Annotated in this window: 37 protein-coding genes (2 of these 37 cut by a window edge); 5 read left to right on the plus strand and 32 right to left on the minus strand. The window is 45.0% G+C overall.

The genetic code is table 11. From position 1 onward, the window contains the following. From pdxA to C5745_RS01320, 23 genes are all read right to left on the minus strand, one after another. A protein-coding gene (gene pdxA, locus C5745_RS01215) for a 4-hydroxythreonine-4-phosphate dehydrogenase PdxA (protein ID WP_105715116.1) crosses the window boundary here: on the minus strand, positions 1 to 407 show its 5' end (the start). It extends 619 nt beyond the left edge of the window; the window shows 407 of its 1,026 coding nt (coding positions 1-407); its start codon is at positions 405 to 407; its stop codon lies beyond the left edge, outside the window. Continuing rightward, positions 400 to 1,338: a dihydrodipicolinate synthase family protein gene (locus C5745_RS01220; protein ID WP_105715117.1), complete on the minus strand. Its 939-nt coding sequence runs from the start codon at positions 1,336 to 1,338 to the stop codon at positions 400 to 402. Before C5745_RS01220 ends, pdxA begins: the two co-directional genes overlap by 8 nt. Positions 1,339 to 1,340: 2 nt before the next feature. After that, the gene (locus C5745_RS01225) at positions 1,341 to 2,492 is read right to left on the minus strand and encodes an iron-containing alcohol dehydrogenase (protein WP_105715118.1); all 1,152 of its coding nucleotides are present in this window, start codon (positions 2,490 to 2,492) and stop codon (positions 1,341 to 1,343) included. Positions 2,493 to 2,509: 17 nt separating this feature from the next. Beyond that, a complete protein-coding gene (locus tag C5745_RS01230) occupies positions 2,510 to 3,661 on the minus strand; it encodes a sialidase family protein (protein ID WP_105715119.1) in 1,152 nt (383 codons plus the stop codon). Next, a complete protein-coding gene (locus tag C5745_RS01235; RefSeq protein WP_105715120.1) occupies positions 3,651 to 4,295 on the minus strand; it encodes a DUF3826 domain-containing protein in 645 nt (214 codons plus the stop codon). The genes C5745_RS01230 and C5745_RS01235 overlap by 11 nt, the downstream gene beginning before the upstream one ends. Before the next feature lie 4 nt (positions 4,296 to 4,299). Beyond that, a complete protein-coding gene (locus tag C5745_RS01240; protein ID WP_105715121.1) occupies positions 4,300 to 7,041 on the minus strand; it encodes an alpha-L-rhamnosidase in 2,742 nt (913 codons plus the stop codon). A gap of 82 nt (positions 7,042 to 7,123) precedes the next feature. Next, the gene (locus C5745_RS01245) at positions 7,124 to 9,904 is read right to left on the minus strand and encodes a glycoside hydrolase family 2 protein (protein ID WP_105715122.1); all 2,781 of its coding nucleotides are present in this window, start codon (positions 9,902 to 9,904) and stop codon (positions 7,124 to 7,126) included. Positions 9,905 to 9,924: 20 nt separating this feature from the next. Then, entirely contained in the window at positions 9,925 to 11,748 is a 1,824-nt protein-coding gene (locus tag C5745_RS01250) for an exo-alpha-sialidase (protein ID WP_105715278.1), read from the minus strand. A 28-nt stretch (positions 11,749 to 11,776) separates the two neighbouring features. Further along, positions 11,777 to 12,691 carry a glycoside hydrolase family 43 protein gene (locus C5745_RS01255; protein ID WP_105715123.1) on the minus strand — a complete coding sequence of 305 codons (915 nt, stop codon included), beginning with the start codon at positions 12,689 to 12,691 and terminating at the stop codon, positions 11,777 to 11,779. Then, complete coding sequence (locus tag C5745_RS01260) at positions 12,691 to 14,109, minus strand: glycoside hydrolase family 140 protein (RefSeq protein WP_243403211.1); 1,419 nt, start codon at positions 14,107 to 14,109, stop codon at positions 12,691 to 12,693. Before C5745_RS01260 ends, C5745_RS01255 begins: the two co-directional genes overlap by 1 nt. 1 nt (position 14,110) lies before the next feature. Beyond that, on the minus strand, positions 14,111 to 17,242 hold the full coding sequence (locus C5745_RS01265) for a DUF6298 domain-containing protein (RefSeq protein ID WP_243403212.1): 3,132 nt from the start codon (positions 17,240 to 17,242) through the stop codon (positions 14,111 to 14,113). Between the two features lie 290 nt (positions 17,243 to 17,532). Beyond that, on the minus strand, positions 17,533 to 19,089 hold the full coding sequence (locus C5745_RS01270; RefSeq protein WP_117584404.1) for a pectate lyase family protein: 1,557 nt from the start codon (positions 19,087 to 19,089) through the stop codon (positions 17,533 to 17,535). 291 nt (positions 19,090 to 19,380) lie between these two features. Next, on the minus strand, positions 19,381 to 21,279 hold the full coding sequence (locus C5745_RS01275; RefSeq protein WP_105715125.1) for a RagB/SusD family nutrient uptake outer membrane protein: 1,899 nt from the start codon (positions 21,277 to 21,279) through the stop codon (positions 19,381 to 19,383). A gap of 42 nt (positions 21,280 to 21,321) precedes the next feature. Beyond that, complete coding sequence (locus C5745_RS01280) at positions 21,322 to 24,447, minus strand: SusC/RagA family TonB-linked outer membrane protein (protein ID WP_165792984.1); 3,126 nt, start codon at positions 24,445 to 24,447, stop codon at positions 21,322 to 21,324. Positions 24,448 to 24,651: 204 nt separating this feature from the next. Next, the gene (locus tag C5745_RS01285) at positions 24,652 to 24,903 is read right to left on the minus strand and encodes a hypothetical protein (protein WP_105715127.1); all 252 of its coding nucleotides are present in this window, start codon (positions 24,901 to 24,903) and stop codon (positions 24,652 to 24,654) included. Then, positions 24,900 to 25,988 (minus strand): TonB-dependent receptor, encoded by a 1,089-nt coding sequence (locus C5745_RS01290; RefSeq protein WP_105715128.1) that lies wholly within the window; start codon positions 25,986 to 25,988, stop codon positions 24,900 to 24,902. Before C5745_RS01290 ends, C5745_RS01285 begins: the two co-directional genes overlap by 4 nt. Before the next feature lie 274 nt (positions 25,989 to 26,262). Continuing rightward, on the minus strand, positions 26,263 to 27,216 hold the full coding sequence (locus C5745_RS01295; protein WP_133166262.1) for a hypothetical protein: 954 nt from the start codon (positions 27,214 to 27,216) through the stop codon (positions 26,263 to 26,265). A gap of 45 nt (positions 27,217 to 27,261) precedes the next feature. Beyond that, the gene (locus tag C5745_RS01300) at positions 27,262 to 29,187 is read right to left on the minus strand and encodes a RagB/SusD family nutrient uptake outer membrane protein (protein ID WP_105715130.1); all 1,926 of its coding nucleotides are present in this window, start codon (positions 29,185 to 29,187) and stop codon (positions 27,262 to 27,264) included. Between the two features lie 18 nt (positions 29,188 to 29,205). Continuing rightward, on the minus strand, positions 29,206 to 32,421 hold the full coding sequence (locus C5745_RS01305) for a SusC/RagA family TonB-linked outer membrane protein (RefSeq protein ID WP_165792985.1): 3,216 nt from the start codon (positions 32,419 to 32,421) through the stop codon (positions 29,206 to 29,208). A gap of 63 nt (positions 32,422 to 32,484) precedes the next feature. Continuing rightward, positions 32,485 to 34,104 carry a DUF4957 domain-containing protein gene (locus C5745_RS01310; protein ID WP_105715132.1) on the minus strand — a complete coding sequence of 540 codons (1,620 nt, stop codon included), beginning with the start codon at positions 34,102 to 34,104 and terminating at the stop codon, positions 32,485 to 32,487. 551 nt (positions 34,105 to 34,655) lie between these two features. Further along, entirely contained in the window at positions 34,656 to 34,898 is a 243-nt protein-coding gene (locus tag C5745_RS20045) for a hypothetical protein (protein WP_133166263.1), read from the minus strand. Positions 34,899 to 34,904: 6 nt separating this feature from the next. After that, positions 34,905 to 35,231 carry a Bor/Iss family lipoprotein gene (locus tag C5745_RS01315; protein ID WP_105715133.1) on the minus strand — a complete coding sequence of 109 codons (327 nt, stop codon included), beginning with the start codon at positions 35,229 to 35,231 and terminating at the stop codon, positions 34,905 to 34,907. Continuing rightward, entirely contained in the window at positions 35,204 to 35,851 is a 648-nt protein-coding gene (locus C5745_RS01320; protein WP_133166264.1) for a hypothetical protein, read from the minus strand. The genes C5745_RS01315 and C5745_RS01320 overlap by 28 nt, the downstream gene beginning before the upstream one ends. Positions 35,852 to 36,032: 181 nt before the next feature. On the opposite strand from C5745_RS01320, the gene C5745_RS01325 reads away from it, so the two are divergent. After that, positions 36,033 to 38,000 carry a tetratricopeptide repeat protein gene (locus C5745_RS01325; protein WP_133166265.1) on the plus strand — a complete coding sequence of 656 codons (1,968 nt, stop codon included), beginning with the start codon at positions 36,033 to 36,035 and terminating at the stop codon, positions 37,998 to 38,000. An 89-nt stretch (positions 38,001 to 38,089) separates the two neighbouring features. After that, complete coding sequence (locus C5745_RS01330; RefSeq protein WP_105715136.1) at positions 38,090 to 38,719, plus strand: response regulator; 630 nt, start codon at positions 38,090 to 38,092, stop codon at positions 38,717 to 38,719. Here C5745_RS01330 and C5745_RS01335 read toward each other — a convergent pair. Continuing rightward, positions 38,716 to 39,231 carry a Crp/Fnr family transcriptional regulator gene (locus C5745_RS01335; protein WP_207795680.1) on the minus strand — a complete coding sequence of 172 codons (516 nt, stop codon included), beginning with the start codon at positions 39,229 to 39,231 and terminating at the stop codon, positions 38,716 to 38,718. The two genes, C5745_RS01330 and C5745_RS01335, sit on opposite strands and share 4 nt — an antisense overlap. Positions 39,232 to 39,442: 211 nt before the next feature. Here C5745_RS01335 and C5745_RS01340 point away from each other — a divergent pair, with 211 nt between their 5' ends. From C5745_RS01340 to C5745_RS01350, 3 genes are all read left to right on the plus strand, one after another. Then, the gene (locus C5745_RS01340; RefSeq protein ID WP_105715138.1) at positions 39,443 to 40,165 is read left to right on the plus strand and encodes a LytR/AlgR family response regulator transcription factor; all 723 of its coding nucleotides are present in this window, start codon (positions 39,443 to 39,445) and stop codon (positions 40,163 to 40,165) included. A 155-nt stretch (positions 40,166 to 40,320) separates the two neighbouring features. Continuing rightward, entirely contained in the window at positions 40,321 to 40,839 is a 519-nt protein-coding gene (locus C5745_RS01345; RefSeq protein WP_105715139.1) for a hypothetical protein, read from the plus strand. Positions 40,840 to 41,094: 255 nt separating this feature from the next. After that, complete coding sequence (locus tag C5745_RS01350) at positions 41,095 to 42,291, plus strand: OmpA family protein (protein WP_165792986.1); 1,197 nt, start codon at positions 41,095 to 41,097, stop codon at positions 42,289 to 42,291. A 119-nt stretch (positions 42,292 to 42,410) separates the two neighbouring features. On the opposite strand, the gene C5745_RS01355 is transcribed toward C5745_RS01350, so the two are convergent. From C5745_RS01355 to C5745_RS01390, 8 genes are all read right to left on the minus strand, one after another. Continuing rightward, complete coding sequence (locus tag C5745_RS01355) at positions 42,411 to 44,021, minus strand: polysaccharide lyase (protein WP_105715281.1); 1,611 nt, start codon at positions 44,019 to 44,021, stop codon at positions 42,411 to 42,413. A gap of 8 nt (positions 44,022 to 44,029) precedes the next feature. Further along, positions 44,030 to 45,667, minus strand: coding sequence for a polysaccharide lyase (locus tag C5745_RS01360; protein WP_105715282.1), 1,638 nt, complete (start codon positions 45,665 to 45,667; stop codon positions 44,030 to 44,032). Positions 45,668 to 45,858: 191 nt separating this feature from the next. Next, the gene (locus C5745_RS01365) at positions 45,859 to 47,496 is read right to left on the minus strand and encodes a polysaccharide lyase (protein WP_105715141.1); all 1,638 of its coding nucleotides are present in this window, start codon (positions 47,494 to 47,496) and stop codon (positions 45,859 to 45,861) included. A 129-nt stretch (positions 47,497 to 47,625) separates the two neighbouring features. Further along, positions 47,626 to 49,368: a DUF4957 domain-containing protein gene (locus C5745_RS01370; RefSeq protein WP_105715142.1), complete on the minus strand. Its 1,743-nt coding sequence runs from the start codon at positions 49,366 to 49,368 to the stop codon at positions 47,626 to 47,628. Between the two features lie 114 nt (positions 49,369 to 49,482). Beyond that, positions 49,483 to 51,216 carry a fibronectin type III domain-containing protein gene (locus tag C5745_RS01375; protein WP_105715143.1) on the minus strand — a complete coding sequence of 578 codons (1,734 nt, stop codon included), beginning with the start codon at positions 51,214 to 51,216 and terminating at the stop codon, positions 49,483 to 49,485. 292 nt (positions 51,217 to 51,508) lie between these two features. After that, the gene (locus C5745_RS01380; RefSeq protein WP_105715144.1) at positions 51,509 to 52,684 is read right to left on the minus strand and encodes a DUF3826 domain-containing protein; all 1,176 of its coding nucleotides are present in this window, start codon (positions 52,682 to 52,684) and stop codon (positions 51,509 to 51,511) included. A gap of 174 nt (positions 52,685 to 52,858) precedes the next feature. Further along, complete coding sequence (locus C5745_RS01385; protein ID WP_105715145.1) at positions 52,859 to 54,892, minus strand: RagB/SusD family nutrient uptake outer membrane protein; 2,034 nt, start codon at positions 54,890 to 54,892, stop codon at positions 52,859 to 52,861. Between the two features lie 19 nt (positions 54,893 to 54,911). Continuing rightward, on the minus strand, positions 54,912 to 57,671 hold the 3' portion of the coding sequence (locus C5745_RS01390) for a SusC/RagA family TonB-linked outer membrane protein (protein WP_105715146.1). The gene runs 510 nt beyond the window's last position; 2,760 of the gene's 3,270 nt are visible here — the last part of the coding sequence; its start codon lies beyond the right edge, outside the window; the stop codon is at positions 54,912 to 54,914.

Below are 57,671 nucleotides of genomic sequence, written 5' to 3' on the forward strand. Positions count from 1 at the left end.
AAATGGTGGCCTGCTTCGTTTACAGATTTCTTATTGATCGGCCCGGTTACAGTGGCATCTATTTCTCTTTTCAGCGCTAGATCGATCACCTTTGTAACCGCTTCAAACGAAGCATTTCCCGCTTCCGCCGATATCTCTCCAAACGTGATTTTAGCTAAATCCGTGTTCTTCAAGTCCAATACATCAGCCTCTCCCGAAACAAATTGAGCTTTCGAAACCTCATCGATGGCGTGAACGTTGATAGGTAGCTGCAGTTGCGATATGATTTGTTGAAAAACAGCCGCATCGCCAACTAAAATAGGTCTGCAAATATCCTGCACACGTGTATCCAACAATGCTTTTAATGCGATTTCGGGACCAATGCTCGCCGGATCCCCCATCGTGATCCCAATAATTGGCTTATACATGACTTATTAAATTCAGTTTAATGTTATCTTTTGTTATCAAAGCTTGAAAAGCTTCCACAATATGCGTTTCTTCCTGTTCGCTCAAGGTGTATAAAGGGGGCATCATAAACGATTCACATAGGCCCAATTGTTTCATTAGCACCTTAAGTGCCCACAACGATTCCCCTAAAGACTTATTTGACTGATATAATGCACCTAGATCATCCGATTGCTTTTGTAAAGCGTAAGCACTTTCCAAATCACCTTGTTCCGCTGCGCGGCACATATCTCGGTATATCGCGGGAGCAAAATTCGCCGAACTGGGCACGACGCCATCACTACCGTTAATTAGGGAATGTGCAGAGGCTCCCGCCCAGCCCATATAGTGTTTGAAATCCGTCCGATCGCGCCATAAATCCAAGGATTGGTCTATTCGTTCCATATTACGCTCTGAATCTTTCACCGCAACAATTTTCGGATGATGGCTCAGCCGTTCTAACAGATTCAGCGGAATAGACATGTGTGTCGTCGCAGGAATATTATAGGCGATCAGGTTAGGTTCAATAGCCTCTGCTAAGTCTAAGTAATATTTCTCTATCTGTACATCCGACAACTTATAATAGGTTGGCAATGTAGCCGCTACTTCGGATACCCCTAATTCGAACGCCAGATTCGCAAAAGAAATAGAGTCTTCGAGAATATTAGATGAAATACCCACATATAGTTTTTCCCCTTCGGGTCTATTAACAACAGCTGATCTTAAATATTCTTCTTTAAAAGTATTAGACAACGATGCTGATTCGCCAGTAGTCCCTAAGATAAAAGGCGTGGCTCCATTAGCATACAAATAGGAAAATATACGGGATACCGCATCTTCATCTAAACTTAAATCTTGTTTCAACGGTGCAACCACCGGAACAATCGTTTCTTTTCTTGTTTTTATTTCTTTCATTTTTAGTAGGCAGCATTAAATATTGATACGGCATCTTGCAATGTAATCTCTCTAGGGTTGTTGACTAACAACCTCGTAATCTTCATGGCGTCCTCCGCCATCTTCGGAATAGCCTCTTTCGGTATTTCTACATCGCGCAGTCGAGCAGGGATACCGCAAGCATTGATTAATGTCCTGACTCGTTCGATGCCCGCACGAGCTGTTTCTTCGTCGGTAGCTAAACGGCTGCATCCTAAAGCAACCGCCACTTCAGCGTATTTTTTGGGTGATGCCACGTAATTATATTCCATAATATAAGGCAGTAAAAGTGCGTTGGAAAGACCATGGGCCAAATGAAACATACTGCCCAACGGATAAGACAACGCATGAACTGCTGCCGTATTCACTGGGCCTAAACAGAAGCCACCCAGCATACTTCCCATCGCAACATGATATCTCGCTTCTTCGTTCTTTCCGTTATGAACAGCTTCTTTTAGGTTCTCTGCTATCAAGCGCATGCCCTCATAAGCGTACATATCGACAAAAGGTTGGGAAAACTTATTGGTATAGGCTTCCAAGCAATGCGTCAGGGCATCCAAACCCGTCGCTGCGGTAATAGCTGGCGGCACACCAATCGTAAGCAATGGATCTACATATACCTTATCCGGAACCAGATAAGGACTGATGATTCCTTTTTTCTGATTTTCGTCATCCACCAGAATCGCATTCGGGGAAACCTCGCTTCCCGTTCCAGCGGTAGTCGGCACACAGATAAGACCTTTATTCCGGCCTTTTAATAGACCGTTTCCGACGATCTCTTCCAACGATTGCGCGTTCTCCAGTTGTGCAGCGACTAATTTCGCTACGTCTAATACACTTCCACCACCGATACCGATAACCGCATCCGCCGCCACAGTTGAAAGTTGCTGCAATACCATTTTTACATCTGAAAAGGTAGGTTCTTGCTCGATACTGGTATCCGTCGACACATCGATCTTATTCCGCTCCAATATTGCTACAAAATCAGCTAGCTGTCCTAAAAGTGGCTTAATTGTCATGATAATGACGGCTTTATACCCCTGCTTCACCACATCTTCGGCTAGCTGCTTCAGCACTCCATTTCCAAAAACCAAGCTCCCCGGAAAGCTAACCCTTGTTATCCGATCTATTGACATATTATTTCGACATCTAATTATTCTTCTTCTGCTTTATAAGTTTCTAGCTTTGGCAATGTATAACCCTTCACTTCGGGCCAAGCACCGTCCTTTATCGCTCTTTTCTTTAATTTTTTAGGGTTGACGACCACATGTTTCATTTTTTGTCTCCTCCAAGTATAAGCGAAATGCAATAGACCATCACTTGTTTGTATAACCGCCGGGTAAGAGTACTGACTGATCGGTGAATCTTCTAAGATCAATACCGCGTCCCATTTCTTACCATCTTTCGATATGGAAACATTTAACGGGGTCCGTGGCCCTTTCGGATTTTCTGGTGGAGGTAATACGTGGTTATAAACCAGTACATGCGTTCCGTTTTCCATCGTGACAGCATCCGTGCCCGAGTTATTATTAGGCAAACTTGTTTTGCGCAATGGCGTCCAAGTTTCACCATAGTCATCCGACCATGATTCCACCAGCGCCCAATTACGGCTTCTTGCCAAAATCTGTAGTTTGCCGTTTCCGTGATCTAAAACACTGGGCTGAATCGCCTGGAGGCTATCTTCTCCCGTTGCGATCGGTCCGACCTTGCGCCAAGTCTTCCCGAAATCGGGTGTAATTTCAAAATGAATATTCCAGCCATCCCCTTCTGTACTGCTTGGACAAATCAAGTTGCCATTGCTCAGCAAGACAGGCTTGTTCTTAATGGGGCCAAGAAATCCTTCCGGTAATTTTTCCGCATCCGACCATGTTTTCCCACCATCAGTTGAGCGTTTCAACAGGCCCCACCATTCGGATGGTTTAGGCCCTACTTTATAAAACAACAGTAAGTCGCCATTGGGAATCTGATACAGTACCGGGTTCCAGGTGGGCAAGCGGCTTCCGTCTTTCTGCACACCATCAGCAACAGATTGCGGTCCTGTCCACTGCCCATTTTCATACCGGCAGATATAAATTTCTACGTCGGGATTGCGTTCCCTCGTTCCGCCAAAAAGGGCGTACACCAAGTTGCCTGCCGTCGTTTCCACGATACTCGCCGAATGACAAGAAGGAAAACTGGCTTTATCATAGATAAACTCATTGGTGACAATACCTTTTTGCCACTTGTGGAGTGCATTTTGCTGTGCCTGCGTTCCAACGAGGAACAAAAAACTAATAATAACGGATAAACCTATTTTATTTTTCATTTGATTTTCTTGCTTTTTCGGCTTTAGCCTTATTCACGTAATCTTTATATAACTGTCTCCAACTTCTGCCGTTGGCGTTCAAATACTGCTCTGATTTGGTTTTATAAATCTCGAAAATGGCAGAGATCTGCTTCATGTTTTTGTAGTCGATCGCCATTTCCCTCGCCTCTTCCAAATTAGCTCTGATCACTTTTTCCTCTTCCGCGGTCAAATCGGGCACAATGGCTTTATAACCGTTCATGGTAAAATCAACCTTACCAATCGTGTATTTGTCCAATATAAAAGCCACTTGAGCAGTATCTAATTCTTCTCTTAAACCATCCATTAACGTTTTATGAACGATATAAGGCATAGCCGAATCGGCAATAATAGTTCTATCCAGCTCACTTAATTTCTGACCGGTTAAAGGGTTGATTCCGGCTGGAACCGTACTCGCCGGATGACTATTATGCCATTCTTTAACGGCAACCAGATGGTTAAAGATTAACGTCTTTATACGCTCTTCTTTTTCGATGTCGTTAAGTTCAAGCGCGGCACTCCATTCGGCGGCCCGTTTCTGTTCCCCTGTATTATCCTGCGCCTTCAGACTTACCGCTAAAAAGCTCAGAAGAAAAATCACGAATATCTTTTTCATGTGTTTATAATTTAGTTTTGAATTGATAAGTTCCCGACCCGATCGCTATCTTCACCCTATCCGCGTCCGCTGACAGTATTTTGATATCTTTATGCGCACTTAAATTTTTGTTGCCTTCGGTAATTGACGATGTTTCTTTTGCAGGTAAATACACCACGGCTTTTGCATTTTCTGGAATAGCGATCTTCCATTCAAAAGCAGATTTGTGCTTTGTCCAGTTAGACACAATTTCGCCATATAAACTCTCGTACCTAGCGTCCACATGATCCAACCCGGCAATCAGCTCAGGCTTCATCACGATGGTTTGGAACCCATTTTCTTCGGATTTAATCCCAGCCAGATTTTCGTAATACCACACAATCAAATCGCCCAGCATCATGACGTGGTTTTGCGAGTTCATTCTTGGATGGGCCGTATCGCCATTCCACAGTTCCCAAATCGTTGTCGCACCGTGTTCAATCATATAACCCCACGACGGATAGGCAGTATTGGTGGCCAGCTTATACGCCAAATCGGAACGTCCTATATCGGTCAACGTACGCATAATCCATTGTGTTCCCACCACGCCTGTACTCAAGTGTCCATTATTTTCGTTTTCGATAATTGTTACAATCCTATCAGCAAGCTTTTCCTTGTTCCCGTCTTCTACTAAGCCGAAGTACATCGCCAATATATTCTCGGTCAGCGTATTTTTGCCATAATATCCGCCCGGGTGGTAAAACCGCTTATTAAAATCTATCTTCATTTTTTCGGCAGCCTGCTCGAAGGCCACTCGGTCCTGTACGTTTTCGGTATGTTCCGAAAAGCGCGCCATCATATTCAACAAATGATAATAGTATGCTGTTGACAAGAGCGGATTCGGATATTTCTTGTCCGCACTCTTCCCGCGGCCTTCTTCTATGGTTGCCGGCGGCGCGCACCAGTCTCCGTAGCTATCCTTGGTGATGATCCCTTCATCATCCATATAACGCGCCTGCATATACTGCATCCAGCGCTTCATGGCCGGGTAATGATTTTGCAACACGCGTATATCTCCAGTCTGTTGATAAAGCATATCTGCTATAATCAGGTACGTCCCTGGCCAAGTCATATTATCACTATAGTACCGCCAAAAAGCCGGTGCGACATCCGGTATTGCGCCATCCTCCTTTTGAGAGAGCCGAATATCTTCTAACCATTTGAAATAGAAATTCGCATTATCGAACATGAAATTTTCTCCGTAAGCACTGATTGGGCGGTCGCCCAGCCAAGCTTGGCGTTCGTTCCGTTGCGGACAATCTACCGGAATACTTTTATAATTGGAGGCGATTCCCCACCAGGCGTTGGTGTATATCTGATTCAATAATCCATTGGATGAGCTAAACGATCCCACGGTCTCCATTTCATCGTATACCAAACGTCCTACAAAGTTGTCCGTAAGTGCCTCTCCGGGGTACCCCTCTACCTCTACATAACGAAACCCGTGGTAAGTAAAGCGAGGTTCCCATTCTTCTACGCCCTGGCCTTTTAAAACATAGACATCGGTTGCCTTCGCAGCCCTTAGGTTGTCGCGGAACAGCGTACCATCTTCATTTAGTGATTCGGCAAAACGTAAGGTCACTTTCGCTCCGCTTTCACCCTGCACACGCATCTTCACCCATCCCGAAAAGTTCTGTCCATAATCAATAATATACTTGCCATCCCCTTTTGCGATGATAGAGACCGCTTTGAGATCTTGCATCACCTTCATGTTCCGGTTTAGCTGAGCTTCATAGTTCCCTCCGGGCTCTTGCACGTATTCAGCTTTCCTCCATGCGCCGTCATCATAGCCCACCGTTGCCCAACCTCGTAATTCCTTACGTGCGTCATATATCTCCCCATCGTATTCGTTATTGGACAGGATTGGTCCTTCCGTCGTACCTTTCCATGTATCATCGGTGTGTATCGTCTGCTGCGATCCGTCGGTATACGTAATCCGAATCTGCATCTGCATTTTTGGGAAGCCAAAATTTTTCACTTTATACGGCTTTTCCTGTCGTATCGCATAGTAGCGTCCGTTTCCTAATATCACGCCCAACGCGTGTTCCTTGCCGCTAAGTGATTCCGTAACATCGAACACGTTGTATTTGACATTTTTGGTATAATCGGTTAAACCCGGCGCTAGTACCTGATCGCCGATCTTCTTACCATCAATATACAACTCATATAAGCCAAGCCCCATGATGTAGGCTGTTGCCTGCTGCACTTCTTTTGTTAAGGAAATCTCCTTTCTGAAATAGCGTGCACTAAGGTAACCAGCATCTTTGTCGTCACTGTCGAAGTATCCATCAAAGCCGATCCACCGCCGATTCCAATCCTTATAATACAATAGCCCTACCCGCCAAGACGCTGGTGCTGACCAATCGGATTCTCCTTGATTGGTGGAGACTTTTACTTTCCAAAAAACCTCCATATCACTCTTTAAGGCTTTCCCATCATAGAACACGGAAATAGAATTATCGGATATTTGTTTACCTGAATCCCATAAGTCGCCGATATGTTGTGCCAGTTTTTCGGGTGAAGATGCCACCAGAATATGATATGCCGTCTGAACAACATTTCGGCCATCTGCCTGTATTTGCCAACTTAGTCTGGGGTTTGTCTTATCTATACCAATTGGATTAGTCAACAGCTCACACCGCAGTACATCCACACGGGGTTGTGCAAAAGCTGTTAAGCTTAAACACACCCAAACTAGCACCCCTGTTATCTTGCCTATTCCTTTCATCTGCTATTTTTCATTTTTATCTGCCAGACGGAGCCTTTGTTCAATAATGATTTTGATCATATCGGGTTCATCTGTTATTTCTTTACTGCTGGACCGAAAAATCAAAATACAGTACCATATGCAATGCACGAATCGGCTCTTTCTCAAAATCGTAGTACACGTGCTTCATACCCATTGGCCCCGTCGTTTCCGGCTTTTGCGTCTTCGTACCGATTGCGGAGATACCATTCATAAAAGAGATGTCGCCGTTAGGAAAAGTTGGCTCCATATTTTTCCAGTCGGTGTCTTGTTGCTCCCTCGGCGTAAATAACCGTAAGAATACATCTTCTCTATCAGTGAATACCAAAAACGATTGCTCATCCGTAATGAATTTCGTCCAGTACATATTACTGTGGTATCCTTTGAATTCCGGATATTCAAACGGGATCTCGCCAGTCGCCGCGTCATTATAATCTTTCTTCCATACGCCAAACTGATTGCCTTTCATCCGATTTTTCCACACCCGGTAAGGCCCCATGCCCATGTATTCTACCCCTTTCATTTTATCTTCGGGAAACGAGAAATTGACGCCTACGAACTTGGTAAAATATTCTTGTGGAAAGTACTGTACATGCATTTTCACCTGTCCCGATGGATAAATCTCCCACGTCAACGTATTATAACTTTCTTTCTTATCGAACGTAGAGGCAATCACGACTTTACTGTCTTCTTTCTTGACGGTGAAATTTTTGAAATTAGTTACAGCTTCCTGGATTGTAGGTCCGTTGTTAAAAGGAATAATACCTTTGCCATTTCTCACCTCCTCCATCAGCCCACTCTCCTTATTGAATTGAATGGTGATTCCGTTGGCAGAGACGACATAGCTTGCGGCCGTCTCTTCTACATTAACACTTGCTCCTGTTTTCGTTAGGAAATTTTCTGCAACGTCATTCGGACGACTTATCGGGAAACTCCATGAGTAAATTTCCAGACCATTTACATCTTTCGCCGTGATATACAACACGTCATAGTCTTGCCAATCTGCCGGAAAATCTAGTTTTAAAATACCCCGATGATACGGCTCGATATCAGGAGCAGCGATTGTCCCGGTTGCACCTCCCTTGTCTTCCCCATACTGTCCCAGTTTCTTTAACTCGTAACTGAACGAACATTGGTTTGTATTCGTAAAGGCGTATCGGTTTTCGATATTAAATGTACCATCAAAGCCGGCAGTCATTTCCCTCTTTTCGAAGAAAATAGGACTCCAAACTTCTTTAATGGTATAGAAACTCCCCTCTTTTTCATAATAAGGCCCTACGATTCCGTCAGCGCCGTGGTTTCCATCGGTATCGATGATATTATCCTTATCCGTACGCACCAATCCCTGGTCTTGAAAATCCCAAAGGAACCCGCCGGCAGACAGTGGATTTGCCCACATTGCTTTCCAGTAATCTTCGATTCCTGCACCATGACCACCATCCCACATACCGTGTAAAAATTCGGTCGGCATGACAATATTACGACCGTGGTCATAAGTTCCTATACCGTAATTATATTCCCGGTAGTGGGTTGTCTCGAAGCCGCCATATACCGCCCAAGGATAGATCAATGGGCGTTTTTGAATATCGTAAGCAAAAAAGATGCTGTCTAGTTCCGGATTGTGTCCACCTTCATTTCCATTCGCCCAAAAAATAATAGAGGGGTGGTTTTCCGATACCACCATCATCTCTTTGAGGAGTTTCGTGCCAGTTGGTGTGTCGTAATAGCCATGCCATCCACCAAGTTCATTCATTACATACAACCCTAAAGAATCGCATACTTCGAGAAAATGGTTGTCGGGTGGATAATGTGCCATCCGGACGGCATTCATATTCATTTCCTTGATCAACTTCACATCGTGAATACTAATTTCCTTACTCGTTGTTCGACCCGATTCGGGGTGGAAAGAATGACGGTTTACGCCTTTAAATTTAATTTTTACGCCATTGATATACACGCCGTCACGTTCTTTCACTTCGACGGTCCTAAAACCAAATTTCTGTACCTTTTCATGTACCTTCTTTCCTTTTCTCCACAACGAAATATGCGCTTGATACAGGTTAGGAAATTCGGAAGACCATAAATCAGGATCGGAAAACTGACCTTTCAATTCGGTTTTATCCTGTTGAAAACGTGCGGATAGCTTATCGCCATAAGACCGGCCGTTCGAATCGGTTATTTGGATTTGAATTTCGTCTGCATCACCACGTCTTTCTACCACACTACGAAACTGGCCGTCTGCTTTCGCATCAATCGATACACGCTGTATATGACTTTGTGGTAGTGCTTCCAAATACACGGGGCGATAAATACCCCCAAATATCCAATAGTCCGCTTCCCGCTCGGCCGCATTCACCGATTTATTCTCCGAATGCTTCGCTACGGTCACCTCCAACAAATTCTCTCCTTTGTAGTTTAACAGTTTCGAAACGTCGTATTTAAAGACATAAAAAGAGCCTTGATGGATCTCGCCTGCCGACTTTCCGTTTACCTTAACTTCCGCATCAGTCATCACGCCTTCGAAGACTAGGTTCACCACCTGTCCTTTCCATCCTTTGTCTACGGCAAATGTATATTTGTACAGTCCTTTCTCTTTCCCTTTCTTTTCTTCCTTGTCAAACCCATAATTGTATTTGCCGAAACCATGCAATTCCCAATTGGAAGGCACCGGAATTTTCGACCATTTTCCCGCCTTCATTCCATCCGTGACGAAAAAATCCCACAAGACGCCGTCGTCCTTGCCTTTCCCTGATAAGTATTTCACCTGTGTACTTTGCGCATGCGAAAAACACATCCCTACACACCACAAACACAACACCCACACATATCTAAAATCAGTCTTCATATTTCTATTTCGGTTACTCTTTATTTCAATTTTTCTGCTTGGAAAAGCGATATCGCATATGCAGCTTCTCTATCTACCTCGTCAGCATCTTCCACATCAAAGTCCTGATCCGTTGGTGTATCGGCATCCGGATACCGACGCACGTCCCCTGTCCGGAACGATACACGGCTAATTTCACTTACCGGCTGGAAAAATAACCGGGTGCCTTTTTCCGTTCCGTTGATCTTGACTTGATAGGAACGCGTCTGTACATCTACCGTCAACTCCATATGGTAGGTTTTTCCAGCATCATAAGAATGTAAGCCAGACAACCGATAACCGGCCTTGTTTTTAATCTGTCCGTCTGCATCAAACACTATACGGGCCGCTGCTTGTCCTAAATCATTGACAAGCTCGATTTGTAAGCTGCCGTGGTCCGCCTGCTGTGGTGTAACCGTAAAAGCAATTTTTACTTTCTCCGAAGATTCAATTACCCGTTCCGCTTTCGCATAGTCAAACTTATCTTTATCCCGTAACATCAAGGCATTATCTTCTACCTTGACAGATGCCCATAGCGGACTATATATATTCCATTGGTTGAATACCTCGGTCGCATTTTTTGAGAAGTCGTCATGTACTTTATCCTCGACGACTGCCGTAATCGGTACGGGTACTTTCGACACCCACATATCTTCTTTGTTTATGCTGTACGTCACCCACATATTACCATCTGGCGGCAAGCCGTTCCCCTCCTGTATCCCTCTCGGGTATTGTGGCCCATACGACTTATAGTTCCCGCCGTAACGCATGGTGGTGATTTCACCGTTGATCAATAGCAAATCGGTATACGTTAAGCCGTCGTTGCTTGTAGATACCGCTAAAGGCCAACGAAACTCCGACGGGTTGTAAACGGTGGCAAAGCGATTGTCGGATGTCCGTTGGCCCCATATTTTAGCGTTACTGTTTACAAAACCTGGTGCACGCAAAGGATCGTACGCCCAACTTTTGCCTTTATCTTTGCTTACCGATGTCAGCGCATGCTTCCACATACCCACCACATCGCCGTTATCCAATGTATAATAAGCAAACGCCTTTAGCGGACGATTGTAAGGAATCAAAGGGTCGTCACGATCGGCTTCTTCTACCCACTGTTGCATTTGCAAGGGTTGCTCCATTAGCTCCTTGCATGCTTGCACAAATGCCTTGTCTTTACTCTTTGTATACAGCGGGTATATCGCTAACTTTTGGTCAAATGAAGAATTAAAACGAATAAAATAAATAGGTCCGAAAGAACCGTCTTTCTTAATTTCCCGGACGACACGTCCTACGCCATATCCGTCGTTAGGGCTGTCTTTTGCATCGAGTGCTACCCCGTAATACCCGATAGTTAACAGTTTACCATTTTTAGCCGTGTAAAACCCCATACGCTGGTGCATAATCGCGTATAAATCTTTACCAGCTTTGTCGGTTCTACCGGGCTTACTAAAACCTTCCGGCACCGGATAAGGAGGGAAAAGCTCGATAGGATCCGACCAGTTATAGCCATCCTTGGAGGTCTGGAGTACGGATTTACCTTTGCCGATATGCTCCCCCACAGGATTACCTAAAAACTGTAAATAATAAGTTTCGTTCCAGTACGCTAAAAACGGCTGATGATTATAGGTGAAATCGTGTCCGCCTGCTCGTTCTGGATACGCTCTGCTTGCCCGGAAGGTTTGTATATTGTGCGTCCCCACCGCGGGTTTCAGCTGCCCATGGTGATAGTCTACGTTAGACAGGGTCTTTCCTACGTATTTCATCGTATCTTGTGCCGAAGCACCATACGCCGCACATAACAAGGTAATTCCTAATATCGTTGATCTCATCTTTTTATCACTCATAACTTGTAACTCATCACTTATCCAACAACCTATTCAAATCCTTTTTGGAAGCTTTGAAGATCGTTCCGTGTTTATGTCCTTCTGGGACGCTAATCTTATCGTTAACTTTTTTGAACGTTTTAAAATCTGTGGTTGACACCGCTTCATAGCTTTTGCTACCATAGGAGTCAAAATAGATCAACCACTCACCCCCCAATTTGATCACACTAGGCCCTTCTGTTTTAAAATCAGAATACGGCTCCGACACATTTTCGTAAGGCCCTAACGGATTGTCCGCAAAAGCGACTTTCAAATTACGATTCGGACGTGTGTTGTCTTTTAATACCAATACATAATCGTCTTTATCTTTCTTTACAATCACCGCATCGATGATGCTGAAACCGGGATCCGCAAATAGTTTGGTTTCTGTAAACGTTTCGAAATCCTTGGTCGTCGTGTAGTACATTCGATGGTTGTTTCTTTCTTCCTCTTCCCCTTTCGGAAAACGTTCTGGAATAGTTGACGCCCAGATAATAATAAACCGGTCTTCATCTTCATCGTAGAACAGTTCTGGCGCCCAGATATTCACGGTGCTAGTTTCATGTTCCATAACGGGCACGATCTTTTTGTTTTCCCAATGGATAAGATCTTTAGACGAAGCATACCCGATACCTTCATTTCCTTGCCAGCCGATTGTCCAGACCAAATGATAAATTCCTTTATCATCACGCACCATGGACGGGTCACGCATAATCTTCTGTTCGCCTAATTCGGGTTTCAGAAAGATACCATCAATTGCTGTCCAGGAATAGCCATCTTCACTGTAGAGATAGCGTAGCCCTTCATCGGCGGGTTCACGAAAAGAAGTAAACATATAAACATCCCTCTGGCACGAAGCCAAAAGGGATGCCGCTAACACAACAACTAAAAGATTTAATTTTGTTCTCATTATAAACTATCTAAAATCAGCACCCAATCAGTCCCATCTTTTGCTTCTCCCGCTGGTTTGAATGTTTGTACACCTGTATTTTCTACCTCACCAATAACGGTCTCTTCGCCATTTCGCGGATTGAACCAAGAGGCTTTCACTTTGTCTCCTTTAATTTTACCCATATTGATTTTCATTTCTCTACCGTTGTAATTGTAGATAAATGCATAGTTATCCGTACGGGTTGCTAGTAAACGGTTATACTTTTCACCATTTTCAGCAATCAGCGTCTGGTCCGGAACGCGCTCAAAATAGGCATCTCTGGACAACATTAAATCTTTTAAATACTGCATTTGCGATGCTCCCGGTGCATTTAGCCCTTCGGTCCAGAGCTCCGACGAGCCATAGGCTGTCGTCGAATCGGTTGCCGAGTGCATTTGCATAACCGAATTCTGTCCATAGGTATATCCAAACGCTCCTGCAAATACAGACCAATATCCATAGCGACGCACATCGTGGTCTTTCCAACGTGGTTCTTTAATATCATGTAGACCTTGTGGAATTCCCTCATACGACGGTTCGCCATCAATGGTTGGCTTTACAGGACTTAATGCCCAGTCGACCTCCATAAATTTCCAGTTGTCCTCGCCATAGTGTTTATTTTCATTGCGGGAGGTATCTTGATCGTAACGTCTGTGACCAGATTGCACCATATTAAAATCCAACCACGATTCGTTGTGAAACCAATCCGAAGAAGCAGTTCTGCCCCGCGGATGAAAAGTCATTAGGTGATTTTGATCGATCGCCTTAATGGTTTTTCCCAATTCCAACCAAGCGGCAGTAGAATCCGAACCGTGGATATCGCCTCCGTTCAACCAAATGATATTCGATTTATCTTTCCAGCGTTCGGCTAGAAACGTGCCGTATTCAGTAGCCTGTTTTACCGACATCATTCCAGCTTTCACGGGCGATCCCCATACCGGTACTACAGCCATGTAAATACCTTTTTCTGCTGCTTTATCAATAATATAATCGACGTGATCCCAATAGTCATATTCTTCGTCCACGTCCGGGTTGTTGCCCTCTGTCACGAGTGGGCGGGCAATATCCTTATTCACAACCGAGGAATCGCCATAGACATTTACTGACGGAACTGTATGCAACACCATCGCTTGCACCACATTGAACCCTTTTTGTTTTCTATCGTCCAAATACTGTTCCGCCTCATCCCTGTTCAGTTTGTTAAACAACAGCCAGCCTGTATCGCCAAGCCAAAAGAAAGGTTTGCCATCGTCAGTGGTCAGATACCTTCCGTTTTCCGACACCTTCAACGCAGGCATTCCGGTGGACGATGTGTTTTGATCAGAAGGAGATGTACAGGATGATAAAAGTGCTCCTGCGCATACAAATGGTAATAATTTTTTACGAATAGACATCATATTACTGCTTAGTTATCCAGATAATTTCTGGGCTATTTTTAAACGTTTTTAAGGCGACGCGTGTTCCCGTTTTTACACGTTCCGATCCCAAAATTGCGCCGGTTTTTGGATGGATATGGTATGCTTTATAATTTCCTTTCCATGCTGGCAAGTCCACTTCGAGGGATCCTTTACCGGCATTGTAAAAAATGGCAGCGTCTGCTCCTTGTAAGCACCACACACTGTCTTGTATCTTAGTTTCCATACCGGAAGCTTCTTTATAAAAATCCGCGTGTGCCACTCGCGGCACGTTCGCCATCGATCCGCCGGCCATAAATACCGCCCAGGCCTGTTCCGGATAACTGCTACTATGATAAACTACAGCTTTATCGGGAAATTTGGCACGGTATTCAGAAACCGCGCGGTACACCTGTTCGGGCGACGTTCCGCTAGATTTCATCTTGCGTGCATGTTGACGTGGCGCAAGATTCTTTCCACCTTCCGGCGCATAAGGATCTCCATTCTTTTGGTAATACCAATACCGGATATCGATTACCTGAATCTCGCTGGCACGCTCCGCATCCGCTAAGATAGCATCCTGCACATCTTTGGTAGCGCTGAGTCCGATCATGGGATTATAACCCGTCTCGGCCTTCCATTCCTTGATAACATCTATCCAAAACTGAACGAAATGTAATGGGCCGGTATATTCCGCACTGATCAATTGAATGACACCTGTGTTGTCTTTGAAGTTTTCTAAACATTGGCGGATATACGCCCTGTGCAATTCGCGACGCGCAGGATGGGTAACATCATAAAATTGTTCCGCCATAAAAATCCGCTTATCGCCTGCATACGGTACAGGTTCTGGGAAACCTACGTCGTTGATGTTATTTGCCGTTCGCCACGGGGAATCCGTGTAATGTGCACCTGCTTCCAAAATATTGTGCTGAAAATAATTCTGATGCAACAACACCAGTCCTTTTTGGTCTGCTAGATCTGCAAACTGTTTAAGGCGGTCCCAATAGAAGGGGTTATATTTTGTCAAATCATATTTCGATAAACCATCATACGCCAGCCCTTGCCCACTTCTGGCAAAAGGCAATTCATAGAACGGAGGCCATACTTCGCCATCCATCCGGCGTATCCGCTCGTGGTCGTCCCGACGGCGATCATACCATAAACCATAGTTATGATCTATACTCAAGATATGATTTGCCAACATACTATCCACCACTTCGTGCAGATCATCCGTCAGACCAGTTCCAGTCTCTCCAGGAACATAGCGGGTAATATGCGGCTTGGCGTCTTTCAGTCCACGCGGACGGATATTACCGTTCCACCATTGAATATCGTGTTTACGCCCTACGATCACCTCATCATCACGCACCAACCAACCATTCTTGATGGTCATATCGGCTGCTTTCACTACGCCCTTCTTCTGCGGAACATCTTTCGCTGTCAGTGCCCTTGTGTTTTCAACGTCTATGTCCAGCGGCTGGCGTTCCGATACGCTGGTTATCAAATCTTTCAGTTGCAAAGCGGGTTCCTTTGCCATTTCAGTCAACTCCTGGGCTTCGGCTATCGTCGGGCTCGTGGATGCTTCAGTCGTCATCGGCAACAGCACCGTCCTTTCTTTAGCGGACTGTCCTATGCGCTCTTGCAGTTGCGCATAATACAAGCTCCGCGGGTTAATATGGCTATTCGATTCCGCCCAATAGGCATCTCCCTGGAATTGCGCCCAGAGACCGAACCCCCAGTTCTGTGCAGTTGGCGGTTGTACATTTTCTATCAGTGCTGCCGTAGATTGCCACAAAACGCTATTTGCAGCGGTCCAGCCAGCACCTTTTCCATCCTGTCCTCGGTTGCCATAACGCAGCGCTTGTGCATCGATATCGACAATATCAAATAATACCCCAGAAGCCCAGCTATCTATCGTACCACTAAAACTGTACGGCTCTACGGCCTGACATTGTACAAAAGCATTCGGACCGGCAGCTACAAAACCTACTGCGAAATCATGATAGCCTTTTTCCGAATACAGTCGCTGGAACAACGTCTGTTGGCCTCGGGTATAAAAGGTATATCTTCGCTGTCCTCCGATTTCAGAAACGGGATCTCTCGAGATACAATCTTCAACGGTCAACTTACTGGAAGTTTCTTTTGCATACACCGCTGATCCCGCAAAGTGGCGGAACTGCATGCGCCGAACCCATACATTCGCTGCATTTTCAACTGTAATAGCCATCCATCGATGGTCTTCATCTTTTGGATTCGACGCGTTATAAGTTGATTCCAGTAGTATATTTTCAATACCGACCTGCGTAATCCGGCCGTTCCACGTATATTTCTCCACCTTAGCACCACCATAACGTTGGTCTAAAGCTATCGTGAGGGGAACATCTACCTCAACTAAGTCTCCTTCGATACGAACGACTGTCCGATCCCAAGTTGTATTCCAGTACCCTGGCTTCCAACCCAAGAACGACATCCCGCCTCCAAACTCTTCCGCTTTCAGCGTCTTAATCCATTCGTCTGTTGACGGACGGGTAATCATGATGCGGTCGCCCGTGCGCAGATCGCCTGCATTATCCACATGAAACGTCCGCGCATTTACAGGAACATAAGCGTCCCGAACCTCTCGTTTTTCTTCACGAACGATATCAGGCTGTCCTGCTATACGGATTAACGTTTCTCTGGTTGTGCCTTCACCTATCAACGAGGTACCGTTTTCTGTAAAACCGGAACCTCTCAGTACTACACCGGAAGTATGCAGCTTCAAAGAAGCCGATAGGTAGTATTTTCCCGGTTGCAACAGCACCGCTCCACGTAAGCCTTGCTCATCCACAGGCAACTGTGACACATAATCAATCGCCGCTTGGATACGTGCCGTAGCGTCGCCATCTTGTATCGGCACAACCATTTTCACTGGCGCGTCGGGAATAGCTTTGTTACCGCCCTCATAGCCTGCATGCGAAAAATCAGGAATGCGGTTGCCCAGTGAATCCTGTTGGTAGACTAACTTTCCTTCCTTCCAAATTAAGGGTTTAGCGGCATCTTGCGTATATCCTACAAAACAGCTGACGAAAAACAACGCAAACCCCAGCAATATTCTACTCGGAAACCATGGACAAAATATATGTTTATTATTCAACTTCAATACCGTTTTAAAAAGATCTACAACGCTTTAAATAAATCAGTTAGATATCTCGACCATAACTTGAAATTTTTGTATCTAAGCTTACTTATCGTTTACACAAACATAGCCAAAAGGCCAAAACCATGTTTATAGTATTTTCTCCAGCTATTGTACCATTTTGCCGGTCAATGCCAGAACCGTGAACCCCGATAAGTAGCAAATAAACACAATACTTACGACTATCCGGGTATAAAAAACGCTCGTCTATTTCCGGTAGACGAGCGCTTCGTTGGGATAATTGTGTACTAACTTATCGTGTCAACATTATTACCAAGATTCCGGTAATCAATCTTTTCTTTCGGATTTGTTCCGTTCAAGTATTCTTCCACATTGGTATAACCATCGCCGTCGGCGTCCTTAGCACCATCCGTAGCGTCGTTTGGATCTAAGCCATATTTTATTTCCCATTCATCCGGCATGCCATCGCCATCGGTATCAACAAGCACTTCCGCAGGGTCGTAAGTTAACTCCGGGTAACCACCCACTTCATCCACAGTCTTGATAATGCCGGTTTTGGTTGTTGGCTTTCCCGTACGCACCGTTTCCACCACGCGAGCATCAACCACATCTCTTTTCGGCAAGGTGGCTCCTGCTTTCGCCAATACGGCTTCGAAAGCATCTTCTGCCGTTTGGTGTGGGGCTACCGGCCACCCCTCAAATGGCGTGTACACACGTGCATATTTTTCCGCTTCATTTTCGTTCGGAATGATCGATCCTTTCGTTTCTTTTACACGCATACCCGCCCAGTTATTTTGGGTAACTTCCTCGTTGTCGTGCATGACATTGCCGGCCACGTACCATTTTCCTGGACGATTTACCTCTTTCGGATACCAATCACCCGCTGCCCATGCATTGCCTGGTGAGTACATACTACGTTGTTCGATACGCGCTATGACGCCACGCATATTGTCATTCGTCGCCGGTCCTGGCCTGAAATAGTTATTAATGATATTAATTAACGAAGTCTCATCGCCACCATCTATCGTCCGATGACGCCAGTTGAAAAGCACATTATATCGAAAATCAAACGCGCCCGACATACCAATAGACGGGTTTCGTGCCGTGTTGCTCGCAAAGAGATTATGATGGAATGTAGACGGTGTGCCGCCCCAAGTGGCACCGAAAGCATGACCTTTAGCATCCAAGGCTTCACTTGAAATCGTCCATTGAATCGTGATGTTTTTTGCAGGATCTTTAATTTGCGTGCTTCCGTCTAACGATGGTCTCATGTGCCGGTAAAGGGAAATATTCTCGTCCATACCCCAGCTTGTGGAACAGTGGTCAATGATTATGTGATGATGCGGATTTCCGCCAATGTTGTCATCCCCTTGTCCACCGACGGGCACACCACGGCGCACCCGGAGGTGTCTAACAATAACGTTGTGTGTGTTGATATTAAGCGTACCAGCGATACAGATACCGTCACCGGGTGCAGATTGGCCTGCAATGGTAATATCGGGATGATTGATATTTAGGTCTCCATTCACTTTTATCGTGCCCGCGACGCGAAATACGACGATACGCGGTCCTTTTGCTTCTAGAGCGGCACGTAAGCTACCCTCACCGTTATCATTGAGATTCGTCACTGCGATTACTTTTCCTCCGCGGCCACCTGTCGTAAACATCCCCCCGCCCCAAGCTCCGGGAAATGCTGGAATAACCTCTTCGGGCAATCTTGGAGGATGTGGAGGGATTTGTCCGCGTTCGGGTTGCCCCGCTTGTTGCGCCTGCACACCGGCTCCAGCAGATAACAGCGTCATCAAAAGCAAGCCCTTTATTGTTCTGTGTGAAAATGTCTTCATGTTCAAAGTTTATTTAGTTATTCATTTACTCTAAACAAACGTAATAAAAAGAGCCGGACCATGCTTATAACATATTTTCCGGCTCTTGTAGTATGTTAGCGCTTGATCGCCGGGATTACCTTCGGTGACCTCCCGTTGATCGGTTTTGCTTCTAACGATATCGTACCTTTCAGTTTGACCCTTTGGTACCTGTCGCAACTCGAACGCTGGCTCTACTCACGTCCCTAGGTTGCTCAAGCGTACCCAAAGGGATTTCGATTGATCCAGTGTTCCATACGTTTCTTACCTCGATCAATAATTCGGATTTTGTCCGAACTCCTGCGGATTCGCTATAGCATCCATAAAGGATTGCGGGACTGGGCGTACTGTGTGTTTATTAGCATCGAAAAATCGAATATCCGGATTCGTAGCCTGCAAATAATCGGTGGTCAGTTTTCCCATCCGTTTTAGATCATACCAACGTATTTGTTCTCCTGCCAATTCGCGACCTCTTTCAGCTAATATAAAATCCAGTGTCACCTCTCCAGCACCTACCTCCATTTCACTTTGTCTTGACGTAACGGCCGCTCTCTTACGGACCTGGTTAACATACTGCTGAGCCTTGTTTACGTCGTTGTTATATAGCAACGCTGCTTCAGCTGCAATTAAATATACCTCTCCCAAACGGATAATTGGGATATCGCCTAACCAATACTGACGGTCCATTACATATTCCCAGCTTGAAAATTTCTTCAAAGAAGGATACACCTCGCGGGTATACGTAGCCATACTATTACTTTCTGGCTGCACCCATCTCCCATCAGCCTGATACCAGTCGGAGGGATCGACGATCCAGAACGGAAGATCTCTTTTCTCGGCGGCCGACATCACCCAATTCGGTGTAAATACGGACAAACCGTCCAGCCAGCCATCATCGTTGTCATCTACCATATTCTCAACCCCCATGCGCCAGGTCGAGGTATTGCCTTGCACCAACGTCACATCACCTGCAGCTGTATTCTTAATCACATGACCGACCAGATCCGGATTCTTACCATATTGGTTCACCATTGACTGGCTAATCGTTACATCCTCCCACTTAGCGTTGTAGTACTCATAGAAAAATGTTTCTTTAAACCGGGTATCTGCCGGATCAGAAACCGGTTCAAATAGCTCCGTCAACAAATATTTTGTCGGCTTAAAGTTCCGGCTGTTAGACCGTCCCGTCCACGTCTCATTTTCCTGTGTCCCCCAAGGGGCTCCGGTGGTACGTGTATCGGCTAGATAATATTGGCGTGTCCTTCCCCTGTTCCATCCCTCAGGATTCCTTCCTTCGGTATGATCCACTGCTTCGATGAATAAAAATTCGGTATTATTTTTGTTGTTGGCGCCACTCCAAAGCTTGCCGAAACCAGATTGCTCGTCGTCGCTCTGGTACAAAGAAACGCCATAGGCACTACCATTGGTTATCAATTCTTCAGCTGCTTCCAAGGCCAAGCGGGCATTTTCCTGTACATCGCCTAAACGAGTACGCTGCAGATAGGCTTTCGCCAACATCGCGTAAGCTGCCTTTTTGGTCACGCGCCCTCTTTCCCCCTCTGATCGATTCGGCAAGTGTTCGGTTGCAAATATCAAGTCCGAAATAATCAGATCGTAGAACGCTTGCTCACTTGATCTGACCGGGCTATTGACCGGGCCGGTTTCCGTGGAAGGAACAGTTGTCAGTGATACGCCGCCGAATTGCTCTACCAGATGCCAATTTGCCCAACCCCGGAGAAAATATGCTTCCGCTACTTTTGCATTTCGTTCTTCTTCTGATCCAAAGCCCTCCACCTGGTCAGCATAATAGATCGCGGTATTACAGTAATTTACTGTCGCATACATGCCGTTCCATATCGTCGCTAGTGTTCCTAACTGCGCGTTCATATTACTGTTGTACAGTGTAAAACCTGTCTCAGCATTAGCCACATTCGCCCAAAGGTCGGTTCCCATTTCCATGGCGCCGATACCATCTATCTTCCCATAAAAGTAGTACAGACCATCGTAGCAGTAATTGACCAAACTCTCGTACCCGTCTCTATATTTATAGCCCGTTTCTACGTCCACGGTAGAAGGATTCCATTCATCCAGTGTGCAGGAACTAATTCCTACCGCCATCAACAGCCCGAAAGAAATTTTATATCCTAATCTTTTCATTGTCGTATTTTTCATCTAATTAACTTTTTTGTTGATTATCCCCATGTTGTTCTCCTTTTAGAAAGACATGTTCACACCGAAAACCATTTGTCTATACAACGGAAAAGAGTCTGACGCTCCTGTTTCGGGATCCATGCCATTCAGCAGATGGCTCCGGGTAAAGATAATCGGATTATGCATCGTCGCATATACGCGGAATCTGGACAGCTTGATATTGTTGCTTACATTTTCGGGCAAGGTATAACCTAGCGTAATATTCTTGATTTTAATGAAGGAAGCATCGACCACATTCATACCTAGCAATGGGTTACTGTGGTTTGCCGACGTCCTGTTTATATAGGGTCTTGGATAATCATTTGTCGGATTGTCTGGCGTCCAGTAATCGTATACAGCCGGAATATTTCTCGCGCCATAACTATTCATGTAACCCAGCAGTTCTGCATCAATATGATGTCCCCAGCGAGCAATTGCGAAAACATTTAGGTCAAACCCTTTGTACTGAAACGTGTTCTGCCAGCCCGCTGTCCACTTCGGCGTTCCCTGTCCGAGGATGACGCGATCGTCGGGCGAAATTGCATATGGATTCTCCGCCGAGTACTCCACGCCTTCTTCGTCCACCCAAACGCCATCGCTCACCTTGATGAGGTTGGATTGCGTTTTCACATCTCCCGGCAATAGACCGAAGGCCGCAGCATCCGCCATTTCTTCGGTTTGCCAGATACCCAATTTTTTATACCCAAACAAGGTATTGCTTGGTCTCCCCATGAATAGTCCCAATGAAATCAGATCATCTACGCTCGTACCGCTGCCTAGGTCAATGGAGCGCACCTGCTCATTGTTATGTGCAAAGGTTACCGTGGAATTCCATTTGAACGAATTGCCATTCAGTATATTATTACCGTTTAAGGTCACTTCGACACCTCGGTTATTCATGCGCGCAATATTGTCGGTCATCCGATATGGAATCTTCGGGGTGAAACCACCACTAGAGAAGGGTAAATTACGTGCATACAATACATCACGTGTATCTGTATCATACCATTCAATGGCACCCGTTAAGCGATTGTTGAATAGTCCAAAGTCTAAACCCAGATTAAAATTGTATGATTTTTCCCATGTCAATAATGGGTTACCTACCGCTTGGGTTAATACACTGACGGGCAAAACCCCGCCACCAAGGTTTATTTGATCCAAGCCTGTACTAGTCACCTCTGTCAACGTGGAATATGGGTTAATTCCAGAGTTCCCCGAAACACCGTACGAGGCTCGGAACTTCAGTTCATTAAGAAAATCCCGTGTACCGTCCATAAAGCTTTCGTCACTTATACGCCACGCACCGGCTGCAGCCATAAAGGTATCCCATCGACGCGCCAGCTGCGATACCCCATCGGTACGTTGGGTCAATGTCAACAAGTAACGTCCCTTATAGCCATAATTAATCCGCGAAGCAACGGACATCCGTTTGCCCATGGTATAGCCTGTTCCTGCAAATGGCACCGTGCCCGATCCTAAACTATAGTATAGATACTCATCATATAAGAATCCTTGATTGCTCGACGTCGAGCTCTCATTTTGCGTGTGTGCCCAAGAAGAAACGAGCGTCGCAGATAGATCGTGATCCTGTCCAAAAGTGGTTTGATAATTTAGGATATTCTCCCATACGTAACTGTATCCGAGCGCTGTTTCATAGCTTGCAGTACGCACCAACGCACCACTTCCGGACAATTTCATATAGGTCCGGTCACTTTCAAATTGCCCAGTTCTACGGTTACTTAATGTAGCACCTAAAATCGAACGAAAGGTCAACCCTTCCATGATGTCCACATCAATATGGGGGTTAACGGTCAGGTTCAGGTGCTTCGAATTGTTGCTTAATGTATTCGGAATATCATCGGCTAATAAGCTCGGCTCGGTCAGTCCTGCAATTGGCCACACATTGATATTACCATATTCGTCATACACCTGTCCTACAGGCGCGATGCTGAAGGTATTATTTAGACGACTTGGGCGCGTATCATTATCTCTCCAAGTCAGGTTAGTCACGATACCACCTTTAAACCAATCTGTAATTTTATTGGTTGCCCCGGTCCGGACGGTAAACAAATCTGACTGATCATTCCGATATATCCCTTTTGTGGAGTTATAGCCCATCGAGAAAAAACCTTGGGTTTTCTCGGTTCCACCGTTTACAGAGAGCGTATAATTCTGCTGCACTCCCGTGCGTAACGTTTCATCTACCCAGTTAATCCATTGCCCGTTGTCGATATAAGGACTAATCTGTTCTGGATTCAGGTTCCAAGCGCTTAGCAGCTCGTTTCGATCGGCGGGCGCTTTGTTGAAGGATGCTACAAAAGCGTCTTCCAGATACCTCAACCAGTCATTTTGCTGTAAAGCGGATGGGTACCGAGCATTAGAATTAATGCCCGCATAGGCGTCTAAGTTCACGGAAATCCTCCCCGCCTTTGCTTGTTTGGTCGTAATAATAAATACCCCGTTTGCACCGGCCGAACCGTAAATCGCGGTAGAAGCTGCATCTTTCAGGATGTCAATACTCTCGATGTCATTTGGGTTGAGATTCGTAATGTTTCCGGGAATACCGTCAATGATGTACAAAGGCTCACTACCGGCCGTCAACGACCTATTCCCACGCAGTAATATACTGGAGTTTGAGTTTGCTTGACCGGACTCGCGGGCAATATCCAATCCTGCTACCCGACCCTGCAATGCTTCAATTGGATTGGCTACTGGCGCCATCATGATTTCTTCCGACTTAACAGAAGCAACTGCTCCGGTTAGATCTCGGCGCTTTACTGATCCATAGCCAATAACGACCACTTCTTCCAATGTTGATTCTCCGGCTTGTAACACGACATTAAGCACAGTATCCTTCGTCGCCGTTATCGTTTGTGGCAGGTATCCGATAGCAGAAATCAACACCGCTTGACCGCTTTTCGTCCGCACACTGAATCTTCCCTCATTATCTGCAGATGTTTCGCCGCCACCATAATCTATCGTAGCGCCCGCGACCCCTTCTCCTTGCACAGACTGGATTTGTCCCCTTATTTGAATTGTGTTTTGCGTTTGTTCGGCTTGTGCCTGTGCCTTCCCTGATGTCGGCCGTCCTATAAATAGGGCCGATACACACAACGTACACAAAAGACTTTTTTTAATTGATATTACCATAGTTAATACATGATTTATAACTACTTGCATTCGTCCGACAGCACCCTGTGCCGGATTAGCCAGCGTATAGCTTACAAAGGTAAAAAGGGCAAATACAGTATATTTGTACTGTATTGCCCTTTGATTATAAAATCTTATCAGCGGCTTATTATAAACGTTGCGTTAAGGTTTTGTTATTTTAATATATCGCACTACCCCTAGCGGCTAACCTCCAAAATTCTGCAATCGATAATTAAAAGACAGCATGAAGTAAGTGCTCAGACGATTGCTACGGGTATCCACAATTTCATTGTCAAGAATATCACGCTGTATACCTGTGTTTTGTCCGAAAATGTCGAATCCTTGTAGCCTGATTTCTCCCTGATTATTCTTTAGGAACCGGTGTTCCAGGTAGATGCTCAAAAATGTTGGATCCCCGATACCGGCATTATAACCTCTATTGAATCTCTTAGTCAAATCGTACCCCAATGTATATAATTATTAGTGTCTGGGCGGTATTCGAAATTCCAAGAGAAGCGCTGATCTTTCCTTTTCCGCTGATTACTACTTTCCCTAACCTCATACCGGGTATAATCCGGAAAGAAAGTCTCGCTGCTAGTATTTACCCAACTGTCATTATCATTGACGTCAAAGCGGTAATTGCCGTACGACTCCAATTTTTTACCCCAGTTATCCCTGTAGTTGCCTTTCAGCGATTGCCGGTCGTTAACTCCCGAAGAACGTCCTCTATTATTGTTTGCGCCGGCATCTAGCGATAACTGTTGTTCACCGTTCAGGTAATTTCCCCTTAAACGGCTGTTATACCTACTCTCCGTACCCAAACCTGCAGCAACCCGCGCAAAATACCCTCTTTTTTTATCGTCTTGGAGGTTGATGTTCAGCACTTTTTCCGGCGTACCGCTTTTTAAGCCTGTTTCGTTGGCCTGTTCTCCGTAATCGTCTATGACTTGCAGGTTCTTTACAATATCGGCTGGTAAATTCTGGATAGCACCGGCGACATCATCTCCGAAGTATTCTTTACCATCTAGCCGTATGCTCGTAATCGGTTCGCCGTTTGCCGTGAAATTTCCATCGTCGTCAACATCGATGCCCGGCAGCTTCTTTACCATCTCTTCTACCGCATCCCCTTCCCGCACCCGGTATGCCCGCGCATCATACTGGACCGTGTCCTCTTTCAGAACAACGGGTATCATGGCAGTAACCATTACCTCGTCGAGCACGCTACTGGCACCGCGTAGCATGATGGATCCCACATTATTAATTTGTAGCTTTTTATCAATGGAAAATGACCGATAAAGACTATCATACCCCATGGATTTGATACTGAGCGTAACCGCAGTATCTTGAACTCCCGGAAAGGAGAAGACACCATTCGCATCCGTCGACATCGACAGTTTTAGGCTGGCGGACCGTAGGCTGATCAATGCACCGGGAATAGGACTACCCGTTGAATCGGCTACTGTTCCTTTCAGTTGAATACCTTGTGCAAAGAGCGTGAAGGACGTTATAATAAATAAAATTAATAATATTAATTTTCTCATCTCTTAGTCAACTATGCCTAAACTCACTTAGAACTGTGGATAAGTTTAAAAAAGGTGTTGTTTAGAGCGTTAGCTATTTACAGCTATCCAAAGCTAGGCAGGTTTGCGGATTATTTATTATATCATTTTTACGCGTTCTTCCAAGATATTACCTAAGGCGATTATCCTCCCTATCTTGTTTTTTGAGCCCTCTTGCTATTCGACGGTAGGGATATAAAAAATCCGAGCATGTAAAAAACATGCTCGGATGGAATACTGGGTTATAAAAACTTATCTACTTCTGAATCTTCACGTGCATGTTGACGTAGGGTCTTCCGTCTGAGTCTTGTGTGGATTGAGTGATATACAAAGCACCGTATTTCCCTTCGGGTGTTCGGAAGTACAACAACGTATTCGGAGCCAAGCCTTGCACGTGATAAATAGCATCCGTTTGCTTGCGATCAATCGTCACTTTCTCCGCCTCTTCCTGAATCTTACTCGCTGACACCAATACGCGGGTATAGTTCGTATTCGTGTAATTCTCGATAGGTGCACTAAACAGCGTTTCTCGTTTGGTCCAGCCGGAAAGATCATAGAACGGTACGGGATACTCATCCACACTTGTTGAGTAGAGGTTATACACCAATTCAGTAGGATTATTCTCATCCGCGGTTAATACCGTATCGATCCCCAAATCAATTTCAGCGGATGCACTGCTTCCTTCACTGTAGCTATAGGTTCGACCCGTCGTTAGCGATAAAAAGCTTGGTAATTCCGGGGTATCTTCGCTGGGTGCATACAGCCGTCTATTTACAAAGTGGTCGAAGCTCGGGCGGGCATCTATGGTAATGGAAGTATAGCCATCTCCCAGATACTCGTTTTTGAAATCACGGGCATAAAAACGGAAGGTTACTTTTCCGTCGCGCTGCATCTTAAATTTCCGCACGCCGGAGAAGGAACGACGCTCACTATCCTCTGTATCGATGATCACCGTGGACCAAGTACCGGTACCGTTAGTGCTATCCACCACAACCGAATACATATCCTCTTTAGCCGAGGTAATGGTAAAATAAATGTGCACACTATCGCCATCATTCACCACGGCATCTTCGGTAACGGCGAATTCACTGCTATTTTGGAAGGTAACTTCGACATCCCCAAACATGGTGAATATATTCTCCGACTCCACCTTACAGGCGCTAAAGGCCAGCAAGGTAAAGAAAAGCGGCAGGTATCTTTTTATTTTCATCTTCTTCATCTTTAAATCATTTAATTAATTAATCAACCAGCCCTATTAATCGTCAAGCGGATCAAATGTACCCCCCTCCCAACCAATAGTAGGTTGAATATCCACCCCCCTCCACACATAGTCGTTGTGGAAAGTGTAGAAATTATGATATGCCGGAATATCGATAGGCCTGAAGTTTGCCGCCTGCACAATTCTTCGTGCTTTAAAATGTTGCGAATACTCTCCCGGATCGTTCATATCGATACCATCCCGAAATGGCCGTCCCGTTTCCGGATCTATCGCTTCCAATTCCGCAATTTTCTCATTCCGCAAACTACTTGCGTTACTGGCAGTTTCGTCATGTTCTACCACAATCATCACTGTCGACAATATTTCTCCGGATAGTTTATGCCAATTGCGTGTACGGCGGAGGTCAGCATTTCGCTTATTCTCAAAAGGAAACTCGATCATACGTTCGTTGAGCAACAGCGCACGCATTTCCTCGATACTAGCAATATGTCCGAGGCCGTAGTCGTTGCTTCCTTGCTCAATGCCGGCACGCTGGCGAATCTGACGTACCATTTCCTTGGCTGTCCCCATATCCCCGGTTTCATTTGCACAATCCGCGAGGTTCAACATCACTTCTGCAAAGCGCATTTCTATCCAATCCACAGGGTTTCCTCCGCCGGTATCGTTATTGTAACCAACCGCTGTGCGTGCCAGGGTTGGCGAAGCAAAGCGTTTGCAATAAACACCCCAATTGGCTCCTTCACTACGACCATCATTCGACGCACCTTCATAGGTCCATTGCCGACGGTTTGCGTTTCCACTCAAGGCCCAAGTGCTGCCATTATAAGCGAAAGTAGCTTCGAAACGCGGATCTCTATCCTTCCAGAATAAAATCGGATCGTAGGTATACTCTCCGTCTTCGTCCAGTTGGTTTCCATCCTTCATTGGATAGGCATCCAGTAATTTTGTGCTCGCCCGGTAGGCCAAATGTGGGGATCCGTCTTCGGAACTTGGCCTCCATTTGCGCTCCCCGTTGTGTCCTCTACGTTCTACATCCGTAGAATACGGGCGAGAAATCAAGGTCTCGGGATTAGAAGCTCCTTGAATGCGAAAGATATCTGCGTAATCGGAGACCAGCGCATGCCCTTTGGCCAACGCAATATCGTAGGCTGCTCTATTCGCTATTAAGGCGTCTTGCCAACGTGAAGCGTCATGAGGATGCCTAGGGTCATCCAGCGGGTTAAACTGCGGACTTGCCCAGTACAGCAAGGCTTTTCCTTTCAAAGCCGCAGCTGCCTCGTAGGTAATGCGTCCCCAATCATTCCCCGTCCAGGTGATTCCCTCCAGGTACTCCATCGCCTTCGTCAAGTCATCGATAATCACCTCAAAACAAGTCCGAGCGCTCGCACGACCTCGCGCGGTAATATTGTCCGGATCCTGCGGCTCCAACACCAAGGTGACACCACCATATACTTTCACCAACTCCAGATAGACCATAGCACGCAAGGCATGATACTGTCCCAAAAATTTTGCTTGGGTTTCCGCATCTAAATCACCCTCCGGAATCCAACGAATGGCATTATTACAGCGAGCAATATCATAATAGCGATTCAGTCCATAGGTCGACCTGTATTGGTTTCCTACATAACGCACATCGTGGTTTGTCAAAGGGTTTCCCGTAATGCCCATCGCCTGAGCTCCCCAGCCCCCTCCAAAGGCGAACACATGTTCATCACTTACCATGTGTATGTCATAGCGCTCTTGTGTTTCTCTACCCCATTCCCAAGGAAACATCGGAATACACACCTGATAAGTTCCGTTCAAGTGAAAATCCACAGCCCCTTCAACGCTCCATATTTCTGCATCCATCCCACCTCTATCCGGTAGGATAAAAAAATCATCATTATTACAGGAAAGCAAGACGGCCGATGAGATCGCGACCAACACCCCTGTTTTTATCCTTGTATATATATTTTTTTTCATGTCTCTTTCGTATTAAGTTTACAAGCTAGCACTCAAGCCCAGCGAAAGTGTCCGTACAGTAGGATAGTTATAAGCGCTGGATGTATAGGGGTCCTTGTAACTGAATGGGTTTACCAGTACCCATAAGTTATTTCCGGTCGCGAGTATACGCGCACTTCCCAGCCCCAAGCGACGTGCGACATTGGACGGTAGGCTGTAACTAAAAGTCATATTATTGACCCGGATCATGGTTCCGTTTACGGTCCATATATCGGCATGACGATTAATATAGGGATCGTCTGCGCGTGGATATATTCCATTCATCGGATCATCCGGTGTCCAGCGATCACGCCAGAGTATCGGCACATTGGTTTCCAGGTCCGGCCTGGTTCTCGCTCGGCTATCGATAGCCGCCCTACCGCCAAAGTTCATCACCAAATTGGTCCGTAAACTGAAGCTTTTGTAGTTAATCCCGATATTCCCTCCCATACCGAAAGTACTATTGGTTCGACGATTCTGAAGCAGCGTCTGATCCAAATGGTTCACGACACCGTCCCCATTGACATCCTCGTAGACCAACCAACCTACTTGTGGCACCTCTCCATTAATGGTATAATTTGGATTTTCAGACATAAAGGCATCCAGTTGTTCCTGTGTGCGGAATATGCCTTGTGTACGGAAGCCAATATTACCCGAGTTGTAAATACGCGGATCTACGCCAAACTTTGTTCCCAACCATTTGCCGTCATCCAAATCCTTTTCCAGAATATCGTTTGCAGGATAAAGCATTTGTGTCACGATAGAGTTCCCATAGAATGGGATACCAAAGTTCATATTGGTGCTTAAGCTCCAGTCTTCTGCTAATTTCGTTTTATAACCTACCGAAATTTCTGAACCCCAGTTGTAGGCCTCTCGATAATTAATGACCGGTGCGAGCAGCCCGGCATAAAGCGGGTTCGTTGTATCTGCCCCCTGATCAAAACCGTCATAAGTCCTGTTTTTAAAGATCTCCAGCGTAACGTTCATTTTATTATTCAGCAGCGTCGCGTCCAAGCCAAAGTTGAACGTTTCTCTCTTCTCCCAAGTGATGTTCAAGTTGGGGAATGTAGAAGGGTTTAGACCAACCCCATATTGATTGTTGCCGAACAAGTAGCCGTCATTAGTCCCCAACAGATAACGTTCCTGCCAAAGGCGGTCATCTACTCGATCATCGCCTGTAATCCCCCAGTTGACCCGCAATTTCAAATTATTGATAAAGGAGATATTGTCTTTGAAAAAGTTTTCCTCACTGATATTCCAACCGGCACCTACACTTGGTGACCAGCCCCAGCGATCGCCACGTGCGAAGTTCGAGGAGGCATCTAAACGTGTTACCACTTGCAGCATGTATTTTTTCTTGTAGTCGTAGCTAGCCCGTCCAAAACCGGAACGTTTGGTATGCTCTGTGATGGCTCTAGCCGTACGCTGCATGGTGTTTACATCAAATGCCCAATAATCCTCAAAGCCCGGAACCAACTGGGTAAGCCAGCGCACGCCCAAATTTTCCGAATAACCACGCGTTTGTTCTCCCCCAACAATAACCCCCAGCGTGTGATCTGCGAAGGTATTGTTATAAGACAAGGTCACAAAGCCCTGATAGCCCTTGTTTTGTGCCAGCGTAGGGCTTGTTAACGAGTTGTTCTTATCAACTCCCCATGGCTCTTGATCGGGATCCATCGTCGTCGAGAAGAACGCATTATTATTTCCCATGCGTTCGAATTGGTATAAGCGGTATGGCGGACGGTACGTGTTCGTATTTTCGTTCCCTCCGCGTTGCGACATTTGCATCCGTGCTGACAAACCCTTTAAAAACTTAGGTTCCCAGGTTAAACTAGCATTAATGCTATAACCCTGTCCTTTCCGCGACTCCAAGTATCCGGAATTCAGTGCTGCTAAGGGGTTGGATCGACCGCCTAAATCAACAGGATATCCGTCAATGTACATCGGATACCAATCGGGTGTAGATACGATGTTTTCATAGAAGCCTGCGTCCGTTTCGTTCCCGATTTGGTTTTTACTCTCCCGAATGCTGTGGTCTACATTAAAGGCAATGTCGGCTTTCAGACCTTCTACAATGGTTGTCGTCAAGCCACTACGCAAAGTATACTTATCATGCTTCATACCGGCGTAGTTAGCATTTTGGTTCTGAAAACTCCCCCCCACAAAGAAGGTCGTATTTTCACCACCACCGGAAATACTCAGGTTATGCCTTTGCGTCACTGCCGGCTTCCAAAGCTGATCGTACCAGCTATCCACATCCAGCCCACGCAGGTAGTCCAAATCCGCTTCCGAGAAGAAACTTCCCCGAGAGGCATTCGCCATATAATAGCCTTCGTTCAGGAATTCCGCCAATTCATAGGTAGAAAGAAACTCCGGTCTGCGAGCCGCATCGTTCACACCGAGATAACCGTTGTAGGAAATACTGGGCTTTCCTTGTTTTCCTCGCTTAGTCGTCACCAACACTACCCCTTTCGCACCGGCAGCCCCATATATAGCCGCCGAAGCATCCTTCAGAAAGGTAATATCTTCCACCATGGAAGGATCCAAAGCATCGAAAACATCGGCGGTTACCGTAATCCCATCCACGATATAAAGCGGTTCTGTAGTCGCACCAATTCCTTGACCCGCGTCACTCATAGAAGCTCCCCGTATATTCAGGGTAATCCGTGACCCCGGCCGGCCCGAGGCTTCGCTCACACCAACACCCGGAATTTGATTTCGCAAGGCACCGGCAATATTCGGCGCCGGGATATCCATGAGCTCTTCGCCGGTAATGGTTACAACGGATCCGACAATTTCGGAGCGTTTTTGCGTACCGTAGCCTGTTACAATCACTTCTTCGATAGCGTCACTAGATTTCAGCTCTATCGTAATACTTGTCATCCCTGCGACATTTACCTCGTGCACGTCATAGCCAACGTAGCTTACTACAATTGTTGTATTTCCCTCCGGCAAATTTATACGAAACACCCCGTTTTCATCTGTCTGTACACCGGATTTTGTTCCTTTTACCAAGACGGTAGCCCCAACAATAGGATTTCCATCTTGGTCGACTACTTTCCCTGTTATGTTGACAAGCTTTTCGGTTTTCGTCAGCTCTCGAGCAGGTATATCGGCCGCTTCCACTCCCGCAAAAGGAGTGACTAGCAAGCAGGCCAGCAGCACATTTCGTGTTCCCCTTAGAAAAGCTAGGGGCATTTCAGCACGACTCTTCATATATCTTGTTTTAATTTTATTCATTCTACAAATAGGTTTCATCTCTATTGTGCTCTTCTCCATTTATGGTCTCCAACGTGGGTCACCGACAGTAAACAACGCTTCATCCATAATTGTTAAGTCGCTATTGGCATAGTTGCTCTTATCTGGGTTAGCAAATACTTGTTCTGATGTTCGTCCATAAGCGATTACACCTTCTATCATCCTTTGTTGCGTATTTGATCCCCAAGTGATGTCAGAAGTTGCAAAACTATTCGACACAGTAATCGAATTCGGCATCACGCGATTAAACGAACGCCCACCCGATGTATAACCAATGAGGGTGTTACGAACCGTTAGGTTGCTGATCTCACCACGACTAGCATCAATAATGTGGCGGTTATCACTTGGAGAATGGTATAACGTAGTATTTTCGATAAGCACCGAGTTCAAACTGGCATCCACCGAACCACCGTGGCGGATGATATATTGCAGGTTGATGAAAGTTGAATTTGTAAAGCGTACATCGCGCACACTTGCGTCACTATGATCTATCGTGAGCGCGTTGTAGTTTCCGATATTCTGTACGATAGAGTTGTTAATCACGTACTCATTCACCGATTTCTGTCCTTCGGACTGCAGACGCATCACCCCGCGTAACTCGGACATTCTACAAGCTTCAAATTCAATTTTGTTAATAGTAGCAACTCTACTGATATTAAACACATAGCTACCACCGATATCGCCGGTGAAATGCACATCTTCAAACTTGATCAGATCCATGGCGCCTTCCACGTTAAACGAGGACGACATTTCAATCCTCGCCTGCGGCCCGAATCCCGGCTCGGATACCAAGGTTACGCCACGATCCAAGGTAAAGCCCTCCATAGTATAGGTCATGCCCCGCTTCAGCGCAATGACACTTCCATCAGGCACTGTAGTCAAGGTGTTTTGCAGAATTTTCGGATCGGAACTCCCTCTGAGGTCAATATATCCCGCCTCCTCTACGGTTGGCTTGGTCGTGAACGTCAGTTCTCCCAAAGAGCGATCATCATGGCGGAAAAGCCGGGCGACATAATCTGTGTTCGAGGTCAGCCCCTCCAATTGCATGGTAATCAACTCATCGTTGGACACGTTGAATTCTTGGGAATCGGATCCGTCTGCTTTTTCCACAACCATTTTTGTCAGTTCGCCATGTCTTCCAAAGTTCAGCACTACCGCTTCATGGGATAAGTTCCAGACTTTGATCGGCGTAAATAGCTCGATTGGCCTCACTTGGAAGCGTGAGGTACGCATCCAAGAGGAACTTCCTGTTCCAGTGCTAGGTACGGTACGTACCCGAGCGAAATAAGGCTCCAGTGGTGTCAGCTCCTGGTCACTCAAGAAAAGTGAGGTAGAATCGGTGACAAAATCAAATACATTCTGCGCCGCATCGTTAAAGGTGGAATCTGATGACACTTGCACCTCATAAGACACTTCAGCTCGCCGACTATCTCCTTCCCAAGCCGCATGCCCTGCCTCCCATTGTAGCACCAGCGAGGTATCTGCATGCACCAGCGTGATTGCACTTCCCATCTGTGTCAAACTCGTTGGCGGACCTGGCGCCACATCCTTATTACACGCATACATGACCGCGACCAACAGAAAGAGAAAAAGCATCCTTCCATACGAAAATACACTACCCGTAAAGTTCTTATATCTCATCTTTTTAGGTTTTTTGTTATTAATTAAATTATACTTTAGGTTATTAAATCACATTCCCTTAATTAATCCACAGCCACACAGCGACAACATGCCATAATCAAGAACCATCCAATAAGATAGTCGATTATTTATCCCCGGAATATTTTTTGACTATATCCCGAACTGCCAATATTGTACAAAAGACACTAAGCGCGACTTTTATTATTTTTTTAATATTTACGATTTTCAGTTATTATTCCTCAGTTTAGCTAGTACTAAAAACGTTTATAATGTTATTTCTATTCTTCTCTCTATACATGTACTACTACAAACATGCTATAACTAAATATATAATCGCTAGTCGTTGTAACAAAATTGATAATAAACCCTCTGTAAATCTTATATCGCATTGCCCTGTTATTATAAAATATTATCATATCAACCTTATCACGATTTTAAACCTGGCCTCGCCGATAGCGAAGCGGTTACTAATGAACTAAAAAAGGGCTATCCGGAAACCGGTATAGCCCTCTGATTATGATAATGCTACGCTAACAGCGTGAACGACCTGCTCAGGATCTTTTATGCATAGATTTTGCCAACTTATAACTTAACAACATGGAGACAATAAACAGAAAGATATTTCCAATAAGAAAGCCCGTTCCATAGGAATTAAGGTTTCCCCGGTTAAAATACAACGTATTGACTATTTCGACCGTGCTTATCAACATTAACGTGAGTGATGTTGCCAGTATAGTATTGCGTAGCATGCATATCACCGCAGCACGGCGTGTCAACATTCTGAAGCTTTTCATCACTGGTTACCCTGTATATATACCTAATGTCACAGCAGATAGTATACCACGTATAAATGATCGATCTGGTTTGAAACAATCCCTTTCTGACCCCATCATCGCAGGTCCCGTATAGTGTTTCGATTTGGGCAGCAATCCGTATACGGAGTAATGATTTAAAATTAACTTTTTCTGATCTATCGCCGGATAGGCGTTACTATTATTTAAATCCAAGCGACAGGAACTGACCGATAAGGCAACCAGTCCCAGTATAAACAGCTTGTAAAGTAGCATGATGTTCATTAAATTGATATAAAAACGCTTTATTAAAAGTTCTTCGATTTTAATTGCCATGCTAGCGGAAAATATTCAATCTCTTCATCATCTATCCGGATATATCCCATTCCTTCCATTTTTATGATTCCCGATGACAAGCTCATGAAATAGTCCGCATAGAATTGCGGGTGAGACGACGCCGTGTGCCTTACCTTATATACATCCGTAAACGTCTTTCCAATGGCCATGGTAGAAGCGTTCACCGCTATTACTTCATAGGCCACTGTACCTGAAAGATCGTCATTCTCTGGATCCAAAGGCGCTGGGACGAAGTATTCCCAACGGTCACCAACTTTGGCGTCCTTCGCTAACATCGTCAATTTGAGGTTACTGTCTGGCCACTCCGTTGCCATCGTAAAAGTCTGTTGATCGGCGTACCAAAAATGATCCACCGAAGGCAGTTCTGAACCTACAAAATTCAACAGTACCTTGAAGTAGTTTTCTTTCGTTTTATCTGCGACCATGTAACTGATCTCCCTCTCTCCTGCTTCCGTTATCATCCTATAGTTCCATTGATTGCCCACTTTCATAAACGGAAACGTGGGCTTCTCCGGCTCCTGATGTTCGTCCTGCTTGCAGGAAAACAAGATCAATAGAAGCAGGCCTGACATAAAAATTAATATAACTTTCTTCATCATATGTTATTTTTTTTGCGAAGCTACGTGGATGTTGAACTGAAAAGAACTGTAGTAAAACCTATTAGCAAATTTTCCGTATTGCTACGGATGTCATGCATCAAAATTCCATTGTATCTTAGTCGCTCGCTGATACACTTTATCGAGCAATAACAACTTTAGCAGAAAGAGATGTGCAGAAAAATTGAAACGATCTATATTTAATCAGGATATTACCAGCATACCTATGTACACACTTAGTTTATTTCTTTTTATCGCATTGCCGTCCGAAACTTCCTCTTTCATAGGGAAACAAGACACCACTCGAATTGCCCACTTAGTGGAAATAGCACAACAAAAACACAAGGAAAGACTTCCCGATTCTGCCGAATATTACTTCAAACAAGCCGGTAATCTTGCCAATCAATTGAACTCAGAATCAGGCAAGTTGTTATTCGCCGGCAATTACAGTGTTTTTCTATATGATCAGGTGCGATTTGATGAAGCTATGGAATATGCGCAGCTCGCGTTAACTATAAGTTTGCGTCTAAATAACCGGCCGAAAGCGGCGGCGGCTTATAATAATATTGCGTTACAGCATCAGGCCAAAGGACAATTAAAAGAAGCCGCAAACAACCTAATCAGCGCACTGGAAATTTCGAACGAAATCAAAGATCCGACACACAGGGACTTATCCGACAGAAGAAAATACCTTAACAATTTGAGCTCCTTGTTTCTGGATCTTCATGATCTGGATAAGGGCCTACAATATGCCTGGCAGTCCTTTGAGATAGCTCGGCAACTAAAGGACACCATATCCATGGGCAACAGCTTGGTTAATGTGATGGTTGCAGAGGCTATGGCAGGAAAACTGACCGATGCTGTACGCCATGGGAAACAGTACCTGTCCATAGGGCGTTCCTATGGTGACCTGCAGATGGAAATCAAAGCCTTGAACAATCTCGCCGATGTGTATCGCATGCAGCAGCATTATCCATTGGCGCTCGAAACATTTTCCAAAGCGCTGGCCATCACGCCGAAATCTATGCCCGGAAATGAAGTTTATACACTATCGGGGATGTCGCGCGTATTTAAAGAAATGGGAAACACACAAGCCGCAAAAGAATATTTCGAAAAGGCCCATAAACTAGCTGTAACGGAATTGGCTACACCGCAGCTTGTCGATTTATATAAAGATGGGGCCGACATCAATGAGGCACTCGGCGACTATAAACAGGCGTTGGATTTTCACAAGAAACATGCGCAATTAAAAGATTCGCTTCAGAGTCAAGAAACACAAAAAACAATACAGGAACTTGAAGTGCGATATAAAACAGCGCAAAACAGAAAACAAATCGTCGAACGAGACCTCAAAATTGTAGCGCAGGCCGCCGAGCTCGACCGTAAGAATAAATGGTTTATTATCTTTCTCTTTTCGATATTTTTGTTGGTATTCGGAGCTGTCGCCATACGGCTATTAAATAGACAAAAACGAAAGGCTCAATCTACGGAATTGCAAAAGAAGCTGATCGAAGCACAACTAGCAGGTGAAGAACGGGAACGGGAGCGAACAGCTAAGGAACTACACGACGGTGTAGCCAGTATCTTATCGGCGGCAAGATTGCAAATCAACGCGATGACCGAATACACTAACACCGGGGCAGGGTTCCAGGACGTAAGTCAACTCATAGAAATAGCCGTGCGCGAAATACGGAATATCTCCCATAATCTTGCTCCAGAAATGATTCTCAAGGAAGGCCTTGGCTACGCCATTCAATCGTTTTGCCAAAGGGTAAATAAACCGGACTTCCAAATGCATTGCTACGTCATAGGTGAGCTTCCTGAATTGAACAAAAGCTCCCAGTTAACCATTTATCGTGTGGTTCAGGAATGCGTAACCAATGTCATGAAACATGCACAAGCTACCGAAGGAATAGTACAATTGGTGGAAGAACAAGGGCGTCTAATGATCACTATAGAGGATAACGGAAAAGGATTCGATACCAAACTTCTTTGGACCAGCGGAATCGGTTTTCATAATTTGAACACCCGAATAAAATCGCTTCAGGGCAATCTTGATATTCGGTCTTGTATCGGAAAGGGGACTTCTGTGTTTATAGACATTGACTGCCATGCGCATACGTGTTTAGATAAATCAATGGTCGAACTCTAAAACGTATTAAACACCTTAAATCCTTTTGCGTAGTAATACGGTAAAATATGATCCAGATTATTTCTTTTTTTGCATAAAAAACGCAGCATATGATAACTATTGGCATAGTAGACGATCATTCCCTGATCATCAATGGGCTTCTAAAAATGCTACAAGATGAACCGGCGTACCAAGTCCTCTTCACCGCTCAAGATGGTGCCGATTTATTACAGAAATTAAACGAAGAAACTCCGGATGTACTCTTGCTGGACATTGAACTACCGGATACAAATGGAATCGATCTTTGTACAGAGCTACTTACTTTATACCCAAAACTTGCCATTATTGCGCTGACTAACCATGACGACGTGGTATACGTTAGGAAAATGATGCGAAATGGTGCAATGGGGTATTTACTTAAGGGCACAGAAAAAGAGTCTCTCCTTCAGGCTATTGAAACAGTGGCTGCAGGAGCACAGTACATCGATAAGCAGATTGAACAACAAATCCTACAACAATCTATTCATGGCAGAAAAGCGACAGCATACGTTAAACTCACCAACAGGGAGCTCGAGATTCTGGCTTTGATAGCGAACGAATATTCCAATCAGGAAATTGCCGACAAGCTTTTCTTAAGTGTCCGTACAGTAGAATCTCACAGACACAGCCTCAATCAAAAGCTTAATATAAAGACGACCGCGGGACTTGTTAAAGAGGCTTATCTCCGCGGTCTCATCTAACTTCGTTGTGCCAGATTTTTACGGATCCTGCTTAAACTGTCCTGGTGTATTGCCAAAAACGATGCAATATACTTTAACGGCACCTGCTGAACGACAAGCGGTTGGGTTTCTATTAAATGAATGTAGCGTTCTTCGGCCGTCATACAGATGGAATTGATCTGAATATCCTGCAGCCATTTGAGCAGCGTATCCATGACAGCCAAATCCATGGCTTCCATCTTTGGAATATGTTTCTTCAAATAGAGCGCGCTTTCTTTGTCCCATATTAACATATCGACCTCACTCAGCGATTCCAGGGAACAGGTAGAAATCTCGCCACTTTGTAGATATAACGGCGTGGATAAAAAATAATGACCCGAAACAATACCTAATGTATGATCCACCCCATTATGAACGCGGTATAATCGTGCAATCCCCCGATTGAGAAAATACAGTTTATACACCTTTTTACCTTGTTCCATGAGTACAGTATGTGCAGGTAAAACTTCACATTCGGTGTGGCTTCGAATCATATCAAATTCATCAGGAGTGAAGTGTATATTGTACGTCCTTGCAAAAGCGCATACGTGTTCAAAATGGTGTCGCAAAAGCATAGTGATGATCTGCCAGTTGTGTAACCACGAAGATAATAAAAAATTATAGGAAGTTCATTTTCTGACATTTGTCAGTTCTATATCACTGCTTCGACGCCTATTTTTGACGCAACTTGGTAATAAACGAAATATGAGAAAACAAACTTTGCTTATCGTGGACCGGGATTGTTTGTTTCGTAGGCAACTTATTGATGAAGTGAAACAAAACCAATATCCCGCGATTTTCTGGGAGGCCAGCAATGGTCTGGAAGCTTTACGGTATATCGACGCACTTCAGCCAGATGTGGTGTTCATGAGCGTGGGACTGCCTGGCATCAATGGGTTTGAGGTACTGGATAGAACAGAACATTTACCCGCCGTTATCTTGACTTCTGAGTGCACAACCGACGCAGCCAAAGCCTTTGAATATGATGCGGTGGACTACCTACTCAAACCGCTCACCACAAAACGTTTACAGGCATCCTTACATAAACTTGAATGTAAGAACAACGAGGTCGGGAATCCATCTGATAAGAAATTAACCTTATATCCACGACGTATTCTGGTGGAAAAGGGAAATCGTTTGACCTGTATTCCTGTTTCCGAAATCACGTATTTAAAAGCGGACAAAGATTATACCTGGATCTATACCATTCACAACGAGTCTTTTCTAAGTACACAAGGAATAGGACAGTTTATGCAAAGGCTTGATCCCCACCAATTTTTACGTATCCATCGATCATACGTCGTGAACCTGGATCACCTAAAAGAACTATACAAGGACATTCACAAAACGTTCATCACGCTACCCAATAATGTAGAACTGAGCGTCAGTCGAAACTATCTACCAGCCATCAAAGCGTTAATGTATTAGGTGATAGCACATCACTTGTACGCCAGCAGTTCCGGTTTCAATACCGTAGTGTTACGGTCGTACTGATTTTTGGGTATTCCGTAGTAGCACGTAAATTTCGATCGCTTCCTTCATCTAATTTTGTCGTGACAAAAAGATAAAACTTAAAACAAATCATGACTAAGATTAAAAACATTGCATTTATTACATTGGCGTGCATCTTATACGCTACAACCTCCACGGCGCAATCTTTTCAAAAAGGCGACAAGATGCTTAATGTAGGGGTAGGTATCGCTGGCGGCTTCGGTATACCCGTAGGCTTGAGCTATGAGCAGGCTGTTTCCGATCGGATTAGTGTAGGCGCCTACGCAGCATTTTCAACTGAAAAAGAATCTTTTGGCGGTTATGGTAATTGGAAATACACCCATATATTAGCGGCAGCCAGGGGATCCTACCACCTGAAAGTAAATTCAACAAAATTCGATCCATACGGAGGGATAATGCTCGGATATAACATCGCGTCGGTTAAATGGGACGGAGACGATGATGCTCCTTTTTCTGCTTCCGCCGGCGGCTTCCTATGGGCTGGACATATCGGTTCTAGGTACTGGTTCTCCGAAAAATTTGGTGCCTTTGCGGAAATCGGATATGGCGCAGCGGTGTTAAACATCGGCGTAACTTTTAAACTCAAATAATATACCGGCCTACGCATTTATCGATAAAACAAAAACATAGAACGTCAAAAATAGCCGTTTGTCGAAAAAATCGTTGGCAAAATATATACTTAAGTAGATTTATGAAAACTTATTTAACCGTATATTAAGATGGGCAAAACAGTGATATGGACAAGGATCCTACTGGTCTTCGCGGTACACTCAGTATGTGTTATTAATCCGCTCTATTCTCAGGGAATATTGAAGAAAGTAAAAGGCAGAATAGAAAATACGGCCGTGAACAAACTATTAAACGAAACAGACAAAGCGGTATCCAAAGGGATCGATAAAGCTATCGAATCGGCTTCTTCTGCCAACGGACAGGATACCACGGCACAGCGAGACAAATCAACGAACACACATACTGCTGAACCACGAAATAACAGCCCGCTCCAATCTTACAGTAAATACGATTTCGTCCCTGGCGATTCCATACTATATGCGGCAAATTTTTCCGACGATCCAATTGGAGAATTGCCTTCAGGTTGGAACAGCAATGGTAGTTCGGTTGTCGTTAATTTAAATAACATCGATGGGAAATGGTTACGCATGGCACAACGAAGCGTTGTCTTGTCCAGTAATGAAGAAGGGTTTGGCCAAGATTTTAGCGTAGAGTTTGATTTGGTCTTCGATATAGACTTCCAAGGGTGGATGGCTCCTGAGTTTAGGTTTGGCTTAGTCGCCTCGGGCGAACAGTCCCCTACATCAAACAAGCTGCTCAACGAACAAAATGGCGACAAGTCTTTCTATGTAAACATTTCACCGCACGCCAATTCGGGAACCTTTAGTTTAGATTCGTATGAAAAGTATATCCGTTATTTCAACAGTCCGGCAAAAAATGACAACAAGGTACAAACATGGTATGGGCGAATCGCCCACGTAGCTATACAAGTTCAGAAAGAACGCGTACGTATTTGGATTGACGGGGATAAGCTGTATGATGCACCAAAGGGCGTCGCAAAAAATGGGGAGTTTAATCAACTGTTCTTCAAACTAGCGAGCAGCCCTTATAAGGATGAACAAATCGGTGTCTATGTCAGCAATGTCAAAATAGCCAAGGGTTTGATACCGCCTCGCCAGCATCTTCTTCAAAATGGTTCATTTACGACAACCGGTATACTGTTTGACACGGGAGCTTCACGTATAAAGCCACAGTCGTTTGGCGTTATAAAGTCTGTTGCTGATCTCCTGCTTGAAAACCAGCAATTACGCTTGCAGATCGTAGGACATACGGATAATGTCGGAGATGATAAAACAAATCTGACGCTAAGTGAACAGCGAGCTGCGGCCGTCAAAGAGATATTAGTGTCGACCTATGGCATCTCCGCAGACAGGTTAGAGACCTTCGGAAAAGGTGAAGGGGTTCCCGTGTCACCGAATGACTCAGAAGCGGGACGAACCCAAAATAGACGCGTTGAATTTATAGCGTCGTAAAGGCTATACAGATATTACGCAAAGAAATGAACACGGGGAGTTCATTAAAAAAGGCTGTTGCAATCGCAACAGCCTACCAAACTAACTAAACTAAACTAATATAAGAGCGCCTTTACGTGTTAAAAAGGCCTCACAGTCTCCTCTGGAACGACGCTATTCAGGTAGTTCTCAATATGAGCATATCCATTATCGCTGATCTGTGCAGCATCGTTCGGATTATTTGGGTCTAGCCCCATATTCACCTCGACCTCGTCTGGAATACCGTCATTGTCGGCATCCTTATACGGAGTACCTTTGTATTCAGGATACCCACCTACCTGATTGACATCTGTAATGATACCTTGCTTGTATGAATCCATCGGCAACCGACGTTTTACATAGGGTGACGGCTGTACGGGCGCAACAGGCTCCGTATAGAAGACCTTCCCCGTCTTCACCTGTTTCACGATGCGCTCATCCACGGCGTCACGCTTTGGGAGGGTTGCTCCAACATTTTTCAACACATAGTCATACGCCTTTTTTGCCGACAATATTTTGCCAAAATTAGACAACGGAAACGGGCTGTCTACTTTGATGTTCGCTAAGTAGGGAGCAGGATCTCCATCGACCGCTGGTTGTACGCCACCATCCCAATTGTCTTTTGTGACGCGACGATTGCCTTCCACGATATTCCCATGCACGTAGGCTTTTCCAAACGTCCCGGCATTTTCCTTGCTCCTACCAGATTCTGGCTTTAAAAGCCGGTAGGATATTGGCTTGTCTAATGGCGTAATCGGTCCCGGCTTGTAATAGTTATTGATAAAATTATATTCCGAGCGGTGGTCTCCGCCGTCCGCGCTCCGGTTCCACCAGTTCCAGACGACATTGTTGACGAATCCAAAATCGCCGTACATCCCTATAGAAGGATTACGGCTAATATTCGATGCCCATAAGTTACGCATAAACGTACTGTTGAGGCCACCGATCGTACTCCCGAACGCGTGGTTATAGGTGTCCAACGCTTCGGAGAAAATTGAATTTTGAATCGTGATATTTACAGTAGGCAATTTCAAATTCTTCCCAGTCCTATCATACACATGTCGATACATCGACATATTCTCATCCAATCCCCAGCTTGCCGAGACATGGTCAAGAATAATATTACCGACACCATTCCCTCCCAATGCATCGTCGCGCCGCGTTACATCGGTAGATCCTCTACGAAAACGCATATAGCGCACAATCACATCGTGGGTATCAATTAGAAAAGATTCGCCTGCTATACAGACCCCATCGCCGGGTGCTGTTTGACCAGCAATGGTGATGTAGGGCGCCTGGACCGTAATTGGTGTCTTCAGCTCAATGATACCGGCTACGTTAAAAACCACAATCCGCGCACCACCTGCTTCACACGCTTCGCGCAACGTACCGGGACCACTATCTGCAAGACTAGTTACGACATATACCTTTCCTCCACGCCCACCTGCTGTGTACGCGCCTCCACCTTCGGCTCCGGGAAACGCAGGAATAGCTGCTTGCGGTAAATCTTCGGGTTTAGCGGCCCAGGGAATATAAGGCTTACCCTCTTGTTCCATAACGGCCTTGGCTGCTTCCCAAGCTTTTTCGAGACGTTGTTCTTCTGCTTTTTCCCGGGCGTCTGCCATTTGTTGCAGCGAATCGGGGATGACCGGGTATTGTGCGAAAGACAAAAACGGGAGAACCAGAAGCAGGCTAGATATACATGACTTCATTTTCATCTTTATCCTTTTGAAGCTAATTCATTTAAGTAAATCTCGATGTTAGCATAACCTGATTCGGTTATTTCAGCCGCATCATTTGGATTTTGAGGATCCAATCCCATTTTTACTTCTACGTCATCCGGAATACCGTCGTTGTCCGTATCTTTATAAGGCGTTCCCTTATATTCGGGATATCCACCGACCTGAGCGACGTCGGTAATGATACCCTGTTTGTACGAATCGGCAGGGAGCCTTCTATGTTTAAACTGATAAAATGACTCGGGGTCTAAACCTTCAGCGTACTCCGGTTTACCGGTTTTCACGGTACGAATAATACGCTCATCCACCGGATCTCTTTTTGGCAGCGTTGCACCGGCATTATCCATGACATGGTCAAACGTATTATCCGATGGCAAAATGGTCATTTCCGGCATTGGAAACGGTTTATCATACTTGATCAATGCTAAATAATGTTGTGCCTCTTCCTTGCTTAGGCTTCCTTCTTTGCCATTTAATTGCACGCCGCCATTCCAGTTGTCTGCTGTTACCGCAGCATTACCTTCAACAATATTTCCGGCAACATGCGCACGGCCATACATCAGCGTATCCAAGCGCGACAATACAGCGTCGGGTCTTAAAATACGATGGGAAATATCTTTACCCACTGGGGTTACAGGTCCGGGTTTGTAATAGTTATTGATGATATTGTATTGCGCGGTATAGTCGCCACCATCGGTGGTACGGTGGCTCCAGTTAAACATCACATTATTCACGAAATTAAAGATACCGTTCCAACCAATGGACGGATTCCGTCCGGCATTATTTGCCCAAAGGTTCCGCATGAAGGAACAATTTTCGCCCCCGAGCGTACTCCCGAGGGAATGGTTGTAGGTATCTAAAGCTTCCGAGAAAATACTGTTCTGTATGGTCACATTTACTGTTCCTAATTTCACTTCCGGATAGTCTCCTCCTGGGCTATACATGTGGCGGTAAATAGACATGTTCTCATCGAGTCCCCAGCTGGCCGAAACATGGTCGATCATAATATTCCCAACGGGATTACCTCCGATGGCATCGTCCCGCCTACCGACATAGGTTTCGCCCCGACGGAAACGCATGTGTCGGATAACAACATCATGGGTATCAATCCAAACGGACTCTCCTGCCACACAAACACCATCGCCCGGCGCAGATTGACCGGCAATGGTAACGTAAGGCGCGCGAATCATCAGGGGTGTTTTCAAGCGAATAATTCCCGCCACATTAAACACAATAATGCGCGGGCCTCCTTGTTCACAGGCTTCTCTTAAAGTTCCCGGGCCGTTATCTTCCAGGCTGGTGACCACAATCACCCTACCACCCCGGCCACCAAAGGAGTACTTACCGCCACCTTCAGCTCCCGGAAAGGCTGGGATCTCCGCCTGCGGTAAATCTGTCAAGCGAGAAGCCCAAGGAATATAAGGTTTCCCTTGCTTCGCATATTGTTCGATAGTCGGCCAGGCTTTTTTCCAGGCGAGATCAGACTGCTCCTGTGCCTTCCGCATTAATTCATCGGTTTCCGCCTTCACTTCCGCCGGTATTTTCGGGTACTGTGCCCTTGCATCTTGTATCGTGGCTACTGCAATAATAACCACAAGTAATGATAATATTTTGTTCATATACATAAATTTAATGATAATATCTAGGTATATCACCTACAATTGATATCAGCTAGATCAAAGTTAGGGATATAACGGGCGCTTTATCTATAATATCTTCACGACTATTTGTACCATATTATCCGAACAAAAACGTCTCCTATATTTGTCGGAGACAATATAGGAGACGTGTAATAACAAACTGTCGTTTTTTATTTTGAAGCGAGTTTGTTTAGGTAAATTTCGATATTCGCATAGCCCGATTCGGTGATTTCCGCCGAGTCGCCTTGATTATTGGGATCAAGTCCCATTTTTATTTCTACATCATCTGGAATGCCATCATTGTCCGCGTCTTTATAGGGTTTACCTGTATATTCGGGATACCCACCGACCTGCGAAATATCGGTGATGATTCCTATTTTATAAGAATCTTTTGGTAACCTTCTGTGCTCAAAATCTTTTTCGGGTAACGTGACATTTTTCAATGGAGTGGGTTTGCCATCGTGAACTTCCTTTACAATACGTTGATCTACCGGGTCGCGGCGAGGCAATGTTGCGCCAGCGTTTTCGAGAACATGTGTGTAGGCCTCTTCAGCAGATGTCAGCTGGAATGGTGCATGCGGAATCGGCTTGTTTACCTTCATTGCAGCAAAGTAAGGTTTGGCCTCTTCAAAGGTCATGAGGTCTCCTGCTTTATTCTCTACCTGCACCCCACCGTTCCAATTGTCAGACGTGACTTTTTCATTTCCATGAACGATATTGCCCTCCACATGTGCTCGTCCGAAAACGACATATGGCAATTTGCTTCTACCCGATTCAGGCTTCAACAGGCGATAGCTTATTGGCTCACCAATCGGTGTAGCCGGTCCTGGTTTGAAATAATTATTGATAATGTTATATTGTGCCGTATAGTCGCCTCCGTCAATCGCTCTATGCACCCAATTATAGACGACATTGTTGGCAAAATTAAACACGCCATTCCAGCCGATAGACGGGTTTCTTGCAGCGTTGTTTGCCCATAAGTTGCGCATAAATGTACAGTTTTCGCCACCCAACGTACTTCCAAATGCATGATTCCATGTATCTAATGCTTCGGAGAAAATTGAGTTTTGGATGGTGATATTAACCGTTCCAAACTTTTTCTCCTGTGAGCCGGTACTATCGTTGTACATATGTCTGTACATCGACATGTTCTCATCCAATCCCCAACTTGCCGAAACATGATCGATCATGATATTTCCGATGGGATTACCGCCAATAGCGTCATCGCGACGTCCCACGTAGGTTTCTCCTCTGCGGAAACGCATATGACGAATGACAACATCGTGGGTATCTATCCATACGGACTCGCCTGCGACGCACACTCCGTCGCCCGGAGCCGACTGACCAGCGATAGTCACATACGGCGCGCGAATAATTAATGGCGTTTTCAGCCTAATGATACCAGCCACATTAAACACAATAATACGCGGTCCCCCTTGTTCACATGCCTCTCGCAGCGTTCCGGGCCCACTATCTTCCAGACTCGTTACGACATATACTTTTCCACCACGGCCGCCGAAAGAATAGGCGCCGCCCCCTTCCGCACCCGGAAATGCAGCAATCTCTGCCTGCGGCAAGTCTGCCGGACGCGAAGCCCACGGAATATACGGCTTTCCTTTTTTTGCATATTCTTCTATAACGGGTAACGCCTTACCCCACGCGATATCAGATTGCATACGCGCCTTTTCTATAAGCTCATTGGATGCTTTTTTAACATCTTCCGGAATTTTTGGATACTGTGCCTTCACTGATTCTATAGCGACTAAGCTAATTATTGCCGCAAATAGAAATGATAATCTCTTGTTCATGTTTACGCATTTATGATAACACTCTATAATTGAAGTTTTATTTTTTCAAAAATCGACATATAAAGAACCGTATATATATACTATCTTCACTAGAGATTATAAAATATTATCTTCGCTATTAAATTGAGTTTACCACCAACGCGGATCTCCTATCGGCGTTCCCGCAGCCACAAGCCTCAATTCACTGTCTTGTCCTATCGTAAAATCACCATTTTCAGCATTCACATACTCTGGATCGAATGCCATTGGATATTCTCGGATGGAGTTTGGATTTTCATGACTTTCGTCGTTCATCTCAAAAGCAGGCACAACTTCGTTCCATTTATTGTTTGGGTGCCTTAGTTCCCAGTTATGGACAGGCATGTTTGATGAGTTGCTACCATAGATAGTTGATTTCGACGTGACGTTGAAAAAATTGCAGTTGATTAAACGTTTATCGAAATCATTCGCCACATGCGCAAAGTTGTTGAAAAAGTTTGCCGCACACTGTATGTTTGAAAAAATGTTGTTTTCTAACCTGACCTTCGTGGGAAGCTTAGATGCTTTAAAATCAAAAGCGGACGCACTCCAACTATTGTCGACGGTATTATTTTTAAATAAAAAATCGATATCATTTTCCGGATTCTTTTCCCGGTCGACATCGATAAAAAGTTTATTTGTGTTAGAGAAAGTCGAGTTCGTAAACATCCCTTTCTTTATTCGTGCAGCCCCAACATTGATAAACGGGTGTAAACCATCATTCCCCATGGCGCGGACAATCGTATTATCGATCGATACTAGACTCCCCACTTGCCCGGACTGCATATTTAGCAAACCGGTATAATAGTTTCGAATTGTACAGTCCTCAAAAGATACGACATCAAAGTCTGCAGCATCGTCCGCCATTTCAACCAACCAACTGTTCCAACGGCTATCGGGTGTATTAGGGATTTCCTGTTTGTAACGGTTGATTCTTGCACCGGAGAAGTCCAGACCGACAAACTGCAGTCTAGTGTTTCCGCCTCCCGTCAATACAAAACCTTTTACATATACTGTAGCTCCGACCGATTCATCGGCAGCTTTAATAGTTATTGATTTATTACCGATATACATCTCCTCATCCCAAGAATCGTATATGCCCGGATTGAGCAAAATTTCGTCGCCGTTTATGCTCCGTTCTACGGCGTCTTTCAAATCGCTGTGCGGGCTTAAAGTCCAAACCCCATTTATCGACGACGCTGGTGTCGTAAACAGTTGTCTCCCCCGTAAAAAAGAACCGTTAAAAATACGGATTTCATACTCCATATCTTGGTCAAGCTCGCTAATTGTCAGCTTCTGGGCATCCTTATCTGCGTCGGATAAACTTATTTCACGAGGCAATCCGAAAGTGGGAACAAGGACAATATGCGTGATTTTGTCTGCTGTTTCATTCTCGGCTTGTGGAAACACCCAAGATACGTTCACGCGGCTGCCATCGATATCCGCTCTCTTTATTGGCAGTAGGATATCCGACGGGTTAGTTACAACCACCAAATTTGCCCAATCGGAAAACGATTCCGGACTGCTTCTAGCAGTACGAATACGCACATAATAGTTTTCAGCCAAATCCATATTTCGTAGGATAATACTCTCGTGATCCGCGTCGACTTGCTCCTGTCGATCTAAGACTGAAAAATTTTCTACTTTAGACAGCTCCAACGTATAGTAATCGAAGTCCTCAGCAGGTTTAGTCCAGTTGATCTGTATATTTGCACCCTGCACAACATAGTTTACCGCTGCCGGAGCTTCTGTTAATGGCTCATGCGCTACTTCGTGCGGATCTTTTTTACAAGCGGAAATCATCGTACATACTGCGCATATTATCCCTATTAATCTTATACTCTTATTTTTCATCTCTATATTTTTTTATTGTCGATAAACCCGTCGAACTTATCCGATCCTACGTCGCTGACCGAACAGATCTCCAAGTTTCATCACTTTTTATTTCAACCGTTACACTTATATGTCTTACCACCACCGTGGGTCGCCTATTGCATTTCCGCCATCTACAGCACGCAAAGCGCTGGAGGCTGATACGGTAAAATCGCCGTTGTCTGCATCTGCATATCCAGGATCATAGGACACCGTATACGCCTGTATCGAGTTCGGGTTTTCATCATTATCGTCATTCATGATAAATGCGGGAAGGACCTCATTCCAACGCGTATTTGGGTGTCGCAACTCCCAACTGTGTACCGGCATATTCGACTGATTACTCCCATAGATCGTTGATTTGGAAAGTACATTAAAAAAATTAGTGTTAATGATCCGTTTGTCGAAATCATTGGCTACATAAGCGAAATTGGGAAAGAAATTTCCGCTGGATGTCATATCAGACAGGTTGTTGTTCTCTAGCAAAAACTTCGATGGAGCTTTGACGGCCAGAAAATCAAATGAGCCACCTGCCCAACTATCGTGTACCGTATTATTGCGAAAGGTGAAATCTATTACGTTAGCAGGGTTCCGCTCGGCATCGATTTTTACAAATAACCTGTTGGTTCTGTAAAATGTAGAATTCGTGACCGCGATTTCCAATACTTGAGCTGCATTGATGCGCAGCGTGGGCGAGTCATTATCGGCACCAAGATCGTAGACGACACAATTATTTACCGCAATGGCGTTACCTACCTTGTGAGGAGGCCGATTATTATCATTCATTTGAAAGAGACCCGCACTGTAATTTCCAATAACACAATTATCAAACGTTATGGCATCGAGATTTGCGGAGGCCTCATCCAACGAGACAAGCCACGTATTCCATAAATGGTCTTGACTGTTTGGAAGCTCCGTATTATACTCATCAATACGTGCGCCGGATATATTGAGGTTTTTAAAAGATATACCGGATCTCGCACCTGTGAGGAGGAAGTTACGTGCGTATAATTGCGGCATATCCGTCTCATCGAGCCCCTCTAAGGAGATGACCTTATCCAGAATGCGAGGAATTAACGTACTCAGATCGTACACCCCTGGATTTAAAAGTAAGCGATCTCCCGGCGCACTGGTTTCTATCGCCGTAATCAGGTCGCTGTGGGGCGACAGCGTCCATACGCCATTGACGGGTACGGCCATGGTAACAAAGGAGGTCTTTCCGACAACAAAATCGCCGTCGTATAGCCTGACTTCGTATGCCATGTCGGCATCTAGGTCTCCAACGTTTATATACTTGTTCCCTAGGTCTGTTGGGCTCAGCATATGCTCTTGGATAAGGCCGAGCGTTGGTTTTAGGGTGATCTTTGAAAGCTTAATATCGGTAGAAATAGGATCCCACCGAATACGTACCACATCTCCATCGACGTCCTCCCGTTGTACAGGAACCAAAATATTGCTTTCACTTGTATTAAAGTTAACGGTCGACCACTCGGTCTCGCTTTCGTCTTTAACTCGTTTAATGCGGCAGTAATAATCCTCACCAGGATCAAGCTTCCAAAAGACATATTCCTGCGCACTGTTATCGACTGTTTGGGTTTGGTTGAGTACGGAAAAATCGGCCAACCGGGACAACTCAATAGTATAGTGAGAAAAAGCATGTTCTGATGGGTCCCAAGCGACCTTTGCATGCTCACCCTGCACGATATACCGTAAATTCTGAATAGGATCAGTCTGGTTACTCTCTAGGGCATTATCCTTTTTACACCCTATAAAACAGACGGTTAACCATAGAAAAAGAAGGTGTCCCTTGCTTAAAAAAATAGCTTTCATACAAATGTTGTTTATAATTGTAAGTAATTCGCTAATGCACGTGAGGATTTCCTGACTCAGCAGCTACATATTCATCCGTGCATTATCAAAGTATTAATAGGCCTATCCTTCAAAAATACAGCAAAGACGGAGATTAGGCATGTATGATATTGCCCTTTTTACATCACATATTGTCATGACAATCACCTTATTATAAAAACAAGCACCTCGGTATTCTCCACGAGGTGCTTTCCTGATCGAAAAATTTGTTAATCGCTATTTCATCGTTCTGGATATAACAAATTAGCGAGCTTTATTGCAATGACACATTTTTTCGACGTTCCAGTTCTTCCGTTGCTTTTCTTAGATCATATCCCTCCTTCGAAAGGTAATTGTTGGCACGCCCCCGATATTTAGTGAACCATTGGTTCCTTTCCCTATTCGTTAATACGTTCAGCGCGTTTTCGCGTGCCTCTTTTAAATACACGATTATCGCCGCTTTATGCTCATCCGTGAGCTGCGGCAATAGCTCCTCGAAGCGCGAGAGCTCTTTTTGAAAGCCGTTATAAGTCATTTCATCCTTAACCAATTCGATTTGTGTTTCGGTTAGTAATAGCCCTAATTTTTCGAAGAGTTTATCGCGTTGCGTGTCCAAAGCCGCTTTGCTTTCTTTCCAGATCGCCATCGCCCGGTCTTCCTTTGCAACTCCGTCCAGTGAAGCTTGCTCCATCGCTGTTGTTTCCGACTTCTTTTTGGCGTAAATCTCGTCCATCTTTTGATATTGATAGGCTAAGAGGTTTCTAACCTGCTCGGCTTGCCATTCATCCGATATGGTCAACGTTTGCATTAGCCTATTTGATTCGGTAATACAATATGCTGTAGATTCTAGGTTTCTTCTTTCAGCCCATTGCTCTCCTTCGCTTTTCAAATTGTATCCGCGCGATGCCAGTTGATTAGCAATCCGCCCTTTGTATTTATTGAACCATGCATGTTTTTCCTTCGCCGAACCACCGTCCATCGCATGTTCCCGTGCTTCTATCAAGTTTTTATGGATCATGGCCAGCTCTTCATCACCTGCAAAAGGTAACATCAACTTGTAGTTATTATAGGTTTTGGGGACGGTATGGTAGGTCATCCCATCTTTTATCTCCTCGACCTGTTCAGCTGTTATCAACTCCCCTAACGCCTGGATATACTGGCGATGTTGTGCTGCTATCGCTGCATCGGCATCTGCAAGGATCTGTTCCTTAGCGGCCCCAGCTTCGCCTAGTTTACGGTCTCTCTCGCCGTGGATGCTATTCAAGGCAATATATTGATCCGCAACTAGATCTCGGATTTTATTCCTTTTATCGGTAGCCAAAGCAGGCTCTACTTTCTCGACAATCTTTCCTGCCCGCTCTATGGCAACCTGCTGATATTCGGAATCCACTTGTCCATGTGCAAGCGACAAGCTCCCTAGCACTAAAAATGTTAAAAGTCCTCTTTTCATTATAAAATATTGTGTAGTATAGGTTTACAAATCAAAATTATAGATACTTGTAAAGCCAATATTATACTATTTTATCTGCTTTGTAACAATTCTTAACTAGGAACACATTATAAACAAAAACACCTCGCTCCGAAGAAGGGCGAGGTGTTTTCTGATATTATTTCATTTTTTCCTTTACTGTAGCGGATCGAAGGTCCCAGCACCGTTCATGCTGTCCCAACCTTTGGTCTGCTCTAAGTAAGGAGAAGTTTCCAATAGTTGATGATGCAGCCCAAAGTAATAATATTGTGGGTACCACTTGAATGTCCAGTTCGGTTGTAAATCCGTACGATCCATATCGTCGCGCACCTGCACTTCAAAATAGTTGTCGTAGAGATAATCCACATATTCCTCTTGTGTACTCACACCAGCTGGGTATTCAGTTTCAGCCGCATCTCTGTCGATCACAGGGGCGCCATCGTCTCCGGCACGCAATGGATCTTCAGCACCGAAATATTCATTTCCACCTTCCTTCACAATAATTCTATAGCCGGTTCGACGCGTACCATTCAATACCGGAATACCGAGACGGTCATTCATTCCCGTAGCATTGTCGAACAACATCCAGCGTCTTAGGTCATGAAAGCGCTTGCCCTCATAGGCAAATTCCACCTTGCGCTCATCTAGTATCGCTTTGAAAAGCTTATTTCGATCGCCAGCAACACCAGCCAACCCAAAAGAACCATCTTTATTTTCGATACCTGCCCTCTCCCGGATCTCTTTAATACCTTCTAGCCCTTCGTTCAGCTTGTTGACTCCTATCGCTGACTCGGCCAAATTTAATATCACTTCCGCGAAACGCAGCTCTATAAAATCCGTGCCACTCTCTTCAAAGTTATTGATCGCGTTGTTGGCTGATAAGTTTGATGCTTTACGGATATATATTCCACTGGCATTGGCTCCTTGCGTCTCCGTTGGGGTATACGACACACCACTGCTGTTACTCACTTTCCAAGAATAGGTCCAAACCGTATACTCCTCATCGCCACTGTACGGCCAAATCGCGCCGTTGTAGGCAAAGGATTTGTAAAAACGCGGATCCCGGTTCTTATAAAATTTATTTGCGTCGTATACATAATCCGAGGTAGGATCATCGATCGCCTTTCCATCCTTCATGGGGAAAGATTCCACAATCTGACGTGTCGGCGATACCGAGCCAGCACCATTAATATTTCGTGGACGGATGGCCTGCTCCCAGCCACTGTTTTTTGTAAAGTTTCCTCCTTTGGCAACCTTATTAAAACCGTAAACTATAACCGCTTCGGGATTATCCACCTCCTGTGACCATATATTTCCCCAAGCTTCTCCGCTTTCGAGACGACCTGTTTTGTACAAGCCAAAACCGTTATCCTCCAGTAAATTCTTGGCGGCTAAATTCGCATCGTATGCCAGCTGCCAACGCTGTACATCGTCATTCGGATTGAAAACGGGACTTGCCCAAGTCAACAAAACCCGTCCTTTGACTGCCGCAGCGGCGCCACTGGTAATACGTCCCCAATCTGCTCCACTCCATCTGCCAGGCAACAGTTCCATGGCCATATCCAGATCCGCCAATATTTGCTCAACCGTTTCGGAGGTGGAACTTCGAGGCACGGAGTTTTCTTCTATATTCTCAAAAGTCGGGTTTTGAGCTGTCAGTACCAATGGTACGCCGCCGTATAGCTTCATCAACTCATAATATTGCCAAGCGCGCCAGAAATACATCTGCCCCTTTAACAAATTCTTGGGTTCTTCCGGCATATCGTACTTATCGACTTCAGTCAAGAACATATTGATCTGACGAAGACGCGTCCAGGTATTGTTCCCAACACTTGTTCCCATACGCTGACCGAAATACTTATTTACGTGGTTATTCCTATAAGAAATCTGCCCCCACTCCTTATTGAAATCGGTTTCGCCAGCAAGTTCGTCCGTAGTTTGTGCAAAAACATTATTATAGGATCCATTCTCCGAATTATCATTCGTCGCAATAAAACCGGTTCCATTGTTCGCGGGCAAGAACAACCCATAAACGTAATCAATATAAGCTTGCCCCAGCACCGGGTCTTGAAAAACTTCTTCATTGACAGCACCTAAATCTTCTTTCTCTTGCAAAAACTTATCGCTACATCCAGTACCTAATAAGGCAAAGACAACGAGCATTTTTATATATATATTCTTCTTTTTCATTGTGTCGTCTATTTTCAGTTTACAAAGTAAGGTTAAGACCAAACGAGAAGGTCTTTAGATTGGGATAACTATTCCAAGCGCCTCCATAGGTGTCTCTATAACTATATGCCTGATATAGTCCAAGTGGATTGATAGCTGAAAAGTATAGTCGAGCGTTTGACACTTTTAAGTTATCTAACAACTGGGCCGGTAATGAATAGCCTAAGTTAAAACTGGTTACTTGCATACGAAATGGACTCACTTTCCAGAAATTCGAACTCAGATTATACATATTCTCCCAGTTCGGATTCGGCATTGTTCCATTAGGATTCAACTCTGGATCCCATATATCGTTCCAAATGATCGGACGGTTATCATACACCCGTGAAATGTCATTATTCAGTTTCTTTCGTTCGGAACCGCCTATTTCAGCCCAGCCACCAAACGAGCCAGCAATCACCGTCTCAAACGAGAAGCTTTTGTACCCTGCTTTCAGTGTAATACCGAATCCATAGTTGTTTGCTTCCCTGTCGCTCAACTTCACCCAGTCATTATCATCAATAACACCATCCGGTTCGGCAAAGGTTCCATCAGCTTGCAATGGGCCTCGCACATCGCGGTAATATAACATTCCCGGTTTCAATTGATCTACAGCTGTTCCGAAGACAGAAGTGATATTATATTCGCTGACATAGGCATCAATTTCCTCTTGACTTTTAAACATTCCTAAGTAATCATGCCCCCATTTCCCCACATCTGCAGAAGTTCCTTCGGAAGGTACCCACGGATAAGCTTGATCAGCAGCAGATCTGTCCATCGTAATAATTTTGGAGTCACCCCAAGAAAAACGCGTGCTCACGCCGTACCGAAAATCTTTACCTATGCGATCATTCCAGCCTAAACTAATCTCGTACCCATATGAATTGACCGCGGCGTAGTTTTCTGGTGCGATAGATCCTCCCACGGTTACCGGCATATTACCGATACGTTCCAGCAAGATATTAGTCCCTTTATTAAAATACCCATCGATCGTAGTGGATAGGCGGCTGTTTAAGAAACGAGCTTCTATCCCCAAATTATTCTTAAACTCATCACTCCAGGTCGCGTCCCGGTTCGGAGATCTTCCCATGGACATACCCGTATTCGCATTTTCATCGCCGCCGAAAACCGGGCCCTTTCCAACTTGGTAGGAAAATCGTTGTCTCCAATTCCAAGCCGGAAACTGGTCATTCCCCATCAATCCCGCCGAATACCGGAACTTTAGGTAATCAATACCTTTTACACTTTTGAAGAAGTCTTCCTCACTCACCACCCATCCAGCAGAAAGAGAATAAAATCTACCCCAATAGTTTTCTGGCGCAAACTTGGTGGAAGCATCTGTACGGAATAAAAATTCTGCCAGATATTTCTCGCCGTAGCGGTAGTTTACACGACCGATATACCCCAATGAGCCAGATTCATTGGCAAAAGTACGACCATCAACCTCGCCAAAAGCCGTACCGAATTGTCCGTTTGTTGTCTCTAATGGATCTGATTTCCATACATCTTCCTGTTGCCCTTCGGCTTCACCTCGCTCTACGGAGAACAAACCATTAAAGTTATGTTTCCCTATTTGTTTTTCGTAGGTTAAAAAGAAGTTTATCTGTGTATTGTTCCCACTTCTATTGGAGTAGTACAGACGGTTCCCATTACTTACCGTAATCGGTCTATCTAAAGTCGCCCCCTCGTAGATGTGATTATGTTGCCCTCTCCCAATAAACTGATATAAATCGTACTTGGTCCCGATCTGACTACCTACCGAATGCCGCGTATTACGTGAATAGGTGGCTCGTGCTTTCAGACCTTCCAAAAATGGTGCTTCGTACTCCGCCGAAATGTTGACAGAGAAGAAACGGGAATCGGTCTCTGCTAAGTTGCCTAAGCGCTCAATTTCGAAAAAATGATACGCGGACAAATCGTTGGCCGTTCCTGGTAATTTCGCCGGCATGCCGTCGATGAATGCAGGTACATATGGCGCTGCCAAAAGGAGATTCCTATAGTCGTCCTCAGGCCCTTCCCCAGACACTTTGTTAAAGGTTTTATCCAGCTGATCCTCATTACCCGAAACCTGCAATGCGACTTTAAAATTAGAGGAAACCTTCACATCCGTTCCGGCTCGGAAATTCCACTTGTTATAATCCAAAGTTCCCAAGTTCCCGTTTTGTTTACTATAGGTAACGCCTCCAAAGTAAGTCGCACGATCGCTTCCTCCACTTACGCTAAGCGCATGGCGGGTATTGTAAGAAGCCTTCCAAGCATCGTCCAACCAATTATAATCTATCGTTTTAAAATGCTCCAGCTCGTCTTCGCTAAAAATCCGGTTGGGGTAGTTATCATCCGTCGGCAAGACATTGGCTCCATTTTTACCATTCATGATATTAAAGTACTGACCAAATTCGTATGCATTCATCATTTTGGCATGTGAAACGGCATCATTGATCGCATATGATCCGTTATAGGAAATTTTAGGTTGCCCCTCTTTCCCTCGTTTGGTCGTCACCAACACGACGCCATTTGCACCACGCACGCCATATACGGCGGCCGCTCCGTCCTTTAGGATCGAGATGCTCTCAATTTCCGAAGGGTCTAAGTTGTTAAACAATGTTGATTCAGGAACGTTTTGCTCGTTCACCTGGATCATACCGTCAATCACATACAGCGGCTCTGTCGTCCCTGCGTCCTTTCCGAAGGGGATGGGCGTACGAACTTCCAATGTCGCCTTGGAGCCCGGTCTCGCTGTTCCTCCAGACACCCCTAAACC

The organism is Sphingobacterium haloxyli (assembly GCF_002980525.1).
GTDB classification, from domain to species: domain Bacteria; phylum Bacteroidota; class Bacteroidia; order Sphingobacteriales; family Sphingobacteriaceae; genus Sphingobacterium; species Sphingobacterium haloxyli.

Bases quoted from the DNA above. Each gene is read 5' to 3' on its own strand.
- C5745_RS01375 (WP_105715143.1), bottom strand. From the start codon at position 51,216: ATGAAAGCTATTTTTTTAAGCAAGGGACACCTTCTTTTTCTATGGTTA.
- C5745_RS01330 (WP_105715136.1), top strand. From the start codon at position 38,090: ATGATAACTATTGGCATAGTAGACGATCATTCCCTGATCATCAATGGG.
- C5745_RS01385 (WP_105715145.1), bottom strand. From the start codon at position 54,892: ATGAAAAAGAAGAATATATATATAAAAATGCTCGTTGTCTTTGCCTTA.
- C5745_RS01380 (WP_105715144.1), bottom strand. From the start codon at position 52,684: ATGAAAAGAGGACTTTTAACATTTTTAGTGCTAGGGAGCTTGTCGCTT.
- C5745_RS01320 (WP_133166264.1), bottom strand. From the start codon at position 35,851: ATGATGAAGAAAGTTATATTAATTTTTATGTCAGGCCTGCTTCTATTG.
- C5745_RS01360 (WP_105715282.1), bottom strand. From the start codon at position 45,667: ATGAACAAAATATTATCATTACTTGTGGTTATTATTGCAGTAGCCACG.
- C5745_RS01260 (WP_243403211.1), bottom strand. From the start codon at position 14,109: ATGATGTCTATTCGTAAAAAATTATTACCATTTGTATGCGCAGGAGCA.
- C5745_RS01275 (WP_105715125.1), bottom strand. From the start codon at position 21,279: ATGAAAAATACGACAATGAAAAGATTAGGATATAAAATTTCTTTCGGG.
- C5745_RS01225 (WP_105715118.1), bottom strand. From the start codon at position 2,492: ATGTCAATAGATCGGATAACAAGGGTTAGCTTTCCGGGGAGCTTGGTT.
- C5745_RS01295 (WP_133166262.1), bottom strand. From the start codon at position 27,216: ATGAAAATAAAAAGATACCTGCCGCTTTTCTTTACCTTGCTGGCCTTT.
- C5745_RS01245 (WP_105715122.1), bottom strand. From the start codon at position 9,904: ATGAAGACTGATTTTAGATATGTGTGGGTGTTGTGTTTGTGGTGTGTA.
- C5745_RS01355 (WP_105715281.1), bottom strand. From the start codon at position 44,021: ATGAAGTCATGTATATCTAGCCTGCTTCTGGTTCTCCCGTTTTTGTCT.
- C5745_RS01290 (WP_105715128.1), bottom strand. From the start codon at position 25,988: ATGAGAAAATTAATATTATTAATTTTATTTATTATAACGTCCTTCACG.
- C5745_RS01305 (WP_165792985.1), bottom strand. From the start codon at position 32,421: ATGAAGAGTCGTGCTGAAATGCCCCTAGCTTTTCTAAGGGGAACACGA.
- C5745_RS01365 (WP_105715141.1), bottom strand. From the start codon at position 47,496: ATGAACAAGAGATTATCATTTCTATTTGCGGCAATAATTAGCTTAGTC.
- C5745_RS20045 (WP_133166263.1), bottom strand. From the start codon at position 34,898: ATGAAAAGCTTCAGAATGTTGACACGCCGTGCTGCGGTGATATGCATG.
- C5745_RS01370 (WP_105715142.1), bottom strand. From the start codon at position 49,368: ATGAAAAATAAGAGTATAAGATTAATAGGGATAATATGCGCAGTATGT.
- C5745_RS01255 (WP_105715123.1), bottom strand. From the start codon at position 12,691: ATGAGAACAAAATTAAATCTTTTAGTTGTTGTGTTAGCGGCATCCCTT.
- C5745_RS01300 (WP_105715130.1), bottom strand. From the start codon at position 29,187: ATGAAAAAAAATATATATACAAGGATAAAAACAGGGGTGTTGGTCGCG.
- C5745_RS01310 (WP_105715132.1), bottom strand. From the start codon at position 34,104: ATGAGATATAAGAACTTTACGGGTAGTGTATTTTCGTATGGAAGGATG.
- C5745_RS01230 (WP_105715119.1), bottom strand. From the start codon at position 3,661: ATGAAAAATAAAATAGGTTTATCCGTTATTATTAGTTTTTTGTTCCTC.
- C5745_RS01280 (WP_165792984.1), bottom strand. From the start codon at position 24,447: ATGGTAATATCAATTAAAAAAAGTCTTTTGTGTACGTTGTGTGTATCG.
- C5745_RS01250 (WP_105715278.1), bottom strand. From the start codon at position 11,748: ATGAGATCAACGATATTAGGAATTACCTTGTTATGTGCGGCGTATGGT.
- C5745_RS01340 (WP_105715138.1), top strand. From the start codon at position 39,443: ATGAGAAAACAAACTTTGCTTATCGTGGACCGGGATTGTTTGTTTCGT.
- C5745_RS01240 (WP_105715121.1), bottom strand. From the start codon at position 7,041: ATGAAAGGAATAGGCAAGATAACAGGGGTGCTAGTTTGGGTGTGTTTA.
- C5745_RS01335 (WP_207795680.1), bottom strand. From the start codon at position 39,231: ATGATTCGAAGCCACACCGAATGTGAAGTTTTACCTGCACATACTGTA.
- C5745_RS01235 (WP_105715120.1), bottom strand. From the start codon at position 4,295: ATGAAAAAGATATTCGTGATTTTTCTTCTGAGCTTTTTAGCGGTAAGT.
- C5745_RS01270 (WP_117584404.1), bottom strand. From the start codon at position 19,089: ATGAAGACATTTTCACACAGAACAATAAAGGGCTTGCTTTTGATGACG.
- C5745_RS01345 (WP_105715139.1), top strand. From the start codon at position 40,321: ATGACTAAGATTAAAAACATTGCATTTATTACATTGGCGTGCATCTTA.
- C5745_RS01220 (WP_105715117.1), bottom strand. From the start codon at position 1,338: ATGAAAGAAATAAAAACAAGAAAAGAAACGATTGTTCCGGTGGTTGCA.
- C5745_RS01315 (WP_105715133.1), bottom strand. From the start codon at position 35,231: ATGGCAATTAAAATCGAAGAACTTTTAATAAAGCGTTTTTATATCAAT.